Origin of the sequence: Mesorhizobium sp. M1027 (genome assembly GCF_040318745.1) — a bacterium.
Classification (GTDB): domain Bacteria; phylum Pseudomonadota; class Alphaproteobacteria; order Rhizobiales; family Rhizobiaceae; genus Mesorhizobium.
In genome coordinates this window covers 57,672-114,009 of the sequence record NZ_JAMYMW010000013.1, presented here as the reverse complement: position 1 = coordinate 114,009, position 56,338 = coordinate 57,672, and the positions used below count along the sequence as shown (strand labels likewise).

56 protein-coding genes and 1 pseudogene (2 of these 57 only partly in view) are annotated in these 56,338 nt (G+C 61.3%); 31 read left to right on the top strand and 26 right to left on the bottom strand.

The window, feature by feature from the left end:
• The 7 genes from fba to gph form a co-directional block, all read left to right on the top strand.
• Positions 1-814: the 3' portion of a class II fructose-bisphosphate aldolase gene (gene fba / locus NKH50_RS23620; RefSeq protein WP_352881298.1), read on the top strand. It extends 266 nt beyond the left edge of the window; 814 of the gene's 1,080 nt are visible here — the last part of the coding sequence; the start codon falls outside the window, past its left edge; its stop codon occupies positions 812-814.
• A 21-nt stretch (positions 815-835) separates the two neighbouring features.
• A complete protein-coding gene (locus tag NKH50_RS23615; protein ID WP_502906903.1) occupies positions 836-2,329 on the top strand; it encodes a ribulose-bisphosphate carboxylase large subunit in 1,494 nt (497 codons plus the stop codon).
• Positions 2,330-2,347: 18 nt separating this feature from the next.
• Entirely contained in the window at positions 2,348-2,782 is a 435-nt protein-coding gene (locus tag NKH50_RS23610) for a ribulose bisphosphate carboxylase small subunit (protein ID WP_352881296.1), read from the top strand.
• An 8-nt stretch (positions 2,783-2,790) separates the two neighbouring features.
• Positions 2,791-3,729 carry a CbbX protein gene (cbbX, locus tag NKH50_RS23605; RefSeq protein ID WP_352881294.1) on the top strand — a complete coding sequence of 313 codons (939 nt, stop codon included), beginning with the start codon at positions 2,791-2,793 and terminating at the stop codon, positions 3,727-3,729.
• Between the two features lie 62 nt (positions 3,730-3,791).
• The gene (gene rpe, locus NKH50_RS23600) at positions 3,792-4,478 is read left to right on the top strand and encodes a ribulose-phosphate 3-epimerase (RefSeq protein WP_352881292.1); all 687 of its coding nucleotides are present in this window, start codon (positions 3,792-3,794) and stop codon (positions 4,476-4,478) included.
• Positions 4,479-4,500: 22 nt separating this feature from the next.
• On the top strand, positions 4,501-5,058 hold the full coding sequence (locus NKH50_RS23595; RefSeq protein WP_352803872.1) for a thioredoxin family protein: 558 nt from the start codon (positions 4,501-4,503) through the stop codon (positions 5,056-5,058).
• Positions 5,055-5,756 (top strand): phosphoglycolate phosphatase, encoded by a 702-nt coding sequence (gene gph, locus NKH50_RS23590; RefSeq protein ID WP_352881290.1) that lies wholly within the window; start codon positions 5,055-5,057, stop codon positions 5,754-5,756. The genes NKH50_RS23595 and gph overlap by 4 nt, the downstream gene beginning before the upstream one ends.
• A 63-nt stretch (positions 5,757-5,819) precedes the next feature.
• On the opposite strand, the gene NKH50_RS23585 is transcribed toward gph, so the two are convergent.
• Both NKH50_RS23585 and NKH50_RS23580 read right to left on the bottom strand, forming a co-directional pair.
• Positions 5,820-6,200, bottom strand: coding sequence for a c-type cytochrome (locus NKH50_RS23585; protein ID WP_352881288.1), 381 nt, complete (start codon positions 6,198-6,200; stop codon positions 5,820-5,822).
• 389 nt (positions 6,201-6,589) lie between these two features.
• Positions 6,590-6,943 (bottom strand): hypothetical protein, encoded by a 354-nt coding sequence (locus NKH50_RS23580; protein WP_254819802.1) that lies wholly within the window; start codon positions 6,941-6,943, stop codon positions 6,590-6,592.
• A gap of 670 nt (positions 6,944-7,613) precedes the next feature.
• On the opposite strand from NKH50_RS23580, the gene NKH50_RS23575 reads away from it, so the two are divergent.
• The 3 genes from NKH50_RS23575 (at position 7,614) to NKH50_RS23565 (ending at position 11,053) form a co-directional block, all read left to right on the top strand.
• Positions 7,614-9,515, top strand: a complete 1,902-nt coding sequence (locus NKH50_RS23575) for a methanol/ethanol family PQQ-dependent dehydrogenase (RefSeq protein ID WP_352881285.1) — start codon at positions 7,614-7,616, stop codon at positions 9,513-9,515.
• Between the two features lie 151 nt (positions 9,516-9,666).
• The gene (locus tag NKH50_RS23570) at positions 9,667-10,191 is read left to right on the top strand and encodes a c-type cytochrome, methanol metabolism-related (protein WP_352881283.1); all 525 of its coding nucleotides are present in this window, start codon (positions 9,667-9,669) and stop codon (positions 10,189-10,191) included.
• A gap of 1 nt (position 10,192) precedes the next feature.
• Positions 10,193-11,053: a substrate-binding domain-containing protein gene (locus NKH50_RS23565; RefSeq protein WP_352881281.1), complete on the top strand. Its 861-nt coding sequence runs from the start codon at positions 10,193-10,195 to the stop codon at positions 11,051-11,053.
• On the opposite strand, the gene NKH50_RS23560 is transcribed toward NKH50_RS23565, so the two are convergent.
• Positions 11,043-11,294, bottom strand: a complete 252-nt coding sequence (locus NKH50_RS23560) for a hypothetical protein (protein WP_352881279.1) — start codon at positions 11,292-11,294, stop codon at positions 11,043-11,045. The two genes, NKH50_RS23565 and NKH50_RS23560, sit on opposite strands and share 11 nt — an antisense overlap.
• Positions 11,295-11,517: 223 nt before the next feature.
• Here NKH50_RS23560 and pqqB point away from each other — a divergent pair, with 223 nt between their 5' ends.
• From pqqB to pqqE, 4 genes are read left to right on the top strand one after another with little or no spacing between them, the layout of a single operon-like run.
• Positions 11,518-12,456, top strand: coding sequence for a pyrroloquinoline quinone biosynthesis protein PqqB (pqqB, locus tag NKH50_RS23555; RefSeq protein WP_352881277.1), 939 nt, complete (start codon positions 11,518-11,520; stop codon positions 12,454-12,456).
• Positions 12,453-13,208, top strand: coding sequence for a pyrroloquinoline-quinone synthase PqqC (gene pqqC, locus NKH50_RS23550; RefSeq protein WP_352881275.1), 756 nt, complete (start codon positions 12,453-12,455; stop codon positions 13,206-13,208). The genes pqqB and pqqC overlap by 4 nt, the downstream gene beginning before the upstream one ends.
• Complete coding sequence (gene pqqD / locus NKH50_RS23545) at positions 13,205-13,501, top strand: pyrroloquinoline quinone biosynthesis peptide chaperone PqqD (RefSeq protein WP_352752774.1); 297 nt, start codon at positions 13,205-13,207, stop codon at positions 13,499-13,501. Before pqqC ends, pqqD begins: the two co-directional genes overlap by 4 nt.
• Positions 13,498-14,619 (top strand): pyrroloquinoline quinone biosynthesis protein PqqE, encoded by a 1,122-nt coding sequence (pqqE, locus tag NKH50_RS23540; protein ID WP_352507735.1) that lies wholly within the window; start codon positions 13,498-13,500, stop codon positions 14,617-14,619. Before pqqD ends, pqqE begins: the two co-directional genes overlap by 4 nt.
• Before the next feature lie 22 nt (positions 14,620-14,641).
• Here the strand turns inward: pqqE and fghA are convergent, their stop codons facing one another.
• The 6 genes from fghA to NKH50_RS23510 all read right to left on the bottom strand — a co-directional run bounded on the left by fghA (position 14,642) and on the right by NKH50_RS23510 (position 21,296).
• The gene (fghA, locus tag NKH50_RS23535) at positions 14,642-15,493 is read right to left on the bottom strand and encodes an S-formylglutathione hydrolase (protein WP_352881401.1); all 852 of its coding nucleotides are present in this window, start codon (positions 15,491-15,493) and stop codon (positions 14,642-14,644) included.
• Positions 15,494-15,863: 370 nt separating this feature from the next.
• A complete protein-coding gene (locus NKH50_RS23530) occupies positions 15,864-16,082 on the bottom strand; it encodes a hypothetical protein (protein WP_352881272.1) in 219 nt (72 codons plus the stop codon).
• 279 nt (positions 16,083-16,361) lie between these two features.
• Positions 16,362-17,816, bottom strand: a complete 1,455-nt coding sequence (locus tag NKH50_RS23525) for an aldehyde dehydrogenase family protein (protein WP_352881270.1) — start codon at positions 17,814-17,816, stop codon at positions 16,362-16,364.
• A complete protein-coding gene (locus NKH50_RS23520; protein ID WP_352507731.1) occupies positions 17,813-19,087 on the bottom strand; it encodes an NAD(P)/FAD-dependent oxidoreductase in 1,275 nt (424 codons plus the stop codon). Before NKH50_RS23520 ends, NKH50_RS23525 begins: the two co-directional genes overlap by 4 nt.
• A 56-nt stretch (positions 19,088-19,143) precedes the next feature.
• Positions 19,144-20,322, bottom strand: coding sequence for an alanine racemase (locus NKH50_RS23515; protein ID WP_352881268.1), 1,179 nt, complete (start codon positions 20,320-20,322; stop codon positions 19,144-19,146).
• Between the two features lie 11 nt (positions 20,323-20,333).
• The gene (locus NKH50_RS23510; protein ID WP_352881266.1) at positions 20,334-21,296 is read right to left on the bottom strand and encodes a GNAT family N-acetyltransferase; all 963 of its coding nucleotides are present in this window, start codon (positions 21,294-21,296) and stop codon (positions 20,334-20,336) included.
• Between the two features lie 129 nt (positions 21,297-21,425).
• Between NKH50_RS23510 and NKH50_RS23505 the strand changes: the two genes are divergently transcribed.
• On the top strand, positions 21,426-22,364 hold the full coding sequence (locus NKH50_RS23505) for an ornithine cyclodeaminase family protein (RefSeq protein WP_352752778.1): 939 nt from the start codon (positions 21,426-21,428) through the stop codon (positions 22,362-22,364).
• A 141-nt stretch (positions 22,365-22,505) separates the two neighbouring features.
• On the opposite strand, the gene NKH50_RS23500 is transcribed toward NKH50_RS23505, so the two are convergent.
• From NKH50_RS23500 to NKH50_RS23475, 6 genes are all read right to left on the bottom strand, one after another.
• Complete coding sequence (locus NKH50_RS23500) at positions 22,506-23,756, bottom strand: NAD(P)/FAD-dependent oxidoreductase (RefSeq protein ID WP_502896186.1); 1,251 nt, start codon at positions 23,754-23,756, stop codon at positions 22,506-22,508.
• Between the two features lie 102 nt (positions 23,757-23,858).
• Positions 23,859-24,737 carry an ABC transporter permease gene (locus tag NKH50_RS23495; RefSeq protein ID WP_352881263.1) on the bottom strand — a complete coding sequence of 293 codons (879 nt, stop codon included), beginning with the start codon at positions 24,735-24,737 and terminating at the stop codon, positions 23,859-23,861.
• Positions 24,738-24,769: 32 nt separating this feature from the next.
• The gene (locus NKH50_RS23490; protein WP_352507726.1) at positions 24,770-25,720 is read right to left on the bottom strand and encodes an ABC transporter permease; all 951 of its coding nucleotides are present in this window, start codon (positions 25,718-25,720) and stop codon (positions 24,770-24,772) included.
• Positions 25,721-25,802: 82 nt separating this feature from the next.
• Entirely contained in the window at positions 25,803-27,473 is a 1,671-nt protein-coding gene (locus tag NKH50_RS23485) for a peptide ABC transporter substrate-binding protein (RefSeq protein WP_352507725.1), read from the bottom strand.
• A gap of 23 nt (positions 27,474-27,496) precedes the next feature.
• Positions 27,497-29,161, bottom strand: a complete 1,665-nt coding sequence (locus NKH50_RS23480; protein WP_352507724.1) for an ABC transporter ATP-binding protein — start codon at positions 29,159-29,161, stop codon at positions 27,497-27,499.
• Between the two features lie 432 nt (positions 29,162-29,593).
• Positions 29,594-29,782, bottom strand: coding sequence for a hypothetical protein (locus NKH50_RS23475; protein WP_352507723.1), 189 nt, complete (start codon positions 29,780-29,782; stop codon positions 29,594-29,596).
• 157 nt (positions 29,783-29,939) lie between these two features.
• Here NKH50_RS23475 and NKH50_RS23470 point away from each other — a divergent pair, with 157 nt between their 5' ends.
• The 6 genes from NKH50_RS23470 to NKH50_RS23445 all read left to right on the top strand — a co-directional run bounded on the left by NKH50_RS23470 (position 29,940) and on the right by NKH50_RS23445 (position 34,304).
• Positions 29,940-31,265: an NAD(P)/FAD-dependent oxidoreductase gene (locus tag NKH50_RS23470; RefSeq protein ID WP_352881260.1), complete on the top strand. Its 1,326-nt coding sequence runs from the start codon at positions 29,940-29,942 to the stop codon at positions 31,263-31,265.
• A gap of 82 nt (positions 31,266-31,347) precedes the next feature.
• Positions 31,348-32,421 (top strand): tartrate dehydrogenase, encoded by a 1,074-nt coding sequence (locus NKH50_RS23465; protein WP_352507721.1) that lies wholly within the window; start codon positions 31,348-31,350, stop codon positions 32,419-32,421.
• A 10-nt stretch (positions 32,422-32,431) separates the two neighbouring features.
• Entirely contained in the window at positions 32,432-32,908 is a 477-nt protein-coding gene (locus NKH50_RS23460) for an Lrp/AsnC family transcriptional regulator (protein ID WP_023718597.1), read from the top strand.
• Positions 32,909-33,138: 230 nt separating this feature from the next.
• On the top strand, positions 33,139-33,459 hold the full coding sequence (locus NKH50_RS23455) for a nucleotidyltransferase domain-containing protein (protein ID WP_352507720.1): 321 nt from the start codon (positions 33,139-33,141) through the stop codon (positions 33,457-33,459).
• 104 nt (positions 33,460-33,563) lie between these two features.
• A complete protein-coding gene (locus NKH50_RS23450) occupies positions 33,564-33,914 on the top strand; it encodes a ribonuclease toxin HepT-like protein (protein WP_352507718.1) in 351 nt (116 codons plus the stop codon).
• A gap of 63 nt (positions 33,915-33,977) precedes the next feature.
• Entirely contained in the window at positions 33,978-34,304 is a 327-nt protein-coding gene (locus NKH50_RS23445; RefSeq protein WP_352881398.1) for an HVO_A0114 family putative DNA-binding protein, read from the top strand.
• Between the two features lie 193 nt (positions 34,305-34,497).
• Here NKH50_RS23445 and NKH50_RS23440 read toward each other — a convergent pair whose 3' ends face one another.
• Positions 34,498-35,874 carry an aspartate aminotransferase family protein gene (locus NKH50_RS23440; RefSeq protein ID WP_352881396.1) on the bottom strand — a complete coding sequence of 459 codons (1,377 nt, stop codon included), beginning with the start codon at positions 35,872-35,874 and terminating at the stop codon, positions 34,498-34,500.
• A 429-nt stretch (positions 35,875-36,303) separates the two neighbouring features.
• On the opposite strand from NKH50_RS23440, the gene NKH50_RS23435 reads away from it, so the two are divergent.
• Entirely contained in the window at positions 36,304-36,993 is a 690-nt protein-coding gene (locus tag NKH50_RS23435; protein ID WP_352752789.1) for a haloacid dehalogenase type II, read from the top strand.
• A 151-nt stretch (positions 36,994-37,144) separates the two neighbouring features.
• Here NKH50_RS23435 and NKH50_RS23430 read toward each other — a convergent pair whose 3' ends face one another.
• From NKH50_RS23430 to argE, 5 genes are all read right to left on the bottom strand, one after another.
• Entirely contained in the window at positions 37,145-38,620 is a 1,476-nt protein-coding gene (locus NKH50_RS23430; RefSeq protein ID WP_352881257.1) for an NAD-dependent succinate-semialdehyde dehydrogenase, read from the bottom strand.
• Between the two features lie 19 nt (positions 38,621-38,639).
• On the bottom strand, positions 38,640-39,683 hold the full coding sequence (locus tag NKH50_RS23425; protein ID WP_352777389.1) for a tartrate dehydrogenase: 1,044 nt from the start codon (positions 39,681-39,683) through the stop codon (positions 38,640-38,642).
• A gap of 171 nt (positions 39,684-39,854) precedes the next feature.
• On the bottom strand, positions 39,855-40,211 hold the full coding sequence (locus NKH50_RS23420; protein WP_023678793.1) for a cupin domain-containing protein: 357 nt from the start codon (positions 40,209-40,211) through the stop codon (positions 39,855-39,857).
• A gap of 14 nt (positions 40,212-40,225) precedes the next feature.
• Positions 40,226-41,149, bottom strand: coding sequence for a 2-hydroxyacid dehydrogenase (locus NKH50_RS23415; RefSeq protein WP_352752794.1), 924 nt, complete (start codon positions 41,147-41,149; stop codon positions 40,226-40,228).
• Between the two features lie 16 nt (positions 41,150-41,165).
• On the bottom strand, positions 41,166-42,290 hold the full coding sequence (argE, locus tag NKH50_RS23410) for an acetylornithine deacetylase (protein WP_352752796.1): 1,125 nt from the start codon (positions 42,288-42,290) through the stop codon (positions 41,166-41,168).
• Positions 42,291-42,526: 236 nt separating this feature from the next.
• Between argE and NKH50_RS23405 the strand changes: the two genes are divergently transcribed.
• Positions 42,527-43,405, top strand: coding sequence for a GNAT family N-acetyltransferase (locus tag NKH50_RS23405; protein WP_352808154.1), 879 nt, complete (start codon positions 42,527-42,529; stop codon positions 43,403-43,405).
• An 88-nt stretch (positions 43,406-43,493) separates the two neighbouring features.
• Here NKH50_RS23405 and NKH50_RS23400 read toward each other — a convergent pair whose 3' ends face one another.
• Genes NKH50_RS23400 through NKH50_RS23390 form a run of 3 tightly spaced genes read right to left on the bottom strand, consistent with a single transcriptional unit; the run spans position 43,494 to position 46,505 of the window.
• Positions 43,494-44,333 carry an ABC transporter ATP-binding protein gene (locus NKH50_RS23400; protein WP_352881254.1) on the bottom strand — a complete coding sequence of 280 codons (840 nt, stop codon included), beginning with the start codon at positions 44,331-44,333 and terminating at the stop codon, positions 43,494-43,496.
• Positions 44,327-45,406, bottom strand: coding sequence for a FecCD family ABC transporter permease (locus tag NKH50_RS23395; RefSeq protein WP_352881252.1), 1,080 nt, complete (start codon positions 45,404-45,406; stop codon positions 44,327-44,329). The genes NKH50_RS23400 and NKH50_RS23395 overlap by 7 nt, the downstream gene beginning before the upstream one ends.
• Complete coding sequence (locus NKH50_RS23390; protein WP_352881250.1) at positions 45,396-46,505, bottom strand: ABC transporter substrate-binding protein; 1,110 nt, start codon at positions 46,503-46,505, stop codon at positions 45,396-45,398. Before NKH50_RS23390 ends, NKH50_RS23395 begins: the two co-directional genes overlap by 11 nt.
• A 143-nt stretch (positions 46,506-46,648) precedes the next feature.
• On the opposite strand from NKH50_RS23390, the gene NKH50_RS23385 reads away from it, so the two are divergent.
• Complete coding sequence (locus NKH50_RS23385; protein WP_352701473.1) at positions 46,649-47,440, top strand: class I SAM-dependent methyltransferase; 792 nt, start codon at positions 46,649-46,651, stop codon at positions 47,438-47,440.
• Positions 47,441-47,599: 159 nt separating this feature from the next.
• On the opposite strand, the pseudogene NKH50_RS23380 reads toward NKH50_RS23385, so the two are convergent.
• Positions 47,600-47,997: pseudogene (locus NKH50_RS23380) on the bottom strand (type II toxin-antitoxin system VapC family toxin).
• Positions 47,994-48,260, bottom strand: coding sequence for an AbrB/MazE/SpoVT family DNA-binding domain-containing protein (locus tag NKH50_RS23375; protein WP_352701474.1), 267 nt, complete (start codon positions 48,258-48,260; stop codon positions 47,994-47,996). The pseudogene NKH50_RS23380 and the gene NKH50_RS23375 overlap by 4 nt, the downstream one beginning before the upstream one ends.
• Before the next feature lie 530 nt (positions 48,261-48,790).
• On the opposite strand from NKH50_RS23375, the gene NKH50_RS23370 reads away from it, so the two are divergent.
• The 7 genes from NKH50_RS23370 to NKH50_RS23340 form a co-directional block, all read left to right on the top strand.
• Positions 48,791-49,630: a succinate dehydrogenase/fumarate reductase transmembrane subunit gene (locus NKH50_RS23370; protein WP_352881248.1), complete on the top strand. Its 840-nt coding sequence runs from the start codon at positions 48,791-48,793 to the stop codon at positions 49,628-49,630.
• 132 nt (positions 49,631-49,762) lie between these two features.
• Positions 49,763-50,809: an NAD(P)-dependent alcohol dehydrogenase gene (locus NKH50_RS23365; protein ID WP_352881246.1), complete on the top strand. Its 1,047-nt coding sequence runs from the start codon at positions 49,763-49,765 to the stop codon at positions 50,807-50,809.
• A 346-nt stretch (positions 50,810-51,155) separates the two neighbouring features.
• On the top strand, positions 51,156-52,067 hold the full coding sequence (locus tag NKH50_RS23360) for a carbohydrate ABC transporter permease (protein WP_352881244.1): 912 nt from the start codon (positions 51,156-51,158) through the stop codon (positions 52,065-52,067).
• A complete protein-coding gene (locus NKH50_RS23355; protein WP_031212286.1) occupies positions 52,067-52,966 on the top strand; it encodes a carbohydrate ABC transporter permease in 900 nt (299 codons plus the stop codon). The genes NKH50_RS23360 and NKH50_RS23355 overlap by 1 nt, the downstream gene beginning before the upstream one ends.
• 48 nt (positions 52,967-53,014) lie before the next feature.
• A complete protein-coding gene (locus NKH50_RS23350; RefSeq protein ID WP_352701478.1) occupies positions 53,015-54,544 on the top strand; it encodes an ABC transporter substrate-binding protein in 1,530 nt (509 codons plus the stop codon).
• Between the two features lie 65 nt (positions 54,545-54,609).
• Positions 54,610-56,136: an FGGY-family carbohydrate kinase gene (locus NKH50_RS23345; protein WP_352881241.1), complete on the top strand. Its 1,527-nt coding sequence runs from the start codon at positions 54,610-54,612 to the stop codon at positions 56,134-56,136.
• On the top strand, positions 56,129-56,338 hold the beginning of the coding sequence (locus NKH50_RS23340) for an iron-containing alcohol dehydrogenase (RefSeq protein WP_352881239.1). 1,116 nt of this gene lie beyond the right edge of the window; only the first 210 of its 1,326 coding nucleotides appear in the window; its start codon is at positions 56,129-56,131; its stop codon lies off the right edge, out of view. The genes NKH50_RS23345 and NKH50_RS23340 overlap by 8 nt, the downstream gene beginning before the upstream one ends.

Genomic DNA, 56,338 nt, shown 5'->3' with positions numbered 1-56,338 from the left:
CACCTGCCTGTCGGCGATCCGCCACGGCTTCACCTCGGTGATGATGGACGGGTCATTGATGGCGGACGCCAAGACGCCGGCGAGCTACGAGTACAACGTCGCCATCACCGAACGTGTCGCACGCATGGCGCATTGGGTCGGCGCTTCAGTCGAAGGCGAGCTCGGCGTGCTCGGCTCGCTGGAAACCGGCCAGGGCGAGGCCGAGGACGGGCACGGCGCCGAAGGTGCGCTTTCCCATGACCAGCTTTTGACCGATCCCGATCAGGCGGTCGACTTCGTGACCGCCACCCGGGTCGACGCGCTGGCGATCGCCTGCGGTACCTCGCACGGCGCCTATAAATTCAGCCGCAAGCCTGACGGCGGCATCCTGGCCATGCAGGTGATCGAGGCGATCCATGAAAAGCTGCCCAACACGCATCTGGTCATGCACGGGTCTTCCTCCGTGCCGCAGGAACTGCAGGACATCATCAACAACTATGGCGGCGAGATGCCCCAGACCTTTGGCGTCCCGGTCGAGGAAATCGAGCGCGGCATCCGCTACGGCGTGCGCAAGGTCAACATCGACACCGATTGCCGAATGGCCATGGCCGGGCAGTTCCGCCGCGTCGCGACGCAGGACCCGCGCGAATTCGATCCGCGTAAATTCCTGAAACCCGCCATGGACGCGCTGCGCGACCTTTGCCGCGATCGCTTCGAACGCTTCGGCACCGCAGGCCACGCGTCGAAGATCAAGGTGATCGCCATGGATGAGATGGCGAAACTTTACGCCGCAGGAAAGCTCGACCCCCATATCGCAACCGCGAAAGCCGCCTGAGCGGCAAACAGGAGACCTGCCATGAACAAGATCGACATGCCCTCAGCAGGCACGCTCAAGGAAGGCAAGGAACGCTACAGGTCGGGCGTCATCCCCTACAAGAAGATGGGCTACTGGGAGCCGGACTACCGACCCAAGGAGACCGACCTGATCGCCATGTTTCGGATCACGCCGCAGCCCGGCGTCGACCACGAGGAGGCGGCCGCCGCCATCGCCGGTGAATCCTCTACCGCGACATGGACCGTGGTGTGGACCGACAGGCTGACCGCCTGCGAACTCTACCGCGCCAAGGCGTTCAAATCCGAGCCGGTGCCGAACACAGGTCCAGGCACCAGGATCGAGCAACAGTACTTCGCCTATATCGCCTACGACCTCGACCTGTTCGAGCCCGGATCCATCGCCAACCTGACTGCATCGATCATCGGCAACGTGTTCGGCTTCAAGGCCGTCAAGGCCCTGCGGCTCGAGGACATGCGCATTCCAGTGGCTTACCTCAAGACCTTCCAGGGCCCGGCGACCGGCATCGTGGTGGAACGCGAGCGGCTCGACAAGTTCGGTCGGCCGCTGCTCGGCGCGACGACGAAGCCGAAGCTTGGCCTGTCAGGCCGCAACTACGGCCGCGTCGTCTATGAGGCGCTGAAAGGTGGCCTCGACTTCGTCAAGGACGACGAGAACATCAACTCGCAGCCCTTCATGCATTGGCGCGACCGTTTCCTCTACTGCATGGAGGCTGTGAACAAGGCGTCGGCCGCCACCGGCGAAGTCAAGGGCCACTATCTCAACGTCACCGCCGGCACGATGGAGGAGATGTACGAGCGCGCCGAATTCGCAAAACAGCTTGGCTCCTGCATCGTCATGATCGACCTCGTCATTGGCTACACGGCGATCCAGTCGATGGCCAAGTGGGCACGCCGCAACGACATGATCCTGCACCTGCACCGGGCCGGCAACTCGACCTATTCGCGCCAGAAGAACCACGGCATGAATTTTCGCGTCATCTGCAAATGGATGCGCATGGCCGGCGTCGATCACATCCATGCCGGCACGGTGGTCGGCAAGCTGGAAGGCGACCCGCTGATGATCAAGGGGTTTTATGACACGCTGCGCGAGGAGCGCACGCCGCAGAACCTCGAAACCGGGCTGTTCTTCGATCAGGACTGGGCCTCGCTCAACAAGGTGATGCCCGTCGCCTCGGGCGGCATCCATGCCGGCCAGATGCACCAGTTGATCCACTATCTCGGCGAGGACGTCATCCTGCAGTTCGGCGGCGGCACGATCGGCCATCCGGACGGCATCCAGGCCGGCGCGACGGCCAATCGCGTCGCGCTGGAGGCGATGATCCTCGCCCGCAACGAGGGCCGCGACTATCTGCGCGAAGGGACCAAAATCCTCGAACAGGCGGCCAGATGGTGCTCGCCGCTCAAGGCAGCCCTGGAGACGTGGAAGGACGTCACCTTCAACTACGAATCGACCGACACGGCCGACTTTGTGCCAACCGCAACGCCGAGCTTCTAGACGAAAGGAACCGTCGCCATGATGACCAATCCTGGAAACAAGGTCACGCAGGGACAGTTTTCGTTCCTGCCTGAGCTAACCGACGAGCAGATTTCGGCGCAGATCAAATACGCGCTGAAAAACCACTGGGCGGTCAGCGTCGAATACACGGACGATCCGCATCCGCGAAACACCTATTGGGAAATGTACGGCAACCCGATGTTCGACCTGAGGGACCCGGCGGGCATCCTGCTTGAAGTCAACAATTGCCGGAAAGCCATGCCCAACATGTATGTCCGGGTCACGGCCTTCGATTCGACCAAGGGCTGGGAAGCGCCGCGCATGTCATTCGTCGTCAACCGGCCACCCAATGAACCCGGCTTTCGGCTGCTGCGCCAGGAACGCGACGGCCGCAGCCAGGGCTATTCGATCGTGCCTTATGCGACCGACAGGCCCGAAGGCGAGCGGAGCTAGGCGAAACCATGCTGGACGCGATAGCAAAGGGCGCTGCCGCGCAGGGCGAATCGGTCGATCTGCAGGCCGAGTTCGAAGCGTCCAACATCGACGAGGTGATGGATAAGCTCGACCGCGAACTCGTTGGCCTGAAACCCATCAAGACCCGCATCCGCGAGATCGCCGCGCTCCTCCTGGTCGACCGGCTTCGCCGCAAGTTCGGGCTGACCTCGGGCGCGCCGACGCTGCACATGAACTTTACGGGGAATCCCGGTACCGGAAAGACCACCGTGGCGCTCAGAATGGCAGAAATCCTGCATCGTCTCGGCTATGTCCGCGAAGGGCACATGGTCGCGGTGACGCGCGACGATCTCGTCGGCCAATATGTGGGCCACACCGCGCCCAAAACCCGCGAAGTGATCAAGCGAGCCATGGGCGGGGTGCTTTTCATCGACGAGGCCTACTATCTCTACAAGCCCGAGAACGAACGCGACTACGGTCAGGAATCGATCGAAATCCTGCTGCAGTGCATGGAAAACAACCGTGACGATCTGGTTGTGATTCTCGCCGGCTACAAGGACAAGATGGACCGCTTCTTCGACAGCAACCCCGGCATGCGCTCGCGCATCGCCCATCACCTCGATTTTCCCGACTACGGTGTCAGCGAACTCAAATCGATCGCCGAGATCATGCTGGCGGAACAGAATTACCGTCTCAGCGAAGCGGCGGCCAAGGCGCTCGAAGAGTATCTCCCGATCCGCATGCGGCTGCCGCATTTCTCCAACGCCCGCTCGGTCCGCAATGGCCTCGACCGGGCGCGGCTTCGCCAGGCCAGCCGGCTTTTCGCATCGCGCGACCGGGCGTTGACGAAAACCGATCTTATCACCATCGAGGAATCCGATATTCGTGGCAGCCGCGTGTTCGCGGAAGGTAAGCTCGAAGGCGAACCGGAGACGAAGGCGCGCTGACAAGATGACGGCGGTTGCTGTGCAGCGACTGGAAACGGACGACAGAATGGGAGCCGACGACCATGGGTACCAAGACAATCATCGCGCCCTCGGTGCTTTCCGCGGACTTCTCGCGGCTCGGCGACGAGGTCGAAGCAGTCGTCCGGGCGGGTGCCGACTGGATCCATCTCGACGTGATGGACGGCCATTTCGTGCCCAACATCACCTTCGGTCCGCCGGTGGTCAAGGCGATCCGTAATCGAACGGACAAGGTCTTCGACTGCCACCTGATGATCGCTCCGGCCGACGCCTATCTCGGCGCCTTCGCCGATGCCGGGTGCGACATCATTACGGTGCATGCCGAGGCCGGACCGCATCTCGACCGTTCGCTGCAGGCAATCAGGAATCTCGGTAAGAAGGCCGGCGTGTCGCTGAACCCGTCAACGCCGGAGAGCGTGATCGAATATGTGCTCGATCGGCTCGATCTGGTGCTTCTGATGACGGTCAATCCGGGCTTCGGCGGCCAGGCATTCATTTCGGCTGTCGTCGACAAGGTCAGACGGGTCAAGGCGCTGATCGGCAACCGTCCGATCAATATCGAGATCGACGGCGGCGTCACCCCCGAGACCGCTCCGCTGGTCACCGCTGCCGGCGCCAATGTGCTGGTCGCCGGCTCGGCCATCTTCAAGGGTGGCACCGAGGCTGCCTATCGTGCCAATATCGGCGCCATCAGGCAGGCGGCCGACGGGGCGCTCCAGAAAGCCGCGTAGAACCATCTCATCGGAGGGCAACATGGGGGCAATCCCACCTGTCTGTGATTTCGGCTGGCAAGCCGTCGATTTCGTTTTGCCCGGCGTCGACGGCAAATCGCATTCCATCTTCAGCCACGCCGGCCCGAACGGCTTGGTGGTGGCCTTCATCTGCAATCACTGCCCCTATGTGAAGGCGGTGATCTCACGCATCGTTCGCGATGCCAACGACCTCAAGGCAGAAGGCGTCGGCTTTGTCGCGATCAACTCCAACGATGCCGACGCCTACCCTGATGATTCCTTCGACAACATGAAACTTTTCGCCAGGACGAACGGCTTCACTTTCCCCTACCTCCACGACGAGCACCAGAGGGTGGCGCGTGCCTACGGAGCCGTTTGCACTCCGGATTTCTTCGGGCTCAACAACGAGTTGACGCTGCAATATCGCGGCCGGCTTGACGCGTCGCGACGCGACGCTGGACCGCCTGGGCTCAGGCGCGATCTGTTCGAGGCGATGAAGCAGGTTGCCCGAACCGGCGACGGACCGCTGGACCAGATCGCTTCGATCGGCTGTTCGATCAAATGGAAGGATGCTGCATGAACGTCGGCGCAGGCAGGCCGTTTCGATCGCCCAAGGCGATCCTTTTCGATCTCGACGGTACGCTGGTCGATTCGGCGCCTGATATAACGGCGGCCGTCAACGAATTGCTGGCCGGCCGCGATCTGCCGCCGCTGCGCCTGGATCAGGTCAAGGCCATGATCGGCGGCGGCATCAGGAAACTGGTCGAGCGAGCTTTCGCGGCTTCCGGTACGCCGCTCCTCGGCAGCGCGCTCGATGAAGCCAACCGCGTCATGGCGCCGATCTATCGCAGGCATCTGACCGGCCGCACGAGGCTGATGCCCGGCGTCAGGGAAGCTCTCACGCACTTGCATTTGAGCGGAATAGCCATGGGCGTGGTGACCAACAAGCCGCAGCTGGCGGCTCGTGAAATCCTGCTGCATTTTGGGCTGACGGACTATCTCGGCGCGATCGTCGGCGGAGACGCCGTGACATACTTGAAGCCGGCGCCAGACGCGCTATTGCTGGCGCTCGACCAGCTTCAGGTCGAACCTCGTGACACGTTGATGGTCGGCGACAGCGGTGCCGACATGGCCGCCGCCCGCGCGGCCGGCATGGCAGTCATTCTGCTGCGTGGCGGATACAGCCAAATTCCCGTTGAAGAGCTTGGCGCCGACCTCGTTTGCGACAGCCTGTTCGATCTGCCGTCCGCGATGCAGACGCTGCAAGACGCTGCGTGACCCCAAGCGCAAAGCCCAGGCCAACGCCGGCCGGGCGCAGTCCAAATGGCCGGCGGTACCGCGTTATTTGGAGAATTGCTTCAGGTAGGCGATGACATTGGCGATGTCCTCGTCCTTCTTGAGGCCGACAAACGCCATCTTCGTCCCTTTGACCATCGCCTTGGGATCGCGAAGATAGGTCGTCAGCGTGGCTTCGTCCCATTTGACGCCCGACTTGCCGGCCTCGGTCATCGCCTTGGAATAGCTGAACCCCAGATGCGTGCCGGCCGTTCGGCCGATGACGCCGTTCAACGACGGACCGACCTTGTTCTGGTCCTTGTCCGCGACGTGGCAGACCTTGCATTTGGCAAACACCTTCTCACCCGCCGCCGCTTCCTGTGCCTGGGACTGGGTGGTGACAAAGGTAGCGACGGACACGGCGGCGAAAAATGCGACTGCGCGCATGGCATTTCCTCATTGATCGTGTGAGTGCGCTGGATAATTTACGCGTGTCGATGCCTAGACCGCCGGCATCCGTTTTTGTGCGGGAGAGCGAACTATTCGTCCTTTCCCCCGGGACCGGCAGCACCTACACGCCTCGAAAAGCTAGACTGCCGATGAAGGAAGTCAATCGTACAAAGGTCCTGTTTCGCTGCGCTTGTCGGCTGTGGGGGCAGCCGCCATCCTCGCCTCAAAGCCGGTTGTGATGAGCGACCTTTTCGTTCCACCAAAACTTTCCGGGCGTGACCTGGTCGCCTTACGGCTCGAATGCGGATTACAAGGTATTTCGCAGCCAATGGCCAATAGAAATGGCGGCACTGTGAGGCACCGCCACGCGTCCCTGTTCCGCCTGACTAAAAGCAACGTACGTCGGCTTCAGCCTGCGCGCGTTTCAGTTCCGCCCGCGCCGCCTTCGCTGGCGCGCTTTCGCGAAACAGCCCTGCCGCCTCCCCTGTCGTCAACGACATACTTTTGAAGGTCTCCGCCCTCTCATAGTGATCGTAGGGGAGGATGGAGGCGATAACATCGATCGAGCAGGAACAGCTTTCAAGCGCCTGACGTGTCTGGCCATTTGTTTGCATGCAGCCGAGCACGTAATCGGCAATCGTTGCCGTCGGGTAGTCTCCCGCGGCGCTGGCCGGGTTCGCAAAGGCCAGTGTCGCCGAAAAGACCAGCGGTAGGATAAAAGATCCAACAGATCTGATCATGAGGAGCCTCCAGTTGGCCTAGACACGATGTATCCGGACAAGATCATCGCCCCAATTGGCGACGTACCGCAAAGCCAGTCAAGCTCTCATGGCCTGCTTATAGGACCAAAGGAGGAATGCCCTGTCGACCGGCAAAAGGTGGATTCACGGCCCGCTGCGCACCCCACTTCCAGCGGTCATTTCATGCCTCGCCCACTATCGGCAACCAACCAGGCGCACGCATACTTACCTCGAAGCGACCTTGTAAATTACACGGAAATAAATTCCAACCCGAATTGCATCAATAATACAACAACAATATGGAGATTATATATCTCGCCGTCGGCAGTCATTGTCGCAATAGTGCCACACAGGATACTTCTCTTGTTTGTATCTTTATATTGCTGCGCACCATAATAGATATTGCACCGCAACATCACCTCAGGGTTTTTGCTTGCTTGGCCTTTTGCGATGACATAGCTTTTTCCCTGTTTCCGGCTTCAAGAGCGCCATTGTCAGGGAGCGGTGGCAGTCTTTCGAAGGCCAAGTGGGGCGGGCAATAACGTGCCCTCTGCTTGTCGGGGTAGGTCGTGACAGCTGCCGGAAATTACTTCCCCACATGAATCGCTTGGGCAGGCCCCTTGTGGGCTTGACGATTGATTCGTCACTGTGAACCTCGGGAGGATTTCGGATGCGTGTACTTGCGAAAACTACCTACATACTGACGACCGCGGCTTTTTTGTCGCTAGGCGCTGCCTATACGGCTTCGGCCAATGAGGACCTTGCAAAGCTCGCATCGGATGCGAAGAACTGGGCGATGCAGACGGGTGACTACGCCAACACCCGCTATTCCAAACTCAACCAGATCACTGCCGACAATGTAAAGAACCTGCAGGTCAAATGGAGCTTTTCCACCGGCGTGCTGCGCGGTCACGAAGGCGGGCCGCTGGTCATCGGCGATGTGATGTATGTCCACACGCCGTTCCCAAACAACGTCTATGCTCTCGACCTCAAGAACGACGGCAAGATCCTGTGGAAATACGAGCCCAAGCAGGACTCGAACGTCATTCCGATCATGTGCTGCGACACGGTCAATCGCGGTGTCGCCTATGGCGACGGCAAGATCATTCTCAACCAAGCCGACACCACCGTCGTCGCGCTCGACGCCAAGACCGGCAAGGTCGTATGGTCTGTCAAGAACGGCGACCAGACCGACGGCGGAAAGGGCGAATCCGGCACGTCGGCACCCGTAGTCATCAAGGACAAGGTGCTCGTGGGCGTCTCCGGTGCTGAGTTCGGTGTTCGCGGCTGGCTGGCCGCCTACAATCTGAAAGACGGCAAGCTTGCCTGGAAAGCCTATTCGGAAGGTCCTGATGCAGACACCCTTCTCGACCCCGAGAAGACGACCCATCTCGGCAAGCCCGTCGGAAAGGATTCCGGCACCAACACCTGGGAAGGCGAACAGTGGAAGACGGGCGGCGGCACGACATGGGGATGGTATTCCTATGATCCCAAGCTGAACCTGGTCTATTACGGCACCGGCAATCCCTCGACGTGGAACCCGGTCCAGCGCCCAGGCGACAATCGCTGGTCCATGACAATCATGGCTCGCGACGCCGATACCGGTGTTGCCAAATGGCTCTACCAGATGACCCCGCATGACGAGTGGGACTATGACGGCATCAACGAGATGATTCTCGTCGATGGCATGGAGGTCAACGGCGCCAAGCACGACGTGCTGGTGCATTTCGACCGCAACGGCTTTGCCTACACGATGGATCGCGCCACCGGCGAACTTCTCGTCGCCAAAAAATACGATCCGGCAGTGAACTGGGCGACGGAAGTCAACATGGATCCCAAGAGCGACCAGTACGGCCGCCCGCAGGTCGTCGCCAAGTATTCGACCCAGCAGAACGGCGAAGACACCAACTCGACCGGTATCTGCCCGGCCGCGCTTGGAACCAAGGACCAGCAGCCGGCCGCCTACTCGCCGAAGACCGGGTTGTTCTACGTGCCGACCAACCATGTCTGCATGGACTATGAGCCTTACAAAGTGAGCTACACCGCAGGTCAGCCCTATGTGGGCGCCACCGTGTCGATGTATGCGGCGCCCGGCGGTGACGGCAACATGGGCAACTTCATTGCCTGGGATGCAGCCAAGGGTGAGATCGTCTGGTCGAAGCCCGAGCAGTTCTCGGTGTGGTCGGGCGCATTGGCAACAGATGGCGACGTCGTCTTCTATGGTACCCTCGAAGGCTACATCAAGGCGGTCGATAAGGACGGCAAGGAACTCTACAAGTTCAAGACCCCGTCCGGCATCATCGGCAACATCACGACCTACGAGCATGACGGCAAGCAGTACATCGCCGTTCTGTCCGGCGTCGGTGGATGGGCCGGTATCGGTCTGGCAGGTGGGCTGCTTTCGCCCGATAACGCCGCTGCCTGGCATGGCGCCGTTGATCAGGGCCGTGAGCAGGGCGACCAGGCCGCAGTGGTTGGAACCGCCGGCCTGGGTGCCGTCGGCGGCTACGCGGCACTTGCCGACTATACGACGCTGGGCGGCCAGCTCACCGTCTTCGGCCTCCCGGACTGATAACCGGGAAGAGCCTTACGACTAGGTTCGAAAACGAGAGCCCGGGTCACCCTAAGCCGGGAACCGGGCTCTCGATTGCGCCCACCCAACACCGATCAATGCCGCTGCACGACGGCAGCCAGTGTCCCTGGCAGATGAAGGAAGAGTCTGAATGATCGTTCGCATTGCAGTTTCCGCTCTCGCCCTAGTCCTGCTGCCTGTGGCCAGCTCAACTCTGGCACGGGCCGAAGACAGCATGGAAGAAGCCAAGGCGGTGAAGCAAGAAGGAGGCAAATATCTAGATGCGGACGGAAATCCGACCTACAAGATCGAAAACGGAACCGTCGATTGGTACACCTTCAGCGGGTACCGCCGGTATCACTCCGATTGCCATGTCTGTCACGGGCAGGACGCAACAGGTTCGAGCTATGCGCCTGCCCTGGTCAATAGTCTGAAAACCATGGACTACGCCACGTTCCTCTCGATCGTCGCCGAGGGCCGCAAGAATGTCGGCGGCGGCAAGGAAAACGTCATGCCTGCCTTTGGCGACAACAAGAACGTCTATTGTTACCTGGACGATCTCTACGTCTATCTGCGCGCGCGCGCTGATGGCGCGGCACCCCGCGGCAGGCCGCCCAAGCACGAAAACAAGGCTCAGGCAGCCAAGGATGCCGAAGCGTCCTGCATGGGTGGATGATATGACCAGTACTGCATCGAAGCTGCGCGTCGTGTTGCCGATCCTCGGCGCGCTCGCCTTGCTGGCGTCGAACGTTCTGGCGCAAAATGCCGGGCTTGGCGCTGCGGGCGAACTGGTGGATCCCAACATTCTGCGCGTCTGCGCCGATCCTTCGAACATGCCTTTTACTGACAAGAACGGCCAAGGCTTCGAAAACAAGCTGGCTGAACTGGTTGCCAAGAAGACGGGGCGGAAATCAGTCGCCTACACATGGTTTCCCACTGTCGTCGGCTTTGTGCGCAACACGCTGGGGGCCAACCGATGCGACATCATCATGGGCTACGCCCAAGGCGACGAACTGGTGCAGAACACCAACGCCTACTATCGCTCCGCCTATGTGCTCGTATACCCCAAAGGCAACGGCATGGAAGGCATCGAGACGATCGAAGACCCGAAACTTTCCGGCAAGAGAATCGGCGTCGTCGAAAGCACGCCGCCAACCGCCAACATGGCCGCCAACAAGCTTCTGCGGACCGCCAAGATCTATCCACTCGCGGTGGATACGCGCGTCACTCCTTCGATGGGGGAGGTCATGATCAAGGACCTGCTCGCCGGCAAGATTGACGCGGCGGTCCTGTGGGGGCCGATGGCAGGTTACTATGCCAGGGAACTCGGAGCCGATATCATCATTGTTCCGCTACTGAAGGAAAAGAAAGGCTCGCGCATGTCCTACCGCATCACCATGGGCGTACGTCCGTCCGACCAGGAATGGAAGCGGACGCTCAACCGGGTGATCAGGGAGAACCAGGCGGAGATCACCAAGCTCCTGCTGGGTTATAATGTGCCGCTGATCGACGAGCACGATAATCCGATTACGCAATAGTCGGATGTGTGAGGAGGAGGACAAACCTGCGCGATGAAAAATTGAAGAGAAAGACTTGGCTACTTTCGATAGTTTTGTTTTTCGGCCTTTCAAAACCTTGTGTTTCATTTGTCCATTTGAGACGTGATGGACGAGCCATTGCTTCGGTGCCCTGCAATGGTTGGCTAACCACCGGATCGGCCCCTTCGGGCTGGTAGAAGAGGAGAAATGTTATGAAGAAGAGCTGGACAAAACCGACCATGTGTCAGGTTGCTGCGGGTTTTGAAATTTCGCGGTATCTGCCTGCTGAGATTACTCCCAAGAAGTAGGCCGCAGAGGTGCGTGTCCCTGGCAACAGGGGCACGCATCCCCTTGCCGCATGGGTTTTTCGTGAAAGATCTTGAGGCACGCAAAGCGAGCGGGACGTTTTTTGCGGCTGCAAATTGGCTGCTGGTGGTCAGAGAAGCCGCGGGGCGGGCGTTTTCATGCGCTTGAGAATCATCGGATCGGCGGCCGGCGGTGGCTTTCCGCAGTGGAACTGCAATTATCGTCTGAGCCGTGCGGCTCGCACCGGGATGGCTGGCGTGCATTCACGAACCCAATCAAGTGTCGCCGCGTCGGCGGATGGGCTCGGCTGGGTTCTGTTCAACGCGTCACCCGATATTCGCCAGCAGATCGCGGCAACACCTGAATTGCAGCCCGCGCACGATGCGCTGCTGCGCTCGACGCCCATTCGCGCGGTGGTACTGACCAATGCCGATGTCGATCATATCGCCGGCCTGCTCAGCCTGCGTGAGCGGCAGCCTTTCGCTATCTATGCAACGACACAGGTTCTGGCGACGCTGGAGGCGAATTCGATTTTCAATGTCCTCGATCCGGCGCTCGTGCCGCGACGCATCTTGCCACCGGCGCAAGAACTGGCGATCTGCGATGCAGACGGCCACGACACCGGCGTGGCTGTCGAGAGCTTTCCCGTGCCCGGGAAGATAGCGCTCTATCTCGAAGAAAGAGGTCAGCCGGATGCGAATTTCAGCTCTGACGCCGGCGACACGATCGGCGTCCGTATCGCCGGTGCCGGCAGTCGCGGCTCCGTCTTCTACATCCCCGGCTGCGCCCGCATTGATGCGACCCTGCGCACGCGTCTAGCCGATGCCGCATGCCTTCTGTTCGACGGCACGGTCTTCACCGACGACGAGTTGATTGCTGCCGGCGTCGGCGAAAAGACCGGTGCGCGCATGGGGCATCTGGCAATATCGGGAGACGCAGGGTCGATCGCCGGCTTGGCCGATGTGAGGATCGGCCGTCGTGTCTTCGTCCACATCAACAACACCAATCCTGTTCTGGACGAGAATTCTCCCGAGCATGCAGCAGTCGCAGCGGCTGGCTGGGAAGTGGCCCGCGACGGGATGGAGATGGAACTTTGAGTGATTTCCATGACGCAGCCAGCAACGGGCTGTCCTCCAGAGAGCTCGAAGCCGTGCTGCGGCAGGTCGGTGCCGAGCGCTATCACAACCGCCATCCTTTCCATCACAGGATGACCAGCGGTGCGTTGTCGAGGACCGAGATGCAGGCCTGGGCGCTGAACCGCTATTGCTATCAGGCTGTCATTCCGCGCAAGGATGCCATGATCCTCGCGCATGCCGAGGATCCGGCGTTTCGCGCCGCCTGGCGCAAACGCATCGAGGATCATGACGGCGAGGACGGCTGGAGCGGCGGTATTGCGCGCTGGTTGCACCTGGCGACCTCGCTCGGTCTGGATGCCGAAGCGGTGAAGAGCGAGAGGCTGGCCCTGCCGGCGACACGTTTTGCGGTTGGCGCTTACCTCTCTTTTTGCACGAACCGGACCCTGCTGGAGGCGGTCGCGTCGTCGCTGACCGAGATGTTCTCGCCGCTCATCATCGGCGAGCGGGTACCCGCGATGCTGGCCAGGTACGATTATATCACCGAGGACACGCTGGCCTATTTCAGCCGACGGCCCGAACAGGCCTCACGCGACGCCGACTTCGCTCTTGCCTATGTGCTCGAACATGCCGACACGGCGGAACGCCAGCAGCGGGCGATCGATGCACTCGTGTTCAAATGCGATATACTCTGGGCCATGCTCGACGCGCTTCAACACGCCTATGGCGAGCCGGGCAATATCCCGCCCGGCGCCTTCCGTGCGGAGGCCCCATGATGGCACTGCGCGAAAGAGCCATGGTGTCGCCGCAGTCGGTTCCATCGCTGCCGAAGCACGTGCGCATACAGTATGACCCCGTGCGTCAGGCGTTCGCCGTGCTTTCGCCTGAAAAGGTGTTCTGGCCAAACGACATCAGCCTCGACATATTGCGCCGCTGCGATGGGCGGTCCACGGTCGGCCACATCATTGCCGGCCTTGCCGCAGATTATGATGCCAAACAGGAGGCTGTGGCGGCCGATGTCATTGCCTTCCTGCAGGAATGGTCGGACAAGCTGCTGGTGAAGCTATGAGCGAGCCCCCTCTCCCCCCGATCGGCATGCTGGCGGAACTGACGCATCGCTGCCCGCTGCAATGCCCCTATTGCTCCAACCCGCTCGAATTGCTGAAGGCCAATCGCGAACTCGACACGCAGAGCTGGCTCGACTTGTTCTCGCAGGCGGCCGATCTTGGCGTTCTCCAGGTGCATCTGTCTGGCGGTGAACCGACGCTGCGTCGCGATCTTGAGCAATTGATCGCCGGGCTTTCGGCGCGTGGCGTCTACACCAACCTGATCACCGCCGGCGTCGGCATTGCGGATGGCCGTATCGAGGCATTTGCCGAAGCCGGGCTCGACCATCTGCAACTGAGCTTTCAAGGCGCACGGCCGGCGACCACCGAGCGCATCGGCAATCACAGGGGCAGCCACGAAAAGAAGCTGGAAACGGCACGCCGCGCCCGCGCGGCCGGCTTGCCGCTTACCATCAACGCGCCGATCCATCGCCACAATATCGAGGAGGTACCGGAATTCATCGATCTGGCCCTTTCGCTGGATGCGGAGCGTCTCGAGATAGCCAACGTGCAGTACGCCGGCTGGGCGCTGACCAATCGCGATCAACTGATGCCCGAGCGTGCTGCCGTCGATCGGCAGGCGGAGATCGTCGCGGAGGCGCGCGAACGGCTCACCGGCATCATGAACATCGATTTCGTCACGCCGGATTATTTCGCCATCTATCCCAAGCCATGCATGGGCGGCTGGGCGCGCGACGCCTTCATGGTGACGCCAGACGGCACCGTACTGCCATGCCATGCCGCCCAGACCATCCCGTCGCTCAGCTTCGAGCGTTTTGGACCTCGCAGCCTGGCCGCGATCTGGACCGATTCCCCGGCATTTAATGCCTTTCGAGGCACGGACTGGATGCAGGAGCCCTGCCGCAACTGTGAGCGGCGCGAGATCGACTGGGGCGGCTGCCGCTGCCAGGCGATGGCAATCGCCGGCGACGCCGCCGTGACGGACCCGGCTTGCGCGAAATCGCCGATCCATGCGCGCATGGCAATGCTGATCGACGAAGCCCAGCGCGCTGCGACGGTTCCTTCGAAGGACGAACTGTTCGTCTACCGGCGTATCGGCGTCGTCACCGAGCCGGCCTGACTGCCGACCTATTCCTACGGACTTAGCCTCGTGAAAGCCGTTCGGCATGCCACGTCATATGGTCCTGCATGAATGTCGAAATGAAAAAATAGGAGTGATCGTAGTCATCCTGCATCCGCAATTTCAACGGAATGCCTGCTTTGGAGCACGCGTCTTCGAGCAGCCAAGGCCTGAGGCCCTCCTTGAGGAAACCGTCTGACGTCCCCTGATCGACCAGGAATTCCGGGAAACGGTATCCATCCTCGATGAGCGAAGTGGCATCGTAGCGCCGCCACGAGGCCTCATCCAAGCCGAGATATTTTTGGAAAGCCGGCTTCGACCAGCCGGCTGTGCTTGGTTGCACGATCGGCGCGAAGGCCGAGCAACTTCTGAAACGCGCGGGATTTTTCAGTGCGATCGTCAGCGCGCCATGCCCGCCCATCGAATGGCCGAAGATCGACTGGCGCGCCATATCGGCGGGAAATTCGCGCCCGATCACGGCTGGCAGTTCCTCGACGATATAGGAATACATGCGATAGTTCTTGGCATACGGCTCTTGCGTGGCGTCGAGGTAGAAACCGGCGCCGGTGCCGAACTGCCAATTGTCCTTTTCATCTGGAATGTCGGCACCACGCGGGCTGGTGTCGGGACACACGACGATGAAGCCAAGTTCGGCGGCAATACGTCTGTATTCGCCTTTTTCCATTACATTCGCATGGGTGCAGGTGAGTCCGGAGAGGTACCACACCACGGGGCAACGCCTTTCCCGTGCTTGCGGAGGCACGAAAATGGCAAACATCATTTCGCATGAGCAGCTCGTCGAGAGATGAGAGTAAACGTGCTGGGTGCCGCCATGCGACTTGGCAGTCGAGACGAGTTTCAGGTGCTCTGGCATATATTCTTCTCCGCCAATTTTTTGACTGCCGACCATAGCCTCTACGACATCGTGGGCGATCGCGGCAACCTTGGTGGGCTGGCTGGCGCGCAGGGCTCTTGATCGGAGCCGGGATGGCCAACACTGCCCAGTAGCTCAGCAATGCTTCCGCGACGACGAGCTCTGCGCAAATGCACCGTGGCTTTCAGCGGCGACAGCAGGTTCGACGCGGCTATGGCGGACGAGCACGCACGGGTCATCGCGTGGGTTCGCAGCATGCGTGACCAGGGACCGAGCAAGAAAGTGTTGCGGGTGATAGTTACCTCCTCATAGGAGGGCTCCTAAGCACGACACCAACTTTCCGACTTTTAGCCACCCTGTGAGCCGACGGCTATTTCCGACCGTCGAAAGCCACGGACAGGCCCAGGGCAGTTGCTGCCTCGACGATCGCCTCGCTCAGCTCTTCGTCGGATGCGACCAGATAAGGGGCGGCTTGCCGTACTGCGTTTAATGTCGCTGTGATCGAGATGGTGTCACCACGATCCTCCCTATTGAGGACTGCGGCGATTGCCTGCTCTACTACCGGACTGACCCTCTGCACCTTACTCATCCAACCCTCCCCATAGCTGCCCATAGTGATGGTACTCTATCCATGGTTGTGTTCCAATTCGATGTACGAAAACGTACACACTCGATCGGCTGAACCGCTACGGCCAGACATCTCTAATTTCGACGGCATTTGGGATCGACCAAGCCTGGCTAGCGGCCTCGACCGGTTTCTCAGATGGCTAGCGCTGCAGAGCCATGTCAAATTGCCAGGTACGTACGCGAGCCGGTCCAGGAGCTCGGCTCGGCCCACGGGCGCCCCTGCGTTGGGCGAAGATGTCGCCTAGAAATAGCCGAGGATGGATTTTACCTCGAGATACTCCAACATGCCCTCGATCCCATATTCACGTCCGTTTCCGGACCGCTTGAAACCGCCAAACGGGGCGTGCGGATCCCAGGCCGGGTAATTGAGATGTACCTGGCCGGAGCGGATCCGCGAGGCCACGTCCCTGACGGCGTCCACATCCTGGCCCTGCACATGAGCCCCCAGACCGTAGACCGTGTCGTTGGCGATGGTGACGGCTTCCTCGATTGTGTCGTAAGGGATGATGCAGAGAACTGGCCCGAAGACCTCGTCCTGGGCAATGCGCATGGTCGTGCGCACGTCGGAAAAGATGGTCGGCCTCACATAGAACCCGACGTTCAGATCGTGCGCACGGCCCGGTCCACCGGTGAGGAGCCTGGCGCCCTCAGAAATGCCGACGCCGATCATGGTTTGGATGCGGTCGAATTGGGCACGGTTTGCGATTGCACCATGAGTAGTGGCTTCGCAAAGAGGATCGCCAATGACAATCTGGGCTGCGGCCCTTTTGGCGATTGCCTCGATCTCGGAGAGCCGCGGGCGTGGCACGATCATGCGCGTCGGGGCGCTGCATGACTGGCCGAGATTGCGGAAGGCGGCGGATACGCCCAGAGAAACGGCGCGATCGAGATCTGCGTCCGGCAGGATCACGTTGGGCGACTTGCCGCCCAGCTCCTGCGCGACGCGCTTGACAGTCGTCGCTGCCGCCTGGGCCACCGCAATGCCCGCGCGGGTGGACCCGGTAATGGAGATCATGTCGACATCCGGATGGGAGGCGAGACCCATACCCACGCCTGGACCATCACCTTGCACGAGGTTGAAAACCCCGGCAGGGAAGCCGGCTTCCTCGATTGCCTCGGCGAATAGCAGGGCGTCCAAGGGAGAAAGCTCACTCGGCTTCAGCACGATCGTGCAGCCTGCAGCGAGCGCCGGCGAAACCTTGGCGGTGATCTGGTAAAGTGGCCAGTTCCACGGAGTGATCAGGGCGCAGACACCGATCGGTTCGTGGGTGACGGCGGTTTGCCCCCGTTGCTTGACGAAGCGAAAGTCTGTCAGCACATCGCGAGCGACCTTAACATGCGTGATCGCCAGCGGCACCTGGGCGCTGCGCGCATAGCCGATCGCCGCGCCCATTTCGAGGCTCAGGCATTGAGCCAGCAGTTCGCCGCGCGCCTCGAGCAGCGCTTGCAGGCGATCGAGCAGACGCGCGCGGTCTTCTGGCGTGGTCCGACTCCAGGTGGCGAATGCCCGGCGGGCCGCTGCAACGGCCGCGTCAACGTCCTTGCCATTTCCAAGCGGAAACTGGCTCACAACCTCTTCTGTGGCGGGATTGACGACGACGCCCGTCGCGGTGCCGCTCGGCTCAACCCATTGACCGTCGATGAAGAACTTGTCCAGGTGGCCGTTGCGGGCCAGGTGTTCGAGAGGCGTCATCACCCTACAAGGTCCTTCATGCGGTAATAGGCGCCGACAATCGGCAGGAACCAAGGGCGCCCGAAATAACCGGGGATCGCTGGCCAGTCGAAATCCTTCCAGGGATTGAGCTCGGGGCGCCCGTCCATGACGTCGGCCATGATGGTGCCCATCAACGTCGACATCTGGGTCCCGTGTCCGCTATAGCCCATCGAGTAATAGATGCCATCGCGCTCTCCGGCGCGCGGCAGGCGATCGCGGGTCATATCAACCATGCCGCCCCAGCAGTAGTCGATGCGGGTGCCGGCCAGTTCCGGAAAGACCTCGACCATCGCCGCCTTGAGTATCCGGCCGCTTTTTTCGTCGGATTGAGGGTTGGACACGGCAAAGCGCGCCCTCCCGCCGAACAGAAGGCGATTGTCCGGCGTGAGCCGCCAGTAGACAACGAGATTGCGCGTGTCGACGACATTGCGACGGGTCGGCATGAGGCGCTCGAGTTGCGAAGGCGACAGCGGCTCGGTCACGATCAGAAATGCGCCGACCGGGATCATGCGCCGGCGGATCCAGCCGAGCGGGCCAACCTGGGAAATGCCGCTTGCCAATAGGACCTGCCGCGCGACGATCTTGCCCTTTGGCGTCGTTACCTCATGCCCGCCTGAAACCTTTCGCATCGCAGTGACGGGCGAGCGTTCATGGACCTCTGCGCCACGCCGGGCAGCGGCGGTCGCGAGGCCCCGGACGAACCGGCCGACATGCATGGCCGCGCTCTTGGGAAAGAGCAGCCCGCCATGGTAGCGGTTGGTGCTGACTTCGGTTCGCAGGTCCTCGCGCGCGATCATCCTGGTGTCGGGATCGACATTGGCAGCCAGTAGTTCCTGGCTGCGCGCCAGCATGTCGTAGTGCTCGGGCTTGGCGGCAAGCTTGAGCTTGCCGACGCGGGAGAAGCTGCAGTCGATCTTCTCTTCCTGCACCAACCGCTCGACCATATCGACGCCGGCGTCGAAAGCCTTGTAGAGCGCATTTGCGGCAGGCTTGCCGTGCTTGCCAGCCATGATTGCATAGTTCTGGGCAAAGCCGTTGTTGCACATGCCGCCATTGCGGCCGGACGCGGCATTGCCGATCGTTTCGGCCTCCAACAGGGCAACCCGGGCGCCCTTTTTGGCAAGGGCCAGCGCGGCGGAGGAGCCGGTCAAGCCGCCGCCCACAATGGCCACGTCGTAGTGGCCTTCGAGCGGTTTGGACGACCCTTCATTGAACGGCTGAGACGTATCCAGCCAGTAAGAGGTAAACTTCATTTTCTTGACCACCGGTGTTGATTTGAGTGGGGCGACATCCGAGCCTAGTCGCGCGCCTACCAGCCGCGCATCCGCTCCCAACGTGCTTCAATCTTGGGGCTGGCCCCGTTGACGACGCTGTAGAAATCATGCTGGGCGGCCGTCGCACACGCATGGTTGGGCAGAATCCGGACCCGAGTCCCGAGCGGCAGCTCGGGCATGGACTTTCCAGAACCGGCACGAATGGCGAGGATACCGTGTTCCTGGCTGGCCTGGGCCACGATCACATCTTCAAGCACCCGCCCCTTTTCGTCGCAGACCACGCCGTAACCCTGGTCGATCTGCTGGTTTGCGGTTCCCCGGTCGCGCGAAAGCGCCATCCATCCAGCGTCGACCAGCACCCATCCCTTTTCCGGCTTGGACCCGATCACCGTGGCCAATACGGAAATCGCGATGTCGTCGAGTTCGCACACCCCAACGCCGTGCTGGACCAGGTCGAAGAACATGTAGACCCCGGCGCGCAGCTCCGTGACCCCCTGAAGATTGCTGGCGAAATGCGCTGTCGGCGTCGAGCCGACGCTGACGATCGGGCAGGCATGGCCATGGGCGCGCAGGATTTCAGCGGCGCGCACCGTGGCTGAACGCTCGTTCTCGCCTGCCTTGACCAGCGCATCGGGCGTGTTCAAGCCATAGGATTCGCCTGCATGGGCGAGAACGCCGACGAGTTTGGCACTGGCCGCGACGACACTGCCGGCCACGTCGAGCAACTTCGGGTCGTCCGGCCTCAAGCCACCGCGATGGTCATCGCAGTCCAGTTCGATGAAAACAGATGGGGTCATACCGGTGGCTTCGCGGACGCTGGCTAGGGCATCGGCCTGCTCGACCGAATCGAGCAACAGCTTCACACCAGCGCCGGTGCGGCGACAAAGCTCCATGGCCCGCTTGGCCGAGGCCGGCGAGATGCCGACCGCATAGGTCATGTCTCGAAAGCCATGGCCCGCGAAATACTCCGCCTCGGCGATGGTCGAGACCGTGATCGGTCCGGGTTCGCGGTGAAACGCGTATCGGGCGACATCGATGCTCTTGGCCGTCTTCATATGCGGGCGCAGCACCACGCCAAGCTTCCTGGCGCGCTCAGCCAAGCGCTGAATGTTGCGTCCGAGCCGCCCACGGTCGAGAAGCAGCGCCGGCGTGACCAAGGCGTCGATCGTCCTAGCCGTCTCGCTCACTGCCAGGTTTGCGGCCACCTTGTTCATAATCTCGTTTCCTAAGTGAACGACTGGTTTGCCAACGCATACATATGGGCTGGCCCCTCGGCGACGGGTCGTTGTCCTTTGACCATGGCGGTCGCAGTGCCGGACCGCTGCAGGCCAAGGCTCGCAAGCCAGTCGCCCAATCCATCCTCGGCATAGACGTCGATGCGAACGAATTGATTGTGAAGCTTCGAAAGCTGGGCCAGGATCAGAAGCCGCGCGTCGTGGTCGCTCTCGGCTGCACAAGGGCCGACGACATAGCCGCGGCCAAACCTCCTGGCGACAGCGTAGCCTGCAATTCGTCCCCTGCGCTCGATGACCAATGCGTTGCCCACATCGGCGAGCGCAGCCACCATCGCCAGCCGGGGCATGCCCGTGGCCCGTTCGTCGAAGGCCTGGATTGCCGCGAGGTCGGAGGCTGTAGCTTGACGGATGTCGTCGCGGGTACTCCGCGTCACGGCGACAGCCAGCGAACCCTGGTGCTGAAGCACCGTGCCCCAGGCAGTGAAGCCGCGTCGCTTGTAGAGCGCCAGCCCCTCTTCGGTTGAGTTGAGCAGCAGGTTGCGACCGAGTGTCGCCTCAAGCAATCCATCAAAGAGCCGGGCGCCGTTGCCACCGCCTTGCGCGGAGCCAGTAACTATGATCATCCCGACCGAGGCATAGGACTGTCCGTAATTCCAGGACATGGCCGTGCCAATCACCTGTCCTGCCCGCTCAAGGACCAGGCCATTGCCGACCATCAGGGCAAATTCCCAATCCTCCTGACGGTAGGGCCAGGCCATCTCCTGCGACAGCTTCAGTGCGCCCGGCAAATGGCGGGTTTCCAATTCCATCAGCTCGATCGGGGCGCTGACGATATCTCTGTCATGCTCAAAGGCCATAAGGTGCAACGCTGTCAGTTGATCCAGAGTCGGATTGACGTCGGATCTTAGGGTCGCGCCCGGCGGACAGATTTCGCTGCTGTTTTGCCCCTTCAAATCAGCGGTATTATTCGTTTTATGCAGTTCCTCGGCATGCCAAATCGTGCAAATCGGGCGAGGAATACCTGGCACCTTGAATCGCAGCTTCGTGGTTGCCCGATCGGCGATGCCCAGGAGGAATTTTGGATGATCTACATCAGCGAAGAGGAGTCAGCCGCCCTCGTCACACATGAACTTGCTTTCGAGGCGGCGCGCGAGGCTCTCGTGGCGGCAGCATCGCGGCAGAGCTGGGTCTTTCCGGCTGTTCTCGGGCGCACACAGGAGGTGACCAATACCTTCTCAATCAAATCCGGTTCGTCGGGCGAGCTGACCGGCGTGAAAATTGGCTCCTTCTGGTCGGGCAACCCGGCACGTGGCCTTCCCCGCCACAACTCGACCATCGTGCTGCTCGATCAGCATACAGGTCGGCTCGGTGCCGTAGTCGAGGCCGGGAAGGTCAACGCCTACAGGACGGCCGCCGCCGACGCGGTTGCGGCCGATCTTCTTGCGCGCAAGCAAGCCAAGGTGCTGGCGATCTTCGGGGCCGGCAACCAGGCGAGCTTCGAAGTGATGGCGCTGGCACGCATCCGCCCAATCGAAACAGTGCTGGTCGTGGCCCGGCCTTCGCCGCGGCGCGACGCTTTTGTCGATCAGATCGGCGAAAGGGGACTGAAGGCGCGCGCTGCCTTGCCGGAAGAAGCCGTGCGCACGGCCGACATCGTGGTGACGGCGACACCCGCACGCGAACCGCTGTTCGATGCCGCTTGGGTGGGACCCGGAACCCATATCGTCAGCATCGGGTCGGATGCTCCGGGCAAACGCGAATTGCCGAGCGAATTGTTTCGCAAGGCACGTCTGTTTTGTGATCTGCTTTCCCAGTCCGTCCAGATCGGCGAGTTCCAACACGTGCGCGACGAAATCGACGCCGGCGTGCTTGCGGTAACACCAATCGGCGACGTTATTGAAAGGCGTGCGCTCGGACGCCACTTCGACAATGAGATCACGGTCTTCGACAGTTCCGGCATCTCCCTGCAGGACCTCTACATGGCCGACGCGCTGATCCGCGCAAAGGCGTCCCACCGCTGATCAGTTTTCGCACCGAGTCCCCAGTCCCGACAGATTTTTCGACACGGCAACAAGGTGGCCGCGCGCGATCCTGCAGTCGTATCAGCGGCGGGCGCGCCAAAGGGGTGCCCGCATGAACCACGGATCGCCCGATGTCGGCGACTAGCGTCTGGCGCGCCAGAAGGCGAGACGGTCCTGCAACCGATAGCCCTGGATAATCGCCGGCATGAACCACGGATTGCCACGATAGAGCGGGACGGCCGAAGGCGGTCGAAAGTCGAACGCAGTGCGCGACTGCTCGCCATGCCCCATCAACTTGTGGGCCGCACGCATGCCAATCCATGGCGCCCAGACCACGCCCGAACCGCAGAAGCCAGTTGCATAGACCACGCCGTCCTTCTCGAAGATGCGGGGCAGCATGTCTCGGTTCATCGCCACATTGCCGAACCAGCAATGCGAAAGGCGCACGTTCTCCAACTCCGGGAAAAGGTTCACCAGGCCCTTGCGAAGGAGAAGTTTCGGCGCCGCCGGATCGCCGAAGCGGGAACTGTCACGGCCCCCCAGCAGGATACGTTTTCCGTCGGGCGAGGGACGATAATAGAAACCGAGTTGCCGGTCCTCGGTGACCGTCATCAGCTTCGGCATCAGTTGCGTCATGACATCGGGCGCAAGTTCCTCGGTGACGATGATCCGGCTGCGGACCGGAACCAGGCGGCGGCGCAGGAAGGGAGCAGCGCCGTCGGTATAGCCGTTGGTACAGACCAGAACCTGCCGTGCGTCCACCGTCCCCGCCGAAGTCGCGACGCGGAACCCCGAACCGTTCCTCTCGATCGACTTGACCACTGTATGCGAATGGACCGTCAACCCGGATGCGAGCGCCACCCGAAGGAGCTCAGCATGGAATTTTGCGGGGTGCAGCCCGCCAATGTCCATCCGAACGGTTCCGCCGCGGTAGAAGTCGGTGCCGATATAACTTCGCTGCTCGGCATGCGGAACCGCGTAGGACTCGATCCCCAGTTTCTTCGCCAGCGTCTCGGCGCCGCGCGCCATCTTCTCATACTGTTCATATCCGAAAGCGCCCTTGAATTGGCCAACCAGTCGGAAGTCGCAGTCGAGCCCTTCGGTCTTGATGAAGTCGTAGAGGAATTCGCGTGCGACCTTTCCCTCGGCCTCGATCGCCATGGCTTTCTCTTCCCCGAAGCGCCGGGTGATCGTAGCATAGTCGGGTCGGATGCTCGCGCTCGTAATCCCGCCGTTGCGGGTGGAAGCACCCTCGCCCGGATTCATTGCGTCAAAAGCTGCGACCGAGCGTCCTTCGCGCACCAGCACAAGCCCGGCCGAAAGACCGGCATAACCGGCGCCGACGATTGCCACGTCAAGCTTCTTTGCGAGGGGCTGCCGCGGCAGCGGCATGACGGGCGCTGCTTCCCACCAGTAGGGTGTGTTCTTGTCGGCGATATGAGGCTCTTGCACGGGGCTGACTTCTCGCTGGGGTGATCTACGGTCGGTGAAACTTCAGATGTGGTCGTCTCGGACGTCGAGCGCATCACGCAGCCCGTCACCGATGAAGTTGAAACTGGTTACCGCGATCGTGATTGCAGCTCCGGGAATGATTGCCAGCCAGGGTGCGCTGCCCAGATATTGCTGGGCGCCGTTGAGCATGTTGCCCCAGCTGGGCAGTGGCGGCTGGATCCCGTAGCCGAGGAAACTGATGTAGGCTTCCATGAGAATGGCGCGCGCGACCGTCAAGGTGGAAGCAACGATAATCGGCCCCATGGCGTTGGGCAGTATCTCGCGGAACATGATGTGGGTGCCACTCAATCCCACCATTCGCCCGGCCAGGACGAACTCGCGTTCTCGTAACGAGCGGACTTCCGCTTCGACTATGCGGGCAACCTCCATCCAACTGGTGAGGGCGATAATGACGGTGATCATCACAGGACTGGGCTTCAGTGCGGCAGCCAGCGCCAGCAGCAGAAAGATCGATGGGAATGACAGGAAACCATCGACCGTGCGCATCAGCATGGCCCCGACCCAGCCGCCGCGATAGCCGGCAATTACGCCGACCAGCGTGCCGATGAGCGTCGACAAAACCATGGCAAAGAAACCCACCAGCAGCGAGATTCGTCCCGCCATCAAAAGCCTTGCCGCCACGTCGCGGCCAAGCGGATCGGTACCTAGAAAGTGGTAGCCCGTCAGCGGAGGGGCAAAGCGGGCCCGCAGATCGATATACAGTGAGTCATAAGGCAGGAGATGGGGGCCGAGGACGCAAGCGAGGCTCAGGAAGATGATCATCGCCAACCCGAGCAGCGCCAAGCGATGACGCATGAAACGACGTGCCGCGCGGTTGTTACTCCATCGGCTTGGAGCTGCATTTGCGGTGAGAGCGGTCATATCGGCTGTCTCCTGTCGGGGAAGTTGCGCGCTCAAGCCAGGCGAATGCGCGGATCGACAATAGCGACGACAATGTCGGCGATCAGGTTTCCAAGCAGAACGAGGATGGCGGAGAACATCAGCAGCCCCATCACAACCGGATAGTCGCTGTAACCAAGACTATCGAGGAACAACCGTCCCATTCCTGGCCAGGTAAAGACGGTTTCGGTCACGAGCGCGCCGGTAAGGACGCTGGGAAGCTGCATCCCGGCCAAGGTAATCATCGGCAAAAGTGCGTTGCCGACGACATGCTTCATCAGAATCCGGCGTTCACTCAAGCCTTTGGCCCGGGCCGTCTTGACGAAATCCTGGCTAATGGCGTCGAGAGTCGCCGTCCGCATGTAGCGGCTCCAGATCGCGACATGGACCAGCGACAGCACGATACTTGGCAGGATCAGATGGTGGAGATAGCCCAGGATCGAGGCATCGCCGATCTCGGACATATTGCCCGCGGGCAGCCAGCCCAGCTTCAGGGAAAAGACGTAGATGCCGACGAGTCCGAACCAGAAGGTGGGGACCGATAACGCGACCATGGCGCCGACAGTTGCAAGATAGTCGAACAGCGAGTAGCGGCGCGTGGCGCCGCGGATTCCGATCCAGGCGCCAATGGAGATTGCAATCACGGTTGAGGAACCCATCAGCAGCAGCGTGGCAAAGAGATGGCTGCCGATGACCTCCAAGACCGGCGCTCCGTCGCGGAAGGAGTGACCCCAGTCGCCCCGCACCAGCCGCCATGCCCAGTCCAGATATTGGATCCATATAGGGCGATCGAGGCCCAGCAGCCCCTTGAGACGCTCGATATCCTGCTGGGTCATTCCGGGATCAAGCCCGAATTGGGCTAGCGGGCCGCCGGGAAGGAGATTCAGAATGCCGAAGCCGATGATCGAAACGATCACAAGCAGCACCAGGCTCTGCAAGAGGCGATTGAGCAGGAAGCCGCGCATTCGAGTCCCTCCATTGTGGGTTGATGATTTTAGTCTGTTGCCGCCGCCGCGGCGGAATCGGGCTGGGCGGCGGCAACTGCGTCTAGGCCTTCCACTTCCAGGCCGCGGCATTCCACGACGCGGTGCGGGTGTTGGCGTTGGGCTCGAAGCCGTCCAGCCCCTTCTTGCGCCCGAGGACGATTGTGTACGCGAACAGCGGCAGGAAGGGCAGATCGTGGCGCACGACTTCCTGCACACGATTATAGATCGCGCGCCGTTCTTCCGGATCGAAGCTGCGAGCACCCTTTTCGAGCAGGGCATCGACCTCAGGATTGGAATATTGCCCGGTGTTCGAACCGTGTCCGCCTTGAGCGGCGATTGCCTTCGTATGGAGCCGGTTTGTGGCGTCGGGGTCGGCGGCAATCAGATAGGTGACGCCCACCATGGCGGTGTCGAATTGCGATTTCAGCCAGAACTCGCCCCACATGACTGCAGCCGGCAAATTCGAGATGGTCATCTCGACGCCTATCTCGGCAAACGTCTGCTGCAGGAACTGCTGCGTCTGCTCGCGCAGGTTGTTGCCGGAAGTTGTCGAGTTGGAGAAGGACAGTCGCACCCCATCCTTGGCCCGGATTCCATCCGGCCCCGGCACCCACCCGGCCTCATCAAGGATTTGGCGCGCCCGGTCCAGATTGAATTCCTGAACCGGCAGGTTCGGGTCATAGTAGTAGGACTCCTTCGGCATGAAGGTCTCGGTGAGGGTACCCACCCCGTAATAGATCGTGTCGACAATCGCCTTCCTGTCCAACGCGGCGTAGAGCGCCTGGCGCACTGCCAGGTCCTTGAACTGCGGGCGGCCCAAATTGAGGTAGATCGACTCCAGGGATGCCCCTGTCTCCAGTGTCACTACGCGGTCTGGTAGTTCGCGGGCTTCAGTATAATGGTCGGCGGTGATGAACGACTGATCGACAAGGTCCACGTCGCCGCTCTTGAACTGAGTGTAGAGCACGGTCATGTCGGGGATGTATTTGAAGATGAGCTGCTCGACATAGGGACCTTCGCCGGCGTACTCAGGATTGGCGACGAGCTCGATATGATCGCCCGCAACACGCTGGCCCCATTTGAATGCTCCGGTGCCGACCGGCGCCTGGTTGAACGCGGCTGTATTCGGATCGGCTTCTTTCCCCAGAATGTGCTTGGGCACGATGAAGGTTTCGGCCAAGAACGAAAGATAGGGCGCGAAGGCCTCCTTCATCCGCCATGTGATCTCGGTGGGCGAAACCACTGTGATGTCCTGCACGAGCGAATGGCCGCTCGTGCGCCAAGCCCGAAACTTCGGGTTCGTGATGAGCTCAAGGGTGAATTTCACGTCTTCGGCCGTGAAGGGCTCACCGTCGTGCCAGCGGGCATTGTCACGCAACCGGATGCGCCAGTTGAGACCGTCCTCCGAAATGCCGCCGTTCTTCTGGCTTGGCACCTCGGCCGCGAGGTTTGGATGTAGACCACCTTGGGGATCCATGCGGACCAGCGCGTCGAAAACCGAGAAATGGATCGCGTCATCGACTTCGATATGCGCCATCAGCGGATTGAACACGGTCGGCTCTTGGGAGAGGCCGACGACGACGCGCCCGGCCGGCCCTGCCGGAGGGGTCTTGGCGAAGGCGGGCTTGCCCAACAGATTGGGCGCGATGAGGCCTGCAGCCCCACCTATCGCCATCAGTCGCAGCGCTTCGCGCCTCGAGTAGTTGGACGTAGTCGATGAATTTTTGGTCATGGTAGTTCCTCTCTTGTTATTTCTTATGCGTTTGCTGCTACTGGACGGGCATTGCCCGGCCGCTCTCCTGGAATCGCCGCTACCAGTTGGCGCGTGTAGGCTGCTTGCGGGTTCAGGAATATTTGCGAGGGCGGTCCGCGCTCGACGATCCGGCCCTTCTGCATCACTGCGATTTCGTCGCAGATCTGGCTGGCGACGCGCAGGTCGTGCGTGATGAAGACCATCGACACGCCCGTCTCGCGCTGGATCTGGTCCAGAAGCTGCAGGATCTGTGCCTGGATCGACACGTCGAGTGCGGAGACCGCCTCGTCGGCAATCAACAGCTTCGGCTTGAACATCAGCGCACGAGCGATGCCGATGCGCTGGCGTTGCCCACCCGAGAACTCGTGCGGGTAGCGGCCAAAAGCGCCGGCATCGAGACCGACATGGGCCAGAAGCGCACGCGCTTCATCGCGCGCTTGGACATAAGGCATCCCGTGCGCCAGCGGGCCTACCGTCATGATGTGACCGACCGTCGAGCGTGGGTTCAGAGAAGCGAAGGGATCCTGGAAGATCATCTGGATCCGCGGTCGAAGCGGGCGGAACTTCGCTTCGGAAAGCTTGGCTATGTCACAGCCTTGAAACAAGATCTCGCCGCCGTCATTGTCCAGCAGCTTGATCAGCAGCCGGCCCAGCGACGATTTCCCCGAACCGCTCTCGCCTACGACCCCAAGCGTGCGGCCGGGCGCCAGTTCGAACGAAACCTCGTTGACCGCTGTCACAGTCCGTTGCGCGCCGAACAGCGCGCTGCCACCGCGATAGGTCTTCACCAGACCCTCAACCTTCAGGATCGGCTCCTTGCTGGCAGCGTCCGGACGGGGGCGATCTTCGCCGGTCAAATGCGGTACGGCTGCGATCAGGCGCTGGGTATAAGGGTGCTTGGGCGACTTCAACACCTGCTCGGCGCTGCCTTGTTCGACGACATGGCCCTTTTCCATCACCACGACGCTGTCGGCGATCTCGGCCACCACGCCGAAATCGTGGGTGATGAACATCACGCTCATGCCCTTGCGCCGCTGAATGTCACGGATCAGTTGCAGGATCTGAGCCTGGGTGGTGACGTCGAGCGCGGTGGTCGGCTCATCGGCAATCAGCACCGTCGGCTCAAGCGCCAAGGCCATGGCGATCATGACGCGCTGCCGCTGCCCGCCCGAAAGCCGGAACGGGTACTGGTAATACATGAGTTCGGGATCTGGCAGGCCTACTTCAGTGAGCAGTTCGATTGCGCGGTTGCGACAGGTTTGTGGCGTGCCGAAGCCGTGCGCTGCCATGACCTCGTCAATCTGCGCGCCCACCGTCATCAGGGGATTGAGCGCCGAGAGCGGGTCCTGAAAGATCATCGACACGACCCGTCCACGCAGGTTGCGCAGCTTGTCTGGCGACATGCCGACGATGTTCATCCCTTCCAGCTGGATGACACCCGATGAGAGCCGGATCACCTTCGGCAGAAGCCCCATGATCGCGTTCGCCGTCACCGACTTACCCGATCCGGACTCGCCTATGATGCAAAGGATCTGGCCGCGTTTCAGATCGAAGGAAATATCCTTGACAGCATGGGTCCGTTCCATGCCTTGCGGCAAATTCACTGTGAGGTCGCGCACCGAAAGCGCCACATCGTGGGGGGCTACAGCCTGGATGCTTGCGATCATCGAGATCACCTCCCCTTTCAACCGAGCGCGTCCACCCTGTTGCGGACCGCTTCATCGCCCTTTGAGCAGAAGCGCCTCACCCTAGCGGCCGTAGTCCGGCGTTCTCGGCGCTTCGCGCGCTGAGGCTGCGAGAGACGGGTTCTGCTCATCCTGGCGGCTCCCTTATGAAATCCGATCCGTGTACCGGACTCTGTTCCCTTTTTCTTGGAGAACTCTCCGAAGGAGCAAGCCTTGCCTGTCGAATGTCCTCTGGAGCCTGCCTGCCAAAAGGAAGGGTTGCTCCGTTCTTGCAGCCAGTCTGACTGTTCTGTTTCCGCAGAGTCTTCGAAACTTGGCCCTCGCGCGGCAGGAACTTCTGAAAAGAACATCCAGTTCGGCATTTCACTCTGTTCCCGTTTCGGCGCGGAAACCGGGATCAGGCAACCATATCCTTTATTCGGCAATACGTGGCCATGAGGGATAGGACCAAAGATTTCCGGTGTACATCGACACCATTTGCGGGCCATGGCGCCCAAACGGATTGGTGACCGTGCGGCCCATCGCAATGTCGGCCAAGGCGCTGCCGATCAAGGTCGACGACTGCGCCGTATGCCGCCCATGCCGCAGATGACGCGACTGCATGAAATGTACTCCAGCTTGCCCACGCAGCGAGCTCTTAGCGCAATAATTGCCTGTCCTGGGGGCTGCTAAACGCAGGAAATTCCGTCCAGGCACAAACTCCGCAGTCTGCCTCTGCGGGCGGCAGGTTAGGATGGTTCAAATTACCGGAGTCCCATCCATGCCCGCGCCGCTCATGCACATCGACTGCAGCCCTTCCCTCCCTCGCGAGGCGGACGTCGTCGTCATCGGCGGCGGGGTGGTGGGCGTGTTCAGCGCTTACTATCTGGCGCGCCGCGGCCTCAAGGTTGCTCTGGTCGAGAAGGGGCGTATCGCGGCCGAGCAGTCCAGCCGCAACTGGGGTTGGTGCCGCCAGCAGAACCGCGATGCGCGTGAGCTGCCGATGGCGACCAAGAGCCTCGACCTCTGGGAGAAGGTAGCACAGGAGACCGGCCAAGACACCGGCTTTCGCCGCTGCGGGCTCCTCTATCTCTCACAAGACGAAAATGAGCTGGCAGGCTGGGCGAAGTGGCGCGATTTTGCGAGAACGGTCGGCGTCACCACGCACATGCTGAGCGCGGAAGAAGCCACCGAACGGGGCAGAGCGACGCGCCGCAAATGGAAAGGTGGCGTGTTCTCGCCAACCGACGGAACGGCGGACCCTTCCAAGGCAGTGCCGGTTGCAGCGCGCGGCATCATGGCGGCGGGAGGCACCGTACATCAGCACTGCGCGGCGCGCGGGCTGGAATTGAGCGCCGGCCGGGTGAGCGCTGTCGTGACCGAAGCGGGTAGCATCCGGACAAAGACCGTGGTCATGGCCGGGGGCGCGTGGGCGTCTTCCTTCTGCAACCAGCTCGGTGTGCGTTTTCCGCAAGCTGCCGTGCGTCAGTCCATTCTGGCCGTGGCGCCAGGCGCAAACGGTCTGCCAGATGCCCTGCATACCGCTCGCATCTCTCTGACGCGGCGCAGCAACGGTGGATACACGCTGGCGATCAGCGGGCGGGCGCGTGTCGATCCAACGCCGCAACAGTTCAGGTTCAGCCGCGAGTTTGTACCTATGTTCGCCCGCCGCTGGCGCAATCTCGCCCCGGGCGCCTTCGAGGGCTGGCGTCAGGGCCACGAAAGCCTGCGCAAATGGACCCTCGACGACATCACGCCAATGGAACGGAACCGGATTCTCGACCCGAAGCCCGACATGGGGCAGATTCGGCTGACATATCGGAGAGCCTGCGAATTGATCCCCGAACTCCAACGGGTGGCGATCTCCGATGTGTGGGCGGGTTATATCGACAGTACACCCGACGGCATTCCCGCAGTCGGCGAAGTGGCGGGGATTCCGGGCTTCATCCTGGCGGCGGGATTCAGCGGTCACGGCTTCGGGATTGGTCCCGGTGCGGGGCATATGATCGCCGACATCATCGCAGGCAGCGAGCCTATTGTCGATCCGCGTCCTTATAGGCCCGAGCGTCTGAAGACCGCTGCGTGGGGCAAGGTCGCTGAATTCTGAGAAGACCGTCTTGCCAAGGTACAATCGGTCGCACACGAGATTGAGGCACGATGCGGCCAGCACCAAAAACAGGGAACTGACGATGCGCGAATATGAGATTGCCGCCATTCCTGCCGACGGGATCGGGCCAGAGGTCATTGCCGCAGGTCTCCAGGCGCTTGAGGCGCTGCAGCAACGCTGCGGCGACTTCAAGCTGCGCGTCCAGCACTTCGACTGGGGCTCGGATTACTACAAGGCCCATGGTCGGATGATGCCCGAAGATGGCGTGGCGCAACTGAAGCGCTTCGACGCCATCTTCTTTGGCGCGGTAGGCGCTCCCGACTTGCCCGACAATATCACGCTCTGGGGCCTCCGGCTGCCGATTTGCCAAGGCTTTGATCAATACGCGAACGTGCGGCCAACAAGAATATTGCCCGGGATTGTTTCGCCTCTGGCGGGTGTTGGCCCTGGCGATCTGGATTGGGTGATCGTGCGGGAGAATTCCGAGGGCGAGTATTCGGGCCACGGCGGCCGCGCCCATCGCGGCCTCCCCGAGGAGGTCGGAACCGAGGTCGCGATCTTCACGCGCGTCGGCGTCACCCGCATCATGCGCTATGCATTCCGGCTGGCGCAGTCACGGCCGCGAAAGCTCCTGACCGTGGTTACGAAATCCAACGCTCAGCGTCACGGGATGGTAATGTGGGACGAAATCGCAGCCGAGGTGGCGCAAGAGTTCCCTGACGTCGCGTGGGACAAGATGCTAGTCGATGCTATGACAGTGCGTATGACGTTGAAACCTCGGAGCCTCGATACGATCGTCGCCACCAATCTTCACGCCGACATATTGTCGGACCTTGCAGGCGCGCTCGCGGGCAGTCTCGGCGTTGCACCGACCGCCAACATTGATCCCGAGCGTCGCTATCCCTCGATGTTCGAGCCAATTCACGGCTCGGCATTCGACATCGCCGGCAAGGGTATTGCCAACCCGGTCGCCACCTTCTGGACCGCTGCCCAGATGCTCGAACATCTGGGCGAGAGCGCAGCGGCCGTGCGGTTGATGAGCGCTGTGGAAACGGTGACGAGTGAAGGCGTGCTGACGCCGGACGTGGGAGGGACAGCGACCACGCAGGAAGTGACGGACGCCGTCTGCCGAGCGATCCGCGGTTCGAACATGTGACAGGTTTCCAATGAAGCTCGACAAGATCGACATCAAGATCTTATCCCAACTGCAAAAGAACGGGCGAGTCACGAATGTCGAGCTTGCCGACCTTGTCAACCTTTCGCCGAGCCCTTGCCTGATGCGGGTGAAGAAGCTTCAGGCGGAAGGCTTCATCACCGGCTATTCCGCCCAGATCGATGTGTCCAAGCTCGGACAGACTCTAACGATCTTCACCGAAGTCACGCTCAAGCACCATCAACAGAACGACTTCGCGAGATTTCTTACCGCAATTCAGAAAGTCGATTCGGTCATCGAATGCCATCTGGTTTCAGGCGGATACGACTATCTTGTGAAGTTTGTCACAGCAGGCATCAGCGAGTACCAGACGATTATGGAGCGCATGATCGAATTGGATATCGGAATCGACAAATATTTCAGCTTCGTCGTGCTGAAGTCACCGATCGTGAAATCCCATTTGCCTCTCGACATCATTTTCGACAAATGAGAATGCAGCTCCGGCTCGGTCCTCAAGCGGCGGGCGCTCGTGCCAAGCTCCATCTTGTTGCGCGCGGCATTTGTCGAATGACGATGTCACGTTTCGGGGGAGGCCGTCATTGCCACCCTGTCGTCAAATGGCTTGAATATGAACTGTATAGGCAGGTAGCGCGCACAGCTTGCGGAGTTGCGACAATCTCGCCTCGGGTCACAGTTGGAGCAAAGGCAAGAGGCGAAAAGATGAACAAGATTGACACTTTGATCCACCGAAGAGCTGACGATCGCCGGATGACTGCGCAAGCCTGTGTATCGCGTATTCTCCGGAACGCCAAAGCCCGCGGCGTCGATATCTCTGTTGTCGGATCCCTCGCGAAAAACCGTTTCCGCGTCCACTCTGACGTAGATCTGCTGGTGCACGGACGCACTGATCCCGCGCGCCGGGCCATGGTGGAGCGCTTGGTCGCAGACCAGCTTCGGGGAACGAACATTCCTTATGACCTGATCTTTGCCTCAGACGTTTCGTCCGAACGAGTGCAGGAATTGCTTAATGGCAGCGTTTAAGCATCCGGCGTTCGCAAAACTGTCGCCAAAAATCGACCGCGCTGCGAAGGAACTGCAGCAAGCGAGGAATATCTGGCGAATCGGAGTGAGCTGTCACTCGGCAAATGGGGCGCGATCGCAGCAGTTCGCTGGGAGTCCACAATGTCTACAACAGCATCGAGGACATCCTGCTCAGCCTCTCCAACGATATAGACGGCCTCGTTCTCCAAGGGCCTACGATGCACCAGGACGTGCTCGATCAGATGTCGGCGGAAATTGCAGGCATCCGACCGGCTGTGCTCGACCCCGAGCTTTATCAGTCCTTGAGTGAGTTAAACGGATTCCGTCACCTGGTGAGGCATCGGTACGGTTTTGACCTGAAAACCGACAAGGTGCAGGAAAGCCTCGACAGGGTAAAAGAGGCATTTCCGTCTTTCCTCGAGGCCATTGTTCACCTGGAAAGCACTCTTACTTAGGAAAACACGCACGACAGTGATGGCCGCGGCGACGGCTCAGGGGGCCGGGTGGTCCCTGAACCAATGGCTCAGTCGTGTGCGCCGGAAGAGATTCTGCGGGCGTTGACCCCTGAGAATTGTCGGCTGGTGGCGCTGATCCATCGGTATCGACCGCAAAGCATCACGGAGCTGTGCAGGTTGGCGGCGCGTCCGCAGCCGAACGTATCCCGCTCCTTGGCGGCCCTTGAGCGGGCGGGAATTGTCTCAATGGCGGGCTCCAGGCCGAAGAGACCCGAACTCGCCGTGCAACGAGTCACGATCGACCTCGCTGAGCTTCAGAATGGCCGATGCGAGGTCGACGATTCGTGGAGACAAATCGCCCGACCATCATCTTTGCTGCGCGATGGGTGACAGGGGCAAAAGTCGATCAGTGGGTGCGCCGCTGACCAGGTTTGGCAAGTGGCAGACGTGAAGCCTCGGTGACGCCGAGCCAAGCGTTCGTACAGCGGAGAAAGAAGCGTCTGGGCTGATACTTAGGCCGGGACACATGCGAAAGACCCGGGCGGCGTGAGTTTAGCCCTGGTCAATGCAATGCGCCCGCTGATCATGCCTTCATCGCTGCCCGCACGTCCTTATCTTCGAGGGTTTGGTCCAGCGTCATCCGCGTGCGTTCAAGGATTTCATCAATATCGTCCTCGGTGCAGCAGAGCGGCGGCGCAAAGCCGAGGATGCCGCTGTTGAAGGCACGGATGACAAGGCCGTTTGCCCACGCGCGCTCGAAGATGCGGCGCCCCGGATCGGCCGCCGCCGGCAGCGGTGTCTTGCGTGCCTTGTCGGTGACCAACTCGATTGCTGCCAGCATGCCGCGACCGCGAATGTCGCCAACCAGCGGGTGGTCGGCGAGCGAGCGAAGGCCTTCCATCAACCGCTTCCCCACCTTCCGCCCATTCTCGAGCAGGCCATCTTCATAGAGACGCAGACATTCGAGCCCGACCGCCGCGCTCACGGGATGGGCCGAATAGGTATAGCCATGGCCGACAGCCGCTTTGCCGGCTCCGTCCGCGATCGTATTGTACACATGGTCCGACATGAAGACGGCGCCCATCGGCACGTAGCCCGAGGTCAGTCCCTTCGCCGTGGTCATGAAATCCGGCACGACCTCGTCTTCCTCACAGGCGAAGAGAGGGCCTGTGCGGCCAAAGGCAGTGATAACTTCGTCGGCAATGAACAGAATGTCGTGTTCCTTGCACACGGCGTGCAGAGCCTTCAGCCAACCTGTCGGTGGAACGAGGACACCGCCCGAACCCTGGATGGGTTCGGCGTAGAAGGCCGCAACGCGGCCCGCGCCGAGTTCTGCAATTTTGGCCCGCAGGGCCGCGACCGATGCGCCGATGATCGCCTGCGGATCGGAACCGACTGGATTGCGATAGGCGTAGTGCGAGGGAATCTTGTGCTGCCAGTCGTAAGGCACGCCGAAACCCGCGTGAAAAGCCGGGATCGCGGTCAGACCTGACCCTGCCGTCGAGGATCCATGGTAGCCGTGCTCCACGGAGATGAACTGGTCCTTTTGCGGCGTACCCTTGGCATGGTAGTAATAGCGAATGAAGCGGATCGTACTGTCGACTGCGTCGGAGCCGCCAAGCGTGAAATAGACATGGTTCAAATCGCCGGGCGCCAGCTCGGCAAGCCTGGCAGCAAGGCGAATGGCAGGCTCGGATCCCAACCCGAAATATCCCGTCGCATAGGGAAGCTCTCTTAGCTGCTTTGTCGCTGCTTCAATGACGCTTTCCTGGCCATATCCGATATTTACACACCATAGACCGGCGAATCCGTCCAGCAGGGTTTTCCCGCTTGCATCGGTCACGGTTGCGCCTTTGGCGGATTTGAGCACCCGCACGCCCGTCTCCTCGTGGCTCCGATAGCATGAAAACGGGTGAACCAGATGTGCGCGATCGAGTTCGATCAGTGAGTTTGCCAGCATTTGCTTCCTCCGATTCAGCGTAGTGCCTGACTTACGAGAGCGTAAGTCCGGTGTGGTGCGGTTTCGTCCTTCAGCTCGTTTTCCAGCGTGATCTGCTGCGCGGTCACGGTTCATTTCGGGCCTGAATTCGCCTAGGCCGAAGATAGCCCGCCGCGGACAGCAGTTCCTCCCGACCAGAACCTGAGCGATGGGCGTTTTGACTTTCCTTTGTCGCCGGCGCCGCATCTTATGCCGACGCGCGGCTGAAGGATCGCGCTCCGCCGAAGCTCGAAACGAACTCAGGCGCAACTCTCTGCCAAAGCTCTCACGCAATACAAAACAATCTGCTTCAGGGCGCATCGAATGCGGCGACTAGTCTTCTGCGGTCCTCATTATGATCCTTGCTGTTAAAGGCACGCGGTGCCGACAGGATTGGAAGGATCGACGCCCATGACCCAGTTCAGACCGAAATACATCACCTTCGACTGCTATGGTACGCTGACCAACTTCGACATGGCCGGTGCGGCGAGACGCGTATACGGCGCGCAGCTCTCCCCAGCTGGGATGGCGCAGTTCATCAAGGATTTCTCGGCCTATCGCCTCGACGAGGTTCTTGGCGCCTGGAAGCCGTACAGCGAGGTCGTGCACAATTCCGTGGAACGGACCTGCAAGCGCAACGGCGTCGCATTCCGGCCCGAAGATGCCCAACGCATCTATGCGGAAGTGCCGACATGGGGTCCGCACCCGGATGTCCCGGCGGGCCTGGCCAAGGTCGCCAAGGAGATTCCGCTGGTGATCCTGTCGAACTCCATGAAGAGCCTGATCATGTCGAATGTGGAGAAACTCGGCGCACCCTTTCACATGGTCATCACGGCCGAGGAGACCGGCGCCTACAAGCCGCAGATGAAGGGCTTCGAATATATGCTCGAGAAGCTAGGCTGCGGCCCGGAGGACATCACACATGTGTCGTCTTCATTCCGCTACGATCTCATGACCGCCTATGATCTTGGCATCAAGAGCAAGGTCTGGGTGAACCGCGGCCATGAACCTGCGAACCCCTTCTACGAATATACCGAAATCAAGGATATCGGCGGTTTGGCCGGCGCCGTCGGGCTGGAGCCTGTTCGGGAATTCGCCTAACTTTGTTTGCTGGCGCAGTCGCACCAGGCTGAGGCACTCCCAGACGTTAATAATCACTGGTCGCGATAGAGAAAGGGGCGGTTTTCACCGCCCCTTTCTTGTGGTTCCAACGCTTTAGGGCTGCAAGTGTTTCCACCTGCGTGCAAGATAACTAGTTAAGCCCGCCAACATGAAGCGCCTTGACCTCGAGATATTCCTCGATGCCGAGCTGCGATCCTTCGCGCCCCACTCCCGATTGCTTGACACCGCCGAAAGGCGCAACCTCGGTAGAGATCATGCCTGTGTTGAGCCCGACCATACCGAACTCCAGCGCCTCGGCAACACGCCATGAGCGCTTGAGGTTGTCGGTGTAGAAGTAGGCGGCAAGGCCGAACGGCGTACCGTTCGCAATGGCGATGGCCTCTTCCTCCGTCTCGAAGCGAAAAAGCGGCGCCACTGGACCGAACGTCTCTTCCGATGCCAGGAGCATCCCCGCAGTAGCTTCTCCCAGCACGACGGGCCGTGCATATTGCTTACCCTCCGGCATCGTCTCGCTTTGGGCGATGATCTGCGCGCCTTTCGCCTGAGCATCGGCGATGTGACGCTCGATCTTGTCGATCGCGGCTGCGTTGATCATCGGGCCGATCTCAGTGCCCTCATCGGTCCCTGCGCCAACCTTCATCCGCGTGACGCGCCGGCTCAGCTTTTCGGCGAAAGCGTCGTAAACGCGTTCCTGCACAAGAATCCGGTTCGCGCAGACGCAGGTTTGACCGCCATTGCGGAACTTGGATGCGATCACCCCTTCAACTGCCTTATCCAGATCGGCGTCGTCAAAGACGATAAAGGGTGCGTTGCCGCCAAGCTCCAGGCTCAGCCGCTTGATGGTATCGGACGCGCCGCGCATGAGCAGCGCACCGACGCGGGTCGAACCGGTGAACGAGATCTTGCGCACCGTCTGATTGGCCATCAGTTCGTTGCCGATTTCGACGGGCATGCCGGTCACAATGTTGATCACGCCTGCAGGGATACCTGCCCGTTCCGCCAGAACGCCGAGCGCCAGCGCCGAGAATGGCGTAAATTCCGACGGCTTGATGACAACCGTACAACCTGCGGCCAGCGCCGGTGCTACTTTGCGTGCGATCATCGCGTTGGGGAAATTCCACGGCGTGATGATGGCGCAGACGCCGACGGGTTCTTTCAGCACCAGAATGCGGCGATCGGCCGTGGGTGACGGAATGGTCGAGCCACCGATCCGGCGAGCTTCTTCGGCGAACCATTTCACGAAGGAGGCGCCGTAATGGATTTCCGCCAATGCCTCGGCAAGCGGCTTGCCCTGTTCCAGCGTCAGCAGGAGCGCGAGATCCTGTTCGTGCTGGCGGATGAGGTCGTGCCAGCGTTCCAGAAATCCTGCACGCTCGGCATGCGTCCTTTTCTTCCAGCCTTTGAAGGCCTCGGCCGCGGCATCGATTGCCGCTCTCGTCTCGTTCTCCCCCATTGCGGGAACGGTGCCGAGAACACTTTGGCTGGCAGGGTCAATGACATCGACCGCGCCCTTCGTTTCCGCATCCCGCCAGACACCGCCAATCAGCGCCTGCTGGCGAAAAAGGTCGGAATCGTTGAACATGCCAACCTTCGTCATCGCATTCATGGTCTTTTCCTCTTCCCTTTCAACTTAATCCTGCCAGCACGGCCTGCGCGATCGTTTCAGTCCTGTCCTTGCCTGCGATCGTGCCAATCCCCCGCGCGGTTGCGGACTCGATTGCCGACATCACTTCCGCCGCAGCGTGCCCCTCGCCCAGATGCTCGAGCATCATGGCACCGGACCAGATCGCGGCGATCGGATTGGCGACGCCGAGATGCGCGATGTCGGGCGCCGAACCATGGACCGGCTCGAACATGGAAGGCACGCTGCGATCGGGATTGATATTGGCGGAGGCGGCGTAACCCAGCCCTCCCTGAATGGCCGCTCCAATATCGGTGAGGATGTCGCCGAAAAGGTTCGATGCGACGATTACGTCGAGGCTTTCCGGCGCCAGGACCATACGGGCGGCAATGGCGTCGATGTGGTAGTGCGAGACCTCCACATCGGCATAGTCTTTCGCCACCTCGCGCGTGACCTCATCCCAGAAAACCATGGAGTGCTTCTGCGCGTTGGATTTGGTGACAGATGCGAGCTTCTTGCGACGCGCCCGCGCCTGTTCGAAACCGAAACGGATGATCCGTTCGACACCCGTACGCGTGAAGATCGCAGTCTCAACCGCGACCTCATCGGCCGTGCCGGAATGAACGCGCCCACCGGCGCCGGAATATTCGCCTTCCGTATTCTCACGGATGCACAGGATATCGAAACCATCGGAGCGGAGGGGCCCCTGAACGCCCGGCAACAGCCGGTGCGGTCGTATGTTGGCGTACTGCGTGAAGCCTTTCCGGATCGGCAGGAGCAGTCCGTGAAGCGATACTGAGTCGGGCACTTCCGCGGACCAGCCCACAGCGCCGAGATAGATCGCATCGAATTTTCGGAGTGTATCGATGCCGTCTGACGGCATCATTGCACCGGTCTCCAGGTAGTAGGCGCACGACCACGGGAATCTTATGTCATCAAGGACGAAACCGCCCTGCTTAGCCGCCACTTGCAGCACCTGCCATGCCGCCTGCGTCACGTCCTTGCCGATGCCGTCGCCGGGGATCAGCGCTATCTTGTAGGTCTTCATGGATGGAGGTCCTCATTCGCACTGGCGTGGCCCGAACAGTAGTCGACCGCCCGCCGCATTTTCCGTCGAGGTTTATGCCTCCGACGGCGTCGAATCGCGTCAGGCGGAACCTGAAAAGCCGATTGTTCTGGAACCGCCGCGCGCTATTCGGCCGGACCTTGAGCACTGAACTCAGTCATAAACGCAGACGTAGATCTTGCGTACGGTCTCGATCGTGCGCCAGACGCCGACGAAACCGGGTTTCATCACGAAACTGTCGCCGGCGCGGTAGGTCTTGGTCTCACCGCCCTTCTCCTCGATTTCTACGAGACCCGAGACGATGTGGCAGAACTCGTAGATAGTGCCCTTGATCGAATGCGTCTCGCCGGGCGTCGCCTCCCAGACGCCGGTCAGAACCTTCTCACCTTTCGAGGCATCCTGCGCCCAAGTCTTGAAGGATGGATTGCCGGAAATGAGCCGCTCCGGAGCCGGTAATGCCTCCTTCGGCGCAAAGTCTGGAACTGTGTCGATCGTGATCAGAAGTGACATGTGATGATTCCTGGTTAGTAGCCGAGTGTCCGATCGACGAGGCCGATCAGTTCTTCTCCGGCGCGGTGGCGCCGAATGTTGTCGACGACGGATTGTGCCGCCGTATGCGGTTGCGTCACCGAGGCGATGTGCGGCGTTATCATCACCTTCGGATGCGACCACAGCGGATGGTCTTCCGGGAGCGGTTCTGGATCGGTGACATCAAGCATCGCCGCAGATACGTGACCGGTGTCGAGCGCGTCGATCAGCGCGGCCTGGTCCAGTTGCGGACCCCTGCCGACATGCAGCAGTTGAGCCCCGGCGGGCAGTAAGTGGAAGAACTCCGCGTCGAGCATGCCGTGCGTTTGTTCCGTGAGCGGGAGCAGGCAGACGAGAATATCCGTTTGCTTCAGAAAGCCCGCGAGTTGGTCCGTGCCGTGAAAGCAGGCGACGTCCTCGATCCGCTTTTCGCTGCGGCTCCACCCGGCAAGCTGAAACTGGAACGGCTTCAAACGCTCGATAGCCGCGCGGGCCAGCATGCCAAGGCCGAGAAAGCCAACCCGGCGTTCGGCCGCCTGTCGAGCGGCAATCGGTTTCCAGAGGCATCTTTTCTGCTGCTCAAGATAAGCGGGCATCTCGCGGTGGAGCGCCAACACGCCGAGCGCAACGTATTCCTGCATCATGCGTATGATGCCGTCCTCGACCATGCGCACAAGCTTCACATGGCTTGGCACCACGTCCTGCTTGAACTGGTCGACGCCCGCGCCGATGGAAAACAGCACTTCCAGATTGCGGTAGCGCGAGATCTCGTCCGGCACCGTCCAGGTGATGAGATAGCGCACCTTCTCCGGCTCCATCTCATCTCCGGAATGGAAGAAATCCAGATCCGGGAGCTCGCGCGCGAATATCTCGCGGAAGACCGCAGCACGCGCCGCATCGGAATTGAAAAGAAACGCCATGGCGACCGCCCTTCCTTCAGGCCGCAAGACGCGCGCCAAGCCCCTCGATCATCTTCCGGCAAGCGGCGAGTTCACCGATCTCGATATACTCATTGGGACGATGGGCACGGCCGATGTCGCCAGGACCGCAAATGATCGCGTCGATGCCGGCCTGCTGGTAAAGCCCGGCCTCCGTGCCGAAGCTGACGGCTGTGAGCGGCTCCTGCCCCGTCAGCTCGGTCAGAACGGCCGCTAGCGCGCTCCCGTTCGCGGGCGCGAGGGCGGGATAGGTGCTCAACTCGTGCCACGCCACATCGAAGCCACTGTCTCGCAGGGCGAAAAGCCGGGTCTTGACAGGCTCAAGCAGGGAGGCTGGAGAAACGCCGGGCACGGCGCGCACCTCGATATCGGCTGTGCATTGGCCAGGGATGATGTTGACCGCCTGTCCACCGGCGATGACGCCCACCTGCAAGGAAGAATATGGGGGCTCGAAATTTTCATCGAGCGGCCCGTCGGCGAGGGACTGGCCGTAGACCACGGCGTATGTGATGACGCTGGCCATGGCGTGCACAGCATTGAGTCCGAGATCGGGGCGTGAGGAATGGCCGGATCGCCCGATCACCTCGAGCCGCGCGGCGGCCTTCCCCTTGTGCGCGCGCACAGGCTGCATCCTGCTCGGCTCGCCGACAATGGCGCCAAGCGGCCTCTCGCATAAGCTCGGCAACGCGGCCAGGAGATGCGGCACACCACGGCACCCCGCCTCTTCGTCATAGGAGAATGCGAGATGAACTGGCTGCCGCAGGTTCATCGCCGCAAGTCCTGGGAGCGCGGCCAATGCGCAGGCGAGGAAGCCCTTCATGTCGGTGGTGCCGCGGCCGTATAGCCTGCCGCCCTCGCGGCGCAGGACGAACGGATCCGAGCTCCATTCCGGCTCGCCGGCCGGCACGACATCCATATGTCCGGAGATGATGTAGCCCCGACCCTGGCGCGGGCCGATCGTCACGAAGAGGTTGGACCGGTCGCCCTCGGGACCGGGCAGAACCGTCACCTCGGCTCCGGCTGCCTGACAGTAGTCGCGGATCCAATCGACGATCGCGCGGTTTGGCGTGCCCACAACAGAGGGAAATCCAATCAGCGTCGCGAGGATTTCATCCACGTTCATGGCGGTCCGCTCTAATCGCACATTATCACCGGGTGCAACCAGCGTATCCGCAGGCAGCAGAGTTCCCTGCCGAATTGCGTCATGCTTTGGCCGAAGATTGCGAAAAAGCACCTCGAACCAGCGAAACCTGCTGGCTTTCCCGTATAATGCTACGGCAAAAGAGGCATGTCGCGACATGGCGATCGATCACAACGTCACACCGCGTGCCTTGCGCATTTGTTGAAGGATCGACTGAGATGCAGAGATCAGTACGCCTGAAATCCTTCGAACTGGTCGCGCGGGACATCAATGATGTCGACGTTGAGCTGCTGCACGCGCTGTCGATCTCAGTCCGCTGGCCTCATCGGCCGAAGGATTGGAACCTACTGCGTCGCGCCGGCCAGGGCATCGTTGCCGTTGACGGTATTGGGCGCGTTTTCGGCAGCGCGATGTGGTTTCCTCACGGGGACGATTTCGCCACCATCGGCGTAGTGATCACAACGCCCCGCACGCAAGCGCAAGGAGGCGGCCGATGGCTCATGGACCTAGTCCTCGAGCAGTGCGGCGATCGCAACTTGGCACTCAATGCTACCCATGCTGCCTATCCTCTTTATGTCTCACTCGGTTTCACGACCGAGGCGACTGTATACATGCGCCAGGGGGAAGTCCCACCGATCCTCCCAACAGTGCCGTCCCTGGACGGTCAATTGCAGGCGCTGTCGAGCGACAGGCTAAAGGAGATCACGGCGCTGGACACCCGCGCGTTTGGGACAAACCGCGAGAGGCTGCTCACGTTGCTCGCGGCCGATGCCTCAATCTGCACTTTGAGCCGCGGCAGCGAGATCGTCGGCTATTCCATGTGTCGCGAGTTCGGGCGTGGTCACGTGATCGGCCCGATGGTCGCGGGAAACGATCTCGACGCGGTTCATCTTACAGCCGTGCATCTGAAGGGACTGGCAGGACGATTTGCCCGCGTCGACACCCGCGAGAAGGATGGCGTGTTTGCCGCGTTTCTCCAGCAGTGCGGCCTCGGCATTGCCGAGACCGTTACGACCATGTCCAAGGGGCGCCGCTTTCTGAACCGGGAAGACAATGGGCCTTGGGTCTATGGATTGGCGGGCCACGCCTTGAGTTGAATGCAAGCACGCTGTCGCCTTCAACCAGCGGTCAGAGGACCAGGTCGATCACTGCGGGCGTCGATCAACCGGCTTAATGCGGTTGCCGTCACGCGGCCGGAACGGCTGCCGCCTCGAATCTGCTCCGAAGCCCGGATTCGGTCTCCGCTGCCGGCATTATGAGCGTCCGACGCCCATCCGCCACGCCATCCACGATGACATGGCCGATGCCACGCGAGCACGGCTCGATGCGCGCGTTGAGATGATAAATGTCCCGCAGCAGATGTGAGGTGATGATGTCCCGCGTTGGCCCGCATGCGACCAGCCGGCCGTCCGCGATGACCATTGTCTGATCGCTGAAGCGCAGGGCCTGATTGAGGTCATGCAGGGCGATCAGCACGACCATGCCTCGCGCCCTGGCAAGTTCCCGCATGAGACCGAGCACTTCCACCTGCCGCGACAGATCGAGTGCTGATGTCGGTTCGTCCATCAGCAGGACCTCCGGCTCGCGCACCAGTGTCTGTGCCAGGCTGGCGAGTTGCCGCTGGCCGCCGGAAAGCTCGCCAATGTTGCGGAAAGCGATGTCGGCGATGCCGAGCGCCGCAAGGGTCTCGTCGATGCGAGCCAGATCGTCGTCGCCCACAGACCAGCCCATACCCTGCTTGCGGGCGAGCAACACTGACTCATAGACGGTGAGCACCGCGTTGGCGGACGTTTCCTGTGGCATGTAGCAGATGCCGCTCGTCCCGCGAATGGCCCCCTCGACATGCATTGCTCCCGGTCCGTGCAGGAGGCCGGCGATTCGCCTGAAGAGCGTCGACTTCCCGGCGGCATTCGGACCGATCACGGCCACAATGTCTCCGCCCTCGAACGCTGGCGTCGTCACATCCCGAAGCCGGAGGCTCGTGCCGTAGCGCGCGCCGAGCGCCTCAAGCCGGATCATCACCATGAGCGCCTCGTGCTGGACAGGATGAGCGAGATGAAGAAGGGGATGCCGATCAGCGAGGTGACGATGCCGATCGGGAAGACCGTCCCCGGGATAAGCGACTTGCTGACGACCGAGCTGGCCGACAGGATGAGCGCGCCCGCGAGGGCCGAGGCGGGCAGGAAGAAGCGTTGGTCCTCGCCGATGACCATGCGCGCGATGTGCGGGCCTACGAGGCCGATAAAACCTATGGTGCCGACGAAGGCGACGGGAATGGCGGCGAGGAGGCTCACCAGGATGAGCGTCTCGAGCCGCAGGCGACCGACTTTGACGCCGAAGCTGGCCGCCTTGTCCTCACCGAGCCTCAACGCAGTCAGCGCCCAGGCGCGCCGGGCGAAAATGGGTAAGACTGCGAGGAGAATGAATGTGGTGACCGCAAGCTTAGGCCAGGTGGCCTTGGTGAGGCTGCCCATTGTCCAGAAGACGACCGCCACCAGCGCTTCCGCCGACGCGAAAAACTGGACGAGCGCGAGCAGGGCGTTGAAGGTGAAAACCAGCGCGATGCCGAGCAGCACGATGGTCTCCGCGCTGACGCCGCGCTTGACGCTCAGCACGTGAATTAGGAAGGCCGCCAGCATCGCCATCACGAAGGCGTTGATCGGCACTACATACTCGACTGCGGCGGGGACAAGCCTCACCGCGAAGGCAAGCGCAAGCGCGGCGCCGAAGCTCGCGGCGGCGGATATGCCGAGCGTGAAGGGGCTCGCCAGCGGGTTGTTGAGGATGGTCTGCATCTGCGCGCCGGCCACGGCGAGCGCCGCCCCTACGACAATCGCCATCAGGGCCACCGGCATGCGGATGTCCCAGAGCACCACGCGCACCTGCTGCGGCACGGTGTCGGGGAACACAAGGGCCCGCACGACCTCACCGAGGTCGTAGCGGGCGGGACCGACCGCAAGGTCGACGCACAGGCTGAAGAGCAGAGCAGCGCCGAGGCCGGCAAGGATCAACTGCCGCCGCCAGACGAGAGCGCGGTAACGCCCTCGTCCATCGGTGCTGTCGAGCGCGGTGCTGACGGCCGCCGATTCAATCGACATCGGTCAGCGAGACCCAGTGGCCGGGCCTGTATGCGATGGGCAGGAATTTCTTGTGCAACTCGCTGAAGGTCACCTCAGGATCAAGGTCGGCGAAAAGATCGGGATGCAGCCACTTCGCCATCTGCTGGACGGCCACGAACTGATAAGGACTGTTGTAGAACTGATGCCAGATGGCATGCACCGCGCCGTCCTCGACGGCCTTCACGCCGGTCAGAGCCGGCCGCTCGGTCAGCGCCTTCAGCTTGCGCACCGCCTCCGCCTCATCACGGCCGGGGCCGACGCCCACCCAGGCACCGCCCGATACATAGGCGTCCCACGAGCCGCCGGTGACGATGATCTGATCCGGGTCGGAGGCGATGATCTGTTCGGGATTGAGTGTGCCGAAGGTGCCGGGGATGATGTCCTTGGCGATGTTGTCACCGCCTGCCATCTCAACGAATTTGCCGAAATTGTCGTCGCCGAAGCTCATGCAGCAATCGTCTGAATAGCCGCCGGCGCGTTCGATGAAGACCTTGGGCCTTTCCGGCTTGGCCTTCTCGATTACGTCGGTAACGCGCGCGATCTCGGCGGCGCGCCAGGTGATGAATTCCTCGGCGCGCTCCTCCTTGCCGAACAGCCTGCTAAACAGGCGCATGCTGGGTTCGGTGTTGGTAAAGGGACGCTCGCGGAAATCGACATAAACCAACGGAATGCCGGCAGCGGTGAGCTTCTCGATATACTTGGCGTCTTCCGTGGCCTGCTTCGACTCGATGTTCATCACGATGACGTCGGGCTTGAGCGATATCGCCTGCTCGACGTCGAAAGTGCCGTCCTTGAAACCGCCGAATGTGGGGATATTCGCCATCCTTGGGAATTTTTCCAGATAGGCGGCGTAGTTGTCCGGATCCGCTTGGCTGAAATCCTCGCGCCAGCCAGCGATGCGCTTGAACGGATCCTCGGTGTCGAGCGCCGCGACGAGATAGACCTGCCGGCCCTCACCCAGGATTACCCTCTCGACAGGCACGTTCACCTTGACCTGGCGGCCCGTGATGTCAGTCACTGCAACCATTTCGGCCCTGGCGGCCAGCGTCATCGACAGAGCGACGATAGCGGCCGCCATCGTCGCTGCTGGGATCTTTCCGAAATTCATCGCGCCCTCTCTTGAAATGGATCAGCCGGAGGTGGCTTATAAAAGATGACTTCAATTCTCAAGAAATATCTTTTAGAGCCATTCCAGACTGGTACGACGACAAGGGGTCTGGAATGGCGGGCGAGCCCAATTATTCGCTGCGGGACGAGATACGCGACTATTGGTCGACGCGCGCCGGAACATTCGACCTTTCGGTGGGGCATGAAATCTTCTCACAGCGGGAACGCCTGGCCTGGCACAGGCTGATACTCAAGCACTTGGGGCGCGGGGATGGGCGTCGCGCTCTCGACCTCGCTTGCGGCACCGGGGTCATATCCCATCTCATGCACGACCTGGGTTATGCCGTGACCGGGCTCGATTGGTCAGAGGCCATGCTTGCCCGCGCGCGTGCAAAGGCGACGCAGAGGGAAAGCGGCATCCGGTTTCTGATCGGTGACGCCGAGCGAACCCTTGAAAAAGCAGAAAGCTACGACGTCCTCGTCACTCGTCATCTCGTCTGGACGTTGGTGGATCCGCGAGCGGCATTCGCCGAATGGTTCTCGCTGCTCAAGCCGGGCGGACGGCTGCTGATTATTGATGGTGATTTCGTCAGTACGACCTGGCTAACCCCTCTGCGACAAGTCCTGGAAAGGGCGGTTGGCCGGACGGTCGGGCCGGTCCACGAACTGGATCAGGTGATGGCGGACCGCCATCGCAGCATCCTGTCACGGCTGCACTTTTCGCGCGGCGCCAAAGCGGACGAGGTCTGCGCGCTTCTGGTTGAGGCTGGCTTTGAGATGCCCGTGGTCGACACCCGGCTCGGCGCAACTCATCGTGCGCAGGCGCGGCACATGAACTTCCTCAGGGCGCTGGAACGCTCGACGCAGCATCGCTACGCGATTTGCGCGACCAAGTCGGCCTGGTAGTTGGGGAATTCTAACGATTTCCACAACCATCTATCGGCGATCGTCGGCTCCCACCCCGCCATTCTGATCTGACATCCGTAGCGCAGACAGAATCCGATTGCTCGCAGCGGCCTCTAAAGACGCGACAGCACAGGGCGAAAGACCACCGCGGAAAGAGACTTAGAAAAGAAGCTGTACGGATTGTCCCTGCGCCGAGAGCAGTTTGACGGCCTTCCGGTCAAACGAGACGAAAGTCTCCCCGCCAAGCCAGCCGCCGTCAAAAGCGATCACGCCGTCCGCGAAATCGCCGCCGGCATCGAGGACTGACAGCCCTGACTCAACTGCCGGCCGGTTGACGACAACATTCGCGGTGTTCAGCAACGCCCGGATCGCCGCGGCAATATTTTCGCGCTCTGTCTGGTACTGCCGGGCCAGAACCCGGGCGAACTCGCACAAGCCTGCAAGCTCACGGCCACGATGTCCGCTTTGGCCAGCAGGTCGACGGCAATGGCGGCCTGCGCGTCATCATCGGCGACATAGGCGCGCAGCAGCACATTCGTGTCGGCCGTCACCCTCATTTCTTGCCGGACCCGGCCGCCGCGCCCGCTTCCGCTATCGCCTCGTTGATCTCCTCGATGCTGAGCACCCGGCCGTTCGTCTTGCCTCTGAGGAAGCCGTGGAGGTCCCGGAACGACCCGTTCGCCCGTGCAGCCCTCAATTCCGCCCGACCGTCGGGCAGCAGATCAAGCTCGATCTTCTCGCCCGGTTTGATGCCCAGATGTTGCAGCACGTCATTGCGGAACGTCACCTGTCCCCTTGTCGTCACTGTCAACGTTGCCATGTTAAACATTCCTGTTCTCGCGATAAGATCATGCAAATCTGCATTATTATCAATGCAGATGGTCGGGGGGCCAAAGCTTGGCGTCCATGCGGCGACTGAATGGCATTGATGCCTTTTAGAAAGCCGTCAGGCATCGTGGATTCGCGCTCGCCCCCTCGTTCGACTGATTCTGATGTTGGCCGAACCGGTTGATCTGCCCCCTGCGACGTCGGAGTTGTACAGGAGCCCTCTTTGCCGAGCAGATACTCTACGTCGCATTTATTGGCCGTAAGTTGTCAGTCCGCTACGTCAAGGTCGAGCCGGAGATTGAGAAGAACGGAGCCATCGCCGCATAGCGTGTGCCTGCGTGGGTCTGGACGGACCCACTCATGCGCAATATGAATTATCAATGGAGATGAGGCCTGCCGTGGCGCTCACATTTTCGCGGTGTCGCTAAGGCAGGTGGCGCTCGTTCAATGCTGCTGCGCCGGGCGGTTGGCCTTCTGGTCTAACGCTGCCCGCAGAAGTGTCGATATCAGGGGATCTGGTCAATGACCGACAACAAGCCAGACGTTACCAAGGATTGGCAAGCGACGCAGGGCCAGAAGTCCTCCGCCACGCGTCTTCGCCTTTTCGCCGCACTCTCGTGGATCGTCGCCATTGGCGGCGAGATCTACGGAATCATGCTGCTTCGCCAGAACAAGTTCGACCAGGCACACCTGCCGCTGGTCATCGGCCTTCTGGTCGGCATCGCGATTTTCGCAATCGCCGGCAACTTGCTGTGGAAGGCGGCCACCAGGCACGATCCGGCCCGTGCATCCGGCGCGGCCAGGTTCTTCTTCCAAAACCAGCTCGGCGCAATCATCACGCTGATTGCCTTCCTCCCGCTGGTTTTCCTGATCCTCACCGACAAAAACATGGATCCGCGGACCAAGAAGGTTGCCGGCGGCGTCGGCGCTGCGCTGGCCGTGCTCGCGACGGTCATGGGGATCAGTTTCAACCCCCCGTCGGTCGAACAGTACACCCAGGATATGAACGCATGCGCAGCCCAGATCAAGTCGGGGCAGCCCACCACCGCCTGTTCGCCCGATGTCGCCGCTCAGGCGCAGGCGATCGCGACGGACACCGCCGCGGTAACGGCGGCGACGCGGGACGCGAGCCACCCCGCCGGTCAGGATGTCGTCTACTGGATCGCGCCGGAAGCCGGAGCCGCGAAGTCCGCCGAGCCGCATGTTTTCCACCTCTGCGCAGGCGTGAGTCCGCTGAAGGGCAAGACCGTGAATAGTGGCTCAGTGACGGAGGCCTACGCGCAGAACGCCGTCCGCATCACGAAACAGATCGATATGGAACAGAAGCAGTGCGGGTTCACCCCCACAACCAGCACCAACTGAACCTGCCTGCGCTCGATCGCGTCTATCGGGGCCACAGCGCCAGCCCGGAGAACAATGATGCATAGATGGACGGTGTGTATACCCGTAGAGGGTTAAAGGCCCCTACGATCGGCTTTAGAGGAGACTACGTCGATGACGAACGTGCGCGCCCTTGTCCTCGAACGCCAACACGAACTCAAGCTGCGTGACATCGATCTGCCACAGACCGTCGGCCCGGGCGAAGTTCGCATCAAAATCCACACTGTCGGCATCTGCGGCTCCGACGTGCACTACTACACACATGGCCGCATCGGCCCGTTCGTGGTCGAAGCGCCGATGGTCTTGGGCCATGAAGCCGCCGGCACCGTCGTCGGAACGGGTGAAGGCGTCGAGCATCTGAAGGTCGGCGACCGCGTCTGCATGGAGCCGGGTATCCCCGATCCCAATTCGCGGGCGAGCCGGCTCGGCCTCTACAACATCGATCCAGCGGTCAGGTTCTGGGCAACGCCGCCGATCCACGGCGTGCTGACGCCCTATGTCGTCCACCCCGCCAACTACACTTTCAAACTGCCCGACAATGTCAGCTTCGCCGAAGGCGCGATGGTGGAGCCCTTCGCTGTCGGCATGCAGGCGGCGGCCAAAGCGAAGATTGCGCCGGGTGACACCGCGGTGGTGATTGGCGCCGGGCCGATCGGCACGATGGTGGCGATCGCCGCGCTCGCCGGCGGCTGCGCCCGCGCCGTTGTAGCAGATCTCGCCCAACCCAAGCTCGACATTGCCGCCGGCTACCAGGGTGTGATCCCGATCAACGTCCGCGACAAGAACCTGGCGGCGGAGGTCAAGCGCCTGACCGATGGCTGGGGCGCCGACGTGGTGTTTGAATGCTCGGGCTCGTCCAAGGCATGGGAGACCCTGCTCGATCTGCCGCGGCCCGGTGGTACCGTGGTGGTGGTCGGCCTGCCGGTCGCGCCGGTGGCGTTCGACATCGCTACGGCCTCTACCAAGGAAATTCGCATCGAGACGGTATTCCGCTATGCCCACCAATATGACCGGGCGATCGCACTGATGGGATCGGGCCGCGTCGATCTCAAACCATTGATTTCGGCGACCTTCCCCTTCGAAGACTCCATCACCGCATTTGATCGCGCGGTCGAAGCCCGGCCGGCGGACGTAAAGCTTCAGATCCGATTGCCGGATTAGGCGAGTTCCAAAGCTCCGCGCTGTCCTCCCGATCTCCTCGATGCGTTGCGAAGCTTCCTGGGCAGCCAAGGCTGGCTGACGGCAGCCCTGAGCGCTTTTGGTGCTGATGCACGGCATCTACCGGCGGCGTTCCCTCCAAAAACAACTCTATACCTGGCGATGACGGCATCCTCTGGGGCCAGGAGCAAACTCCTTGAGTGCTGAGGGAACCGACACTTGACAAATCGGCGGCCGTCCGACACGTTCTTAACAAAAGGCACAACAAACTTACAAAAGTTCAAGTTGGCACAATCTGGCCGATAGGGAGAAGGCCGATGCGTCTCTGTGACCGAGCGGAGATTTGCGCGTGAGCACGGTGACCGTGACCCGCGAAACGCCCAGATGGGCCCTGCCCAGGTTCATGACGGCCGAGCATCCTTTCCCCTGGCTCGCGCCGATCACGGTGATGCTTCTCGTTTTCGGCATCTACCCCCTCGCCTATTCAGTCTGGCTGTCGTTTCACAAACGCAATGTCGTCTCCCGGCAACTTGACTTCGCCGGGCTCCACCAATGGACGCGCGCCTTCTCGGATGCGCGTATGTGGCATTCGCTGGAAACCACGCTGATCTACACCTTCGTCGCCCTTGCGGTTCAGCTTGCGGTCGGCATCCTCATCGCGCTTCTGCTTGACACCGATCGCAAAGGTTACGGCGTGCTGCGGGCGTTGATGACACTGCCGCTGGTGGTGCCGCCTGCGGTGACCGGAATGATGTTCCTGCTGATGCAGGACGGCTCTTTCGGTGTCCTATCGTTTTACCTCTATGCCCTCGACCTGATCTCGCCGGCACAGCCGATCCTGACGCAGCCCGGAACCGCATTGGCGGCGATCCTGCTGGCAGACATATGGCAGTGGACGCCGTTCATGGTGCTCATCATCCTGGCAGGGCTTAGGGCGCTGCCGAAGGAACCGTTCGAAGCCGCGGCGATCGACGGCGCCACCGGCATCCAGACGTTCTGGCGGCTCACATTGCCGATGCTGCGCAAGGTGATAGCGGTTGCGGTGCTGATCCGCGGCGTCGATCTCTTTCGCATCTACGACTACGTCTACATCATCACCGCTGGCGGGCCTGGCACGGCCACCGAGACGCTTTCATTCTACGCGGGGCGAATCTACTTCACCGGAGACTTCCCCTATGCCGCGACCCTGTCGCTGATCGTGCTCGTCGTCTTGATCGTCGTGTCGAACGTCTTCGTCAGGCTGTTCAAGGTGAGGTTCTGATGGAGTCGTCGCGCGCCCAAACGATCGCCCGTGACGTGCTCGCCGTCCTGGTGGTGGCGATCTTCATGTTCCCGATCGCGTGGTGGGCCCTGTCGTCCATCAAACCCTATTCGGCGATCTTCGATCGCAGCGGACCGGTCTACACCGGTTTCACGCCGACGCCGGACAACTACCGCGTGACGTTGCTTGGCGTTTCGCGCGTCGACATCGGCATGGAACAGGGCGGCGAAGCGGCCGGGGTCATCAAGGGGGGCGCGAGTTCCTATGATTCCCGCCAGTCGTTGCTCGACAGTGCCATCATAGCCGTCGGATCGACGGCGCTGACGCTGCTGCTGGCAACTCTGGCCGCCTATTGCCTGTCGCGAATGCAGTTCAGCGGCCAGCAGTCCTTCCTGTTCTGGATTCTCTCGCAGCGCTTCATGCCGCCAATCGCGATCGTCATTCCGATCGTTTTCATGTTCCGCGATCTCGGCTTGCGCGATACCTATACGGGGCTCATCCTCGTTCACAGTTTGATCAATCTGCCGCTGGCGGTTTTGCTTTTGAAGTCGTTCTTCGACGACGTCCCGCGCGAGGTCGATGAGGCGGCGCTGATCGACGGCGCGACGCGCTGGCAGACGTTCCGGCGCGTGGTCCTTCCCATGGTCAAGGGCGGCATCGCTGCGACGGCTGTGCTGTGTTTCATCTTTTCGTGGACCGAGTTCCTGCTCTCACTGTTCCTGACAACGTCGATCCGCACCGTGCCGGTGAAGATCTCGACGTTTGTCACCTCGACCGCAACCGAGTGGGGCTACATCACAGCGCTCGGCACGTCCGCGATCATACCCAGCTTCATCTTTATCCTGCTGGTTCAACGGCATCTGGTCCGCGGCCTCACCCTCGGGTCCCTGAAGGAGTGAGGCGCAGGCGAGAAGAACGACGACAAAAAACGCAACGGAGGAACGATCATGAGCTTCAGAGAACACGACAAGAAGACATTCGTCGCCGATACCTGCAACGACTTTACGGCGCGCCGAATAACCAAACGCGACTTCATGAGGAAGATGGCGCTCGCCGGTGTCGGCTTTTCTGCCTTCGGATCAGCCATGCTAGGTGGCGGCCGCACCAATCGGGGGATCCTGGGCCTCGGGGTTGAAGAAGCCCGCGCCCAGGACGCCGATATGTTGAAGTGGCTGGCCGATGTCGGCAAACCGTATGCCGGCACCAAAATCCGCTACACTTCGGAAGCGACGCCGCCAACGATCGTCGCCAACCAGCTTGTCGCGGGTGAATTCACCAAGGCCACCGGCATTGAGGTGGAAGTCGAGATCGTGCCGCTGGAGCAGGTTCTCGCCAAGGCGACGCAAGATGTGCAGGGCCAGCTTGGCACCTATGACGTCTACTATCTCGATCAGTCCTGGATGGCGACGTTTGCACAGGATGTCGTCGATCCGCGCGAGTATTATGACCAGAACAAGAACCTGGCGATGCCCAACTTCGACTGGGACGATTTCTCCAAGCCGCTGGTCGACGGCATCGCCATGTACAACGGCAAGCAGTGCGGAATCCCGTTCGATATTCCGATCTTCATCCTGATGTACCGCAAGGATCTTTTCGACAAACACAACATTGCGCTGCCGACAGACCTCGACGCTTACCTCAAGGCCGTGCAGGCGCTCACAGAGGCAGAAAAAAGCAACGGCATCTTCGGCACCGCGTGCCAGGCGAAGTCCGGCCACTATTCGCTGGAATGCGACTGGACCTTCGCCTTGTGGGGCCATGGCGGGTCGATCTTCAACAAAGACAAGAAGTTTGTCGGCAATGACGAGCGCGGCGTGGCCGGGCTGCAATTCTATCAGGAGCTGGTCAAGAACTCGCCGCCCTCGGCGACGACATGGACCTGGGACGGCCAGGGACAGGCACTGACACAGGGTCAGGCCGCGATGGCAATCACCTGGGGCGAAGATTTCCCCGGCTTCGACGCCAACGATTCCAAGGTCAAAGGCCTGTTCGAGGCCCTGCCCGCGCCCAAGGAGGTTCCCGGTCGTCGCGCCGCCGCCGATTGCGGCTTCAACGAAATCCCGGCCGTTGGTCACCAGGGCGGCTCGACGATTTCGCTGTCGCAATATTCCAAGAACAAGGAAGCGGCATGGCTGTTCATGCAGTGGGTCTGCTCGAAGGATGTGATGGCGCGGGTATCGACGCTCGGCGGCGGCGCCTCGCCGATGCGCAATTCTTCCTTCACCGATCCTCGCGTGAAGGCGAAGGCCGTCGTCGGGCCTGGAACGACACGCCACTTCGACGCGATCAAATACACGATCGACAACCAGATGGGATCGGAGCCGGACATGCCGATCTGGGCGGATCTGTCGAACAACGACATTCCGGTTGAGCTCGGCAAATTGCTTACTGGCCAAGACTATGGCGGCAATGCCAAGGCGTGCCTCGATGCCATTGCCGGCATTGTCGACGGCAAAGTCAAGGACGCCGGTCTTTAGCGACTCGTCGGTGATTTGGGCGAAGGCGGCTTCCACCGCCCTCGCCCTTTGGCAATGTGGCGGCAATGGTTCCGGATCTCGTCATCGGCATCGATTCCTCGACCTCGGCAACCAAGGCGATCGCCTGGGACCGCAATGGGCTGGCCGTGGCTGAAGGTCGTGCACCGCTTGCAATGTCCAACCCGCGTCCGGGCTATTTCGAGCAGGATCCGGCCGAGTGGTGGGCCTCGACGGTTACGGCGCTTCGTGCTGTCGTGGCAACAGTTTCGCCGGCACGCATTGCCGCCCTTGCGATTGCTAACCAGCGCGAAAGCTTCGGCCTTTTCGACGAGCAGGGCCAGGCGGTCGGGCCGGCGACGCTCTGGCTCGATGAGCGCGCCCGGCAGAAGGTACGCCGCTTCGGCGAGAGTTTCGGCGCGGCACGCGTCCACGCAATATCCGGCAAGCCGCTCGACGTCATTCCTTGCCTTTACCGCATGATCTGGTTTCGCGAGGAAGAGCCCGAGATTTTTGCCCGCGTGGAGCGAATGGCCGAAGTCCATGGCTATCTGGTCTTTCGCTTGAGCGGCCGGTGGGTGACGTCCACCGCATCCGCCGACCCGATGGGCATACTCGATATGCGAGCTATGGACTGGTCTAACGAAATATTGGACGCCGCGGGCGTGGCGCGGGGAATGATGCCGGACCTGGCGAGGCCCGGCAGCGTTCTGGGCCAACTGACTTCGGAAGCCGCCATACTGACGGGCCTGCGGGAGGGCACGCCGATCGTCGCCGGCGGCGGTGACGGTCAATGTGCCGGAACGGGCGCTGGCGTGTTGCAGCCACGATGCGCTTACATCAATCTCGGCACGGCGGTCGTCTCCGGCAGCTTTGGCACGGACTACGTCCATGACCAGGCCTTCCGCACCGAGTCGGCGGTCGCCGATGATGGCTATATCTACGAGACGTGCCTTCGCGCCGGCACTTTTCTCGTCGACTGGATGGCGCGCGAAATGCTTGGCGTCGATCTGCATGGCGCGAGCGGCCTGGCAGCGCTCGAGGCCGAAGCCGCTGCCAGCCCGATTGGCGCAGGCGGCATAATGCTTCTTCCCTACTGGCAGGGCGTCATGGACCCGCACTGGGACAGTACGGCCCGTGGTGTGATTGCCGGGCTGTCCGGCTCGAGCAGCCGCGGCGACATCTATCGTGCCGTGCTGGAAGGCATAGCGCTGCATCAGGCCGCGACAAGTCAGCGGGCCGCTGCAGCTGCCGCCCAGACCATCGGCCAATTCATAGCCATCGGCGGAGGGGCCAAGTCCGACCTGTGGATGCAGATTTTGGCGGATGCACTTGATCGTCCCGTAAAGCGTTCGACGACGGTGGAAGCCTCCTCGCTTGGCGCTGCGATGGCGGCGGCAAAGGGCGTGGGCTGGTTTTCCACCATCGCCGAAGCGTCGCTCGCAATGGCCAGCGAGCCGGCCAAAACCTTCGAACCGGACGCGAAACGGGCCGCGCTCTACGCCGACCTTCTTGCGATCCATGCCGATCTTTGGCCAACGCTTTCAACCTGGAACCAGCGTCTCGCGGCCTTCATGGAGACCGATCATGGCTGAAGCGAGCAACTGGAACGCCTTGATCGAGGACGTTGTCGCAGGACGCTGGACAGATCCCAAGACAGGCGCAGCCGCGGTCCTGCCGTTCCAGACAATCGAATTGCTGGAGACGACGGAGGGCCGCGAAGGGGATCTCGTTGCGCCCCTGGCGCTAGGCAGCCGCATCGCCGTGGTCTCCGACATCAACACCGTCGATGTGATG

Coding starts and splice junctions, on each gene's coding strand:
- NKH50_RS23400 (WP_352881254.1), bottom strand. CDS start 44,333: ATGGTGATGATCCGGCTTGAGGCGCTCGGCGCGCGCTACGGCACGAGC.
- NKH50_RS23475 (WP_352507723.1), bottom strand. CDS start 29,782: ATGCAGTCGCGTCATCTGCGGCATGGGCGGCATACGGCGCAGTCGTCG.
- NKH50_RS23435 (WP_352752789.1), top strand. CDS start 36,304: ATGACCCAGTTCAGACCGAAATACATCACCTTCGACTGCTATGGTACG.
- NKH50_RS23345 (WP_352881241.1), top strand. CDS start 54,610: ATGGTTCCGGATCTCGTCATCGGCATCGATTCCTCGACCTCGGCAACC.
- NKH50_RS23460 (WP_023718597.1), top strand. CDS start 32,432: ATGAAGCTCGACAAGATCGACATCAAGATCTTATCCCAACTGCAAAAG.
- NKH50_RS23430 (WP_352881257.1), bottom strand. CDS start 38,620: ATGAATGCGATGACGAAGGTTGGCATGTTCAACGATTCCGACCTTTTT.
- NKH50_RS23365 (WP_352881246.1), top strand. CDS start 49,763: ATGACGAACGTGCGCGCCCTTGTCCTCGAACGCCAACACGAACTCAAG.
- NKH50_RS23575 (WP_352881285.1), top strand. CDS start 7,614: ATGCGTGTACTTGCGAAAACTACCTACATACTGACGACCGCGGCTTTT.
- NKH50_RS23350 (WP_352701478.1), top strand. CDS start 53,015: ATGAGCTTCAGAGAACACGACAAGAAGACATTCGTCGCCGATACCTGC.
- NKH50_RS23405 (WP_352808154.1), top strand. CDS start 42,527: ATGCAGAGATCAGTACGCCTGAAATCCTTCGAACTGGTCGCGCGGGAC.
- NKH50_RS23515 (WP_352881268.1), bottom strand. CDS start 20,322: ATGAACAAGGTGGCCGCAAACCTGGCAGTGAGCGAGACGGCTAGGACG.
- NKH50_RS23500 (WP_502896186.1), bottom strand. CDS start 23,756: ATGCCGCTGCCGCGGCAGCCCCTCGCAAAGAAGCTTGACGTGGCAATC.
- fghA (WP_352881401.1), bottom strand. CDS start 15,493: ATGCCAGAGCACCTGAAACTCGTCTCGACTGCCAAGTCGCATGGCGGC.
- NKH50_RS23505 (WP_352752778.1), top strand. CDS start 21,426: ATGATCTACATCAGCGAAGAGGAGTCAGCCGCCCTCGTCACACATGAA.
- NKH50_RS23395 (WP_352881252.1), bottom strand. CDS start 45,406: ATGTCGATTGAATCGGCGGCCGTCAGCACCGCGCTCGACAGCACCGAT.
- pqqE (WP_352507735.1), top strand. CDS start 13,498: ATGAGCGAGCCCCCTCTCCCCCCGATCGGCATGCTGGCGGAACTGACG.
- argE (WP_352752796.1), bottom strand. CDS start 42,290: ATGAACGTGGATGAAATCCTCGCGACGCTGATTGGATTTCCCTCTGTT.
- NKH50_RS23520 (WP_352507731.1), bottom strand. CDS start 19,087: ATGAAGTTTACCTCTTACTGGCTGGATACGTCTCAGCCGTTCAATGAA.
- cbbX (WP_352881294.1), top strand. CDS start 2,791: ATGCTGGACGCGATAGCAAAGGGCGCTGCCGCGCAGGGCGAATCGGTC.
- NKH50_RS23585 (WP_352881288.1), bottom strand. CDS start 6,200: ATGCGCGCAGTCGCATTTTTCGCCGCCGTGTCCGTCGCTACCTTTGTC.
- NKH50_RS23425 (WP_352777389.1), bottom strand. CDS start 39,683: ATGAAGACCTACAAGATAGCGCTGATCCCCGGCGACGGCATCGGCAAG.
- NKH50_RS23470 (WP_352881260.1), top strand. CDS start 29,940: ATGCCCGCGCCGCTCATGCACATCGACTGCAGCCCTTCCCTCCCTCGC.
- NKH50_RS23465 (WP_352507721.1), top strand. CDS start 31,348: ATGCGCGAATATGAGATTGCCGCCATTCCTGCCGACGGGATCGGGCCA.
- NKH50_RS23610 (WP_352881296.1), top strand. CDS start 2,348: ATGATGACCAATCCTGGAAACAAGGTCACGCAGGGACAGTTTTCGTTC.
- NKH50_RS23485 (WP_352507725.1), bottom strand. CDS start 27,473: ATGACCAAAAATTCATCGACTACGTCCAACTACTCGAGGCGCGAAGCG.
- NKH50_RS23570 (WP_352881283.1), top strand. CDS start 9,667: ATGATCGTTCGCATTGCAGTTTCCGCTCTCGCCCTAGTCCTGCTGCCT.
- NKH50_RS23385 (WP_352701473.1), top strand. CDS start 46,649: ATGGCGGGCGAGCCCAATTATTCGCTGCGGGACGAGATACGCGACTAT.
- NKH50_RS23375 (WP_352701474.1), bottom strand. CDS start 48,260: ATGGCAACGTTGACAGTGACGACAAGGGGACAGGTGACGTTCCGCAAT.
- NKH50_RS23530 (WP_352881272.1), bottom strand. CDS start 16,082: ATGAGTAAGGTGCAGAGGGTCAGTCCGGTAGTAGAGCAGGCAATCGCC.
- NKH50_RS23445 (WP_352881398.1), top strand. CDS start 33,978: ATGGCTCAGTCGTGTGCGCCGGAAGAGATTCTGCGGGCGTTGACCCCT.
- NKH50_RS23415 (WP_352752794.1), bottom strand. CDS start 41,149: ATGGCGTTTCTTTTCAATTCCGATGCGGCGCGTGCTGCGGTCTTCCGC.
- NKH50_RS23595 (WP_352803872.1), top strand. CDS start 4,501: ATGGGGGCAATCCCACCTGTCTGTGATTTCGGCTGGCAAGCCGTCGAT.
- pqqD (WP_352752774.1), top strand. CDS start 13,205: ATGATGGCACTGCGCGAAAGAGCCATGGTGTCGCCGCAGTCGGTTCCA.
- NKH50_RS23615 (WP_502906903.1), top strand. CDS start 836: ATGAACAAGATCGACATGCCCTCAGCAGGCACGCTCAAGGAAGGCAAG.
- NKH50_RS23390 (WP_352881250.1), bottom strand. CDS start 46,505: ATGGCGGCCGCTATCGTCGCTCTGTCGATGACGCTGGCCGCCAGGGCC.
- NKH50_RS23440 (WP_352881396.1), bottom strand. CDS start 35,874: ATGCTGGCAAACTCACTGATCGAACTCGATCGCGCACATCTGGTTCAC.
- NKH50_RS23580 (WP_254819802.1), bottom strand. CDS start 6,943: ATGATCAGATCTGTTGGATCTTTTATCCTACCGCTGGTCTTTTCGGCG.
- NKH50_RS23450 (WP_352507718.1), top strand. CDS start 33,564: ATGGGGCGCGATCGCAGCAGTTCGCTGGGAGTCCACAATGTCTACAAC.
- NKH50_RS23495 (WP_352881263.1), bottom strand. CDS start 24,737: ATGACCGCTCTCACCGCAAATGCAGCTCCAAGCCGATGGAGTAACAAC.
- NKH50_RS23490 (WP_352507726.1), bottom strand. CDS start 25,720: ATGCGCGGCTTCCTGCTCAATCGCCTCTTGCAGAGCCTGGTGCTGCTT.
- NKH50_RS23455 (WP_352507720.1), top strand. CDS start 33,139: ATGAACAAGATTGACACTTTGATCCACCGAAGAGCTGACGATCGCCGG.
- NKH50_RS23370 (WP_352881248.1), top strand. CDS start 48,791: ATGACCGACAACAAGCCAGACGTTACCAAGGATTGGCAAGCGACGCAG.
- gph (WP_352881290.1), top strand. CDS start 5,055: ATGAACGTCGGCGCAGGCAGGCCGTTTCGATCGCCCAAGGCGATCCTT.
- NKH50_RS23565 (WP_352881281.1), top strand. CDS start 10,193: ATGACCAGTACTGCATCGAAGCTGCGCGTCGTGTTGCCGATCCTCGGC.
- NKH50_RS23355 (WP_031212286.1), top strand. CDS start 52,067: ATGGAGTCGTCGCGCGCCCAAACGATCGCCCGTGACGTGCTCGCCGTC.
- pqqB (WP_352881277.1), top strand. CDS start 11,518: ATGCGCTTGAGAATCATCGGATCGGCGGCCGGCGGTGGCTTTCCGCAG.
- NKH50_RS23480 (WP_352507724.1), bottom strand. CDS start 29,161: ATGATCGCAAGCATCCAGGCTGTAGCCCCCCACGATGTGGCGCTTTCG.
- NKH50_RS23420 (WP_023678793.1), bottom strand. CDS start 40,211: ATGTCACTTCTGATCACGATCGACACAGTTCCAGACTTTGCGCCGAAG.
- NKH50_RS23560 (WP_352881279.1), bottom strand. CDS start 11,294: ATGGTCGGTTTTGTCCAGCTCTTCTTCATAACATTTCTCCTCTTCTAC.
- rpe (WP_352881292.1), top strand. CDS start 3,792: ATGGGTACCAAGACAATCATCGCGCCCTCGGTGCTTTCCGCGGACTTC.